This is a genomic window from Nocardia tenerifensis NBRC 101015, from assembly GCF_000308715.1.
GTDB lineage: Bacteria > Actinomycetota > Actinomycetes > Mycobacteriales > Mycobacteriaceae > Nocardia > Nocardia tenerifensis.
The window spans coordinates 1-53,852 of sequence record NZ_BAGH01000059.1 but is presented as its reverse complement, the minus strand read 5'-3'; the positions used below and the strand labels follow the sequence as shown (position 1 = coordinate 53,852).

The 53,852-nt window shown below is 67.7% G+C and carries 21 protein-coding genes; 13 read left to right on the top strand and 8 right to left on the bottom strand.

From position 1 onward, the window contains the following. Positions 1–172: 172 nt before the first annotated feature. The 3 genes from ON39_RS05230 to ON39_RS05220 all read right to left on the bottom strand — a co-directional run bounded on the left by ON39_RS05230 (position 173) and on the right by ON39_RS05220 (position 5,474). Positions 173–1,132: a hypothetical protein gene (locus ON39_RS05230; RefSeq protein ID WP_146251218.1), complete on the bottom strand. Its 960-nt coding sequence runs from the start codon at positions 1,130–1,132 to the stop codon at positions 173–175. Between the two features lie 802 nt (positions 1,133–1,934). After that, complete coding sequence (locus tag ON39_RS05225) at positions 1,935–5,150, bottom strand: WXG100-like domain-containing protein (RefSeq protein WP_040731615.1); 3,216 nt, start codon at positions 5,148–5,150, stop codon at positions 1,935–1,937. A gap of 9 nt (positions 5,151–5,159) precedes the next feature. Then, the gene (locus ON39_RS05220; protein ID WP_040731613.1) at positions 5,160–5,474 is read right to left on the bottom strand and encodes a hypothetical protein; all 315 of its coding nucleotides are present in this window, start codon (positions 5,472–5,474) and stop codon (positions 5,160–5,162) included. A gap of 857 nt (positions 5,475–6,331) precedes the next feature. Between ON39_RS05220 and ON39_RS05215 the strand changes: the two genes are divergently transcribed. The 7 genes from ON39_RS05215 (at position 6,332) to ON39_RS05185 (ending at position 38,385) form a co-directional block, all read left to right on the top strand. Continuing rightward, entirely contained in the window at positions 6,332–7,777 is a 1,446-nt protein-coding gene (locus ON39_RS05215) for an aspartate ammonia-lyase (RefSeq protein ID WP_051186316.1), read from the top strand. A gap of 48 nt (positions 7,778–7,825) precedes the next feature. Continuing rightward, on the top strand, positions 7,826–9,412 hold the full coding sequence (locus ON39_RS05210; RefSeq protein WP_040731611.1) for an MFS transporter: 1,587 nt from the start codon (positions 7,826–7,828) through the stop codon (positions 9,410–9,412). Positions 9,413–9,696: 284 nt separating this feature from the next. After that, a complete protein-coding gene (locus tag ON39_RS05205; protein ID WP_040731610.1) occupies positions 9,697–10,056 on the top strand; it encodes a hypothetical protein in 360 nt (119 codons plus the stop codon). A 98-nt stretch (positions 10,057–10,154) separates the two neighbouring features. Further along, on the top strand, positions 10,155–10,799 hold the full coding sequence (locus ON39_RS05200) for a response regulator transcription factor (RefSeq protein WP_246003027.1): 645 nt from the start codon (positions 10,155–10,157) through the stop codon (positions 10,797–10,799). A 12-nt stretch (positions 10,800–10,811) separates the two neighbouring features. Next, complete coding sequence (locus ON39_RS05195) at positions 10,812–12,206, top strand: sensor histidine kinase (protein ID WP_040731604.1); 1,395 nt, start codon at positions 10,812–10,814, stop codon at positions 12,204–12,206. Between the two features lie 187 nt (positions 12,207–12,393). Next, entirely contained in the window at positions 12,394–13,578 is a 1,185-nt protein-coding gene (locus ON39_RS48100; RefSeq protein WP_040731600.1) for a hypothetical protein, read from the top strand. Positions 13,579–13,581: 3 nt separating this feature from the next. Continuing rightward, on the top strand, positions 13,582–38,385 hold the full coding sequence (locus tag ON39_RS05185; RefSeq protein ID WP_040731597.1) for a C2 family cysteine protease: 24,804 nt from the start codon (positions 13,582–13,584) through the stop codon (positions 38,383–38,385). 127 nt (positions 38,386–38,512) lie between these two features. Here the strand turns inward: ON39_RS05185 and ON39_RS05180 are convergent, their stop codons facing one another. After that, positions 38,513–39,163 (bottom strand): TetR/AcrR family transcriptional regulator, encoded by a 651-nt coding sequence (locus tag ON39_RS05180; protein ID WP_040731594.1) that lies wholly within the window; start codon positions 39,161–39,163, stop codon positions 38,513–38,515. 122 nt (positions 39,164–39,285) lie between these two features. Here ON39_RS05180 and ON39_RS05175 point away from each other — a divergent pair, with 122 nt between their 5' ends. The 4 genes from ON39_RS05175 (at position 39,286) to ON39_RS05160 (ending at position 43,285) form a co-directional block, all read left to right on the top strand. Beyond that, entirely contained in the window at positions 39,286–40,296 is a 1,011-nt protein-coding gene (locus ON39_RS05175) for a glycoside hydrolase family 113 protein (protein ID WP_246003028.1), read from the top strand. Between the two features lie 159 nt (positions 40,297–40,455). Continuing rightward, a complete protein-coding gene (locus ON39_RS05170) occupies positions 40,456–41,412 on the top strand; it encodes an Rpn family recombination-promoting nuclease/putative transposase (RefSeq protein WP_040731589.1) in 957 nt (318 codons plus the stop codon). 103 nt (positions 41,413–41,515) lie between these two features. After that, entirely contained in the window at positions 41,516–41,728 is a 213-nt protein-coding gene (locus ON39_RS05165; protein ID WP_040731586.1) for a hypothetical protein, read from the top strand. Between the two features lie 108 nt (positions 41,729–41,836). Further along, positions 41,837–43,285 carry an NF041680 family putative transposase gene (locus tag ON39_RS05160; protein ID WP_040731583.1) on the top strand — a complete coding sequence of 483 codons (1,449 nt, stop codon included), beginning with the start codon at positions 41,837–41,839 and terminating at the stop codon, positions 43,283–43,285. Between the two features lie 8 nt (positions 43,286–43,293). On the opposite strand, the gene ON39_RS05155 is transcribed toward ON39_RS05160, so the two are convergent. Further along, positions 43,294–43,866 carry a GNAT family N-acetyltransferase gene (locus ON39_RS05155; protein WP_040731581.1) on the bottom strand — a complete coding sequence of 191 codons (573 nt, stop codon included), beginning with the start codon at positions 43,864–43,866 and terminating at the stop codon, positions 43,294–43,296. 119 nt (positions 43,867–43,985) lie between these two features. Here ON39_RS05155 and ON39_RS49610 point away from each other — a divergent pair, with 119 nt between their 5' ends. Then, the gene (locus ON39_RS49610; protein ID WP_169335859.1) at positions 43,986–44,288 is read left to right on the top strand and encodes a transposase; all 303 of its coding nucleotides are present in this window, start codon (positions 43,986–43,988) and stop codon (positions 44,286–44,288) included. A gap of 630 nt (positions 44,289–44,918) precedes the next feature. Here ON39_RS49610 and ON39_RS05145 read toward each other — a convergent pair. From ON39_RS05145 to eccD, 3 genes are read right to left on the bottom strand one after another with little or no spacing between them, the layout of a single operon-like run. Beyond that, entirely contained in the window at positions 44,919–48,950 is a 4,032-nt protein-coding gene (locus tag ON39_RS05145; RefSeq protein WP_040731578.1) for a type VII secretion protein EccC, read from the bottom strand. 15 nt (positions 48,951–48,965) lie between these two features. Next, positions 48,966–50,345, bottom strand: a complete 1,380-nt coding sequence (gene mycP / locus ON39_RS05140; RefSeq protein WP_040731575.1) for a type VII secretion-associated serine protease mycosin — start codon at positions 50,343–50,345, stop codon at positions 48,966–48,968. Next, positions 50,338–51,792 (bottom strand): type VII secretion integral membrane protein EccD, encoded by a 1,455-nt coding sequence (gene eccD / locus ON39_RS05135; RefSeq protein WP_040731572.1) that lies wholly within the window; start codon positions 51,790–51,792, stop codon positions 50,338–50,340. Before eccD ends, mycP begins: the two co-directional genes overlap by 8 nt. Positions 51,793–51,990: 198 nt before the next feature. On the opposite strand from eccD, the gene eccA reads away from it, so the two are divergent. Further along, a complete protein-coding gene (gene eccA / locus ON39_RS05130) occupies positions 51,991–53,808 on the top strand; it encodes a type VII secretion AAA-ATPase EccA (protein ID WP_040731570.1) in 1,818 nt (605 codons plus the stop codon). Positions 53,809–53,852 lie beyond the last annotated feature (44 nt).

Below are 53,852 nucleotides of genomic sequence, written 5' to 3'. Positions count from 1 at the left end.
CCGAGGCCGTCACCAAGGCGTCTCAGCAGGCGGTGCTCGAGATCGCCGAGCGGGCACGGGAGTTGGTCGCGCCCATAGCGATCGACCGTGGCGCGGCGCCTGGTCTGGAGGACATGCTGCGGGCGGTCGGGTCGCTGGGTGAGCATCTGCACTGAGTCCCGCTCAGCCCCGCTCAGTGGGTGAGTCCGGCCATCGCCAGCTGTGACCACGCGGCGGTTACGTCGGTGTGCTCGTCTGTCGAGAACGCCGCTGTAGCGAGTTCGATTGTGGCCGAGTTGGTTTCGGCGGCCATCAGCAGCTCGGCCACGGCAGGGCGGGACGCCGAAGGGCCGAGCACGCCGCACACGATGTCGATCACCGTCTCCGGCGTCCACAGGCCGGGGATGGCCGCGCCGACGGCGGTCGGGTCGGGTGACTGCCCGCTCGACCAATCCTCGCCGTCCCACCAGTAGCAGAACGACAGCTGACCCGTGTACGCGCGGTGGTTCAGCACCGAGCCGTCGAGCCAATCCGGAAGGCCCGCGTAGTACTCCGGCACCTGTGCGCCGTCGTTGTAGGCCGCGTCCAGTTCGGGGGCGTTCCAGATCCCGCCGGACAGCACCGCGCGGTCGCGGGGGAGCAGGTGCAGCGTCGATCCGCTGCCGTCGGTGCCCTCGAAGACCGCTGTGGAGCCGAGGATTCGGGGACCCCACTCGGTGCCGATCGCCACGGCCGCGGCGGCCACCGTCGCCCATCGCGCCCACACCGTCGGCGCGGCGAGGAATCGGACCGGGGTCGCGGGTGCGCGGTCGAGTCGTGCTCGGGTCAGCGCCTGCGGCAACTGCTCCGTGCCGTCGCCGGCCCGCAGCCGACCGGCCAGCCAGACGGGGAGTCGTTCGCGGGGGAAGTGCTCGAGGTCTGCGCGGTAGGCGGCGGTCGGCAGGAGGCGGTCGACCGGGAACGGGGCGTCGCCGTAGCCGAATTCGTAGGTGGGGGCGCCTGTTCGGTTGCGTACCAAGGTGAGGTGCCACCATGCTTGCTCATCCGGCAGTACCGTCACGGCCCGCAACGCTTGTGCCAATTCTGCGGCCTCGGACGGCATTTCGACGGCGATCGGCTCGTCGTCGGCTAAGAACACCGCGTCGCCTGTCACCGCCGCGACCGTCACCGAGAACCCCAGTCGGAGCTGCTGCCACTCCGGTGGTGCTGCGGGCAGCAGCAGATCGGTGATGTCGGTGGCGAGTTGGTCGGCAGCCCGGTGTAGTTCGTCCGCTGATGGAGGGGTGGTGACAGGGGAGGAGAACCGTTCGACGGGAGAGGCGGCAGGTTCGGCAGGCGCAGGCGCGGTGGCGGTGGTTGATAGGGCGGTGGTGGTGGGCACGGGTTCGGCGACGGCTGACGCGCGTGGTGCCGTGGCAAGGGTTGGTTCGGCGGTGGTGGAGGCTGATTCGGGTTCGGCGATGGCAGCTGACGCGCATGGTGCCGGGGCGGTGACTGGTTGGGCGGTCGGGGTGGCGGTGGCGGCTGACGTGGGTGGTGCCGTGGGGGTGGCTGTCGGGCAGGTGGTACTTGCCGAAACGGTTGCGCTGGTAGCGAATTCGGATGTCAACGTGAAGGCGACATCGGGACTCTCCGGCTCGCCCTGTTCCGTATCGAGGGCAGGGTGCGGGGCACTCATCGACGTCGCCTGTCTCTCATCGCTGTTCGGCATCTTCTGGCTCGCCAGACTCGGGCTTGCCGGGCTTGCCGGGCTTGCCGGGCTTGCCGGGCCTGCCGGGCTTGCCGTGTTCGGGCTTGCCGGGCTTGCCGTGTTCGGGCTTGGTGGGTTTGCCGTGTTCGGGCTTGGTGGGTTTGCCGTGTTCGGGCTTGGTGGGTTTGCCGTGTTCGGGCTTGCCGGGCTTGCCGCGTTCGGGTTCGCCGGGCTTGCCGTGTTCGGGCTTGCTGGGCTTGTCGGGCTAGGGCTTGCTGTACTTGTCGTGCTTTTCAGGCTGGGGCCCGCCGGGCTTGTCGGGATCGGGTTCGCCGGGCTTATCGGGCTCGGGCTTGCCAGATTCGTCGGGCTTGGCGGGATCGACCGGCTGATCGGGCTCTGGCTTCGGCTGTTCATGTATTCCTCCCGATAGCCAGAAGTCGTAGGTGGGTGGGGGCAGCGCGGTGAAGGGGTCGGGCATGCCGTGGGCGAGCGGGAGCTTCCTGGACTTCGGCTTCCCGCTCATATAACCGCCGTCGATCATCGAGCGTTCGGTACGGAGGCCGGCGTCGAAGTCGTTGCGCTCCTGCTCGATACGGCGCTCGGTGGCCCCGGACGCCCGCGCCAGCTCGTCGTGGTTCGTCTGTGACAGGTCCACCTCGTTGCGGCGCTGGTCGACCTCGCGCTGTAGCTGCGCGAGCTCCTCGAAGGGGTGTGTCGCACCGGTGCGGGCGGGGGCGGCGGGGTGTGCGGCGCCGGCGGACGCTGCCGCGCGACCGGCGTCCTCGAGCTCGGTCATCGACCGGCGGACATCGGCCGCGGCCTGCTCGCGGGTGCGGATCGCCGTGTCCAGGTCGGTGCTGGCCCTGGTGAGCTGCCGGTCGAGGACGGCCAGGTGCGCGGTCTCGTCCGCGATGGTGCGGTCTTGGGCGCGCAGTGTGCTCTCCAGTTCACCGATCCGCTGCTGGAGCGCGGCCTTCTGCTCGTCGGGCGCGTCGGCGTGCGCGGTGCGCGCCTGGTTCAGCTCGCTTCTGGTCGTCTCTCTGACGGTTTTGGCCTCCGCCAAGGCATCTCGATGCATGGCGCGCTGCGCCACCACGTCGTCCAGTCCTCGCGCCTGCGCGCGCCGGTGCGCCGTGGCGACCTGGGTGTCCGCGTCCCGCAGGGTCGCGATGCGAGATTCGGCCGCGCTCAGTTTGTTTCGGAGTGCGGTCATAGTGGGGTCCTCGCCCCGCGCGGGCCGCTGTGCGCCGCCGGGCTCGAGGTCGATACGGGAGGGGACGCTGTCGCTCGAGTCGGCGTGCGAAGGCGTGCGGTTGTGCGTCGGTCCGATCGGAGCCGTGACGATCTCGGATTCGCCGGCCGGAGTCCGCGGGCCCGAGTTTCGACCTCGGCTTGCGGTCGGGTGGTCTCCGTCGGAGTTCGCGTGGCTCCCCGCCGATTCGAGGGATTCGTTGTCATCCGTCGAACCACGCCGTCCTGGAACGGAATTCGCAGAGGCGTCGCCGTCAGGGTGAGTTCTCGGCGTAGGCGCGGAAACGCGGCCGTGCTCATCGTCGACCTGCGACCGGCGCTGATCGTCGGTGTCCGGCCGGTGCTGATCGTCGGTTTCCGACCGGTGCCGATCGGCGTTCCCGGATCGGTGCCGATCGCCGTTCCCGGATCGGTGTTGCTCGGTGGCGTCCGGCCGGTGTTGCTCGGTGGCGTCCGATCGGTGCTGATCGGCGGTGTCCGGCCGGTGTTGCTCGGTGGCGTCCGATCGGTGCTGATCGGCGGTGTCCGGCCGGTGTTGCTCGGTGGCGTCCGACCGGCTCTGATCGGCGGTGTCCGACCGGCGCTGACTGACGACCGAGCTATGGTCGTCCGCTCCAGGCTGTTCGACCTTCACCCGCTGCCGGCCGTCAGCGTCCAGCCGTGCCTGGATACGCGCCCGAGTCGCGGCATCGGCGTCGACGGCCTCGTTCAGCCGCTGCCTGGTCTGCGCGACATTTTCGAGCGTCGCCAGATCGTCCGGCGCCGCCGCCGCGCGATCCCGCGCCCGGACGTTCGCCAGTTCCGCGTCGAGCACGGCCCGCCGCGCGTCGGCGAGTTCCTTTATCTGGCTGCGCTGTTCGTTGACGTGCGCGTCGCGATTGGCCCGCCGGTTGACGGGTGCGCCCTCCGGCGTGCGCTCGGCGTCGCGCACGGCCGCGCGGTCCTGGGCCCGCGCCGCCTGATACCCGGCATCGTCGCGCCCGCGAATCTCCGAGATCAGCTCCTCGGTGGACTTGAGCGACTGCGGACGACCCGGATTGGCCGGTCCGTCCGCTCCGGGGGTCGAGCGCGCTGAATTGTGCACTGTCGCACCATCTTCGGCCCTGGTCGTCGCGGGCTCGTCGCCGCGCATGCCGATATAGCCGCGCTGCGATCCGATCAGCGAGTTGGCCGACAGCGCCCCGATGAGTCCGATGGTCGGGTCGAACGAACCGGTGAACCCCATGGCGATACCGCCGCCCACCAGGGTCGAGACGACCGTCGGCACCGTGCCGGACGCCAGGCCGAGCCCCGCGCCCCAGAAACCCGCCGTCGGATCCTTGCCCCGGCTGGTCAGGAACTTGGCGCCGTACTTGCTCAGATTGGTCGCGACGAGCGCGCCCGCGTACCAGCCGCCGGTCGAGGCCGCGACCGACATCCCGAACTGGGTGGCGTTGAACTCGTCGCGATGTCCCTTCGACATCTGGATGCCCTGGATCGTCACGTCGAGGCCGCCCGCCCAGATCAGGTTGTTGACCGCCTTGGAGATGAGGAATTGCACTGCGTCGGCGGGCAATTCGGCCAGCGTGCGCGCGGTGGTCGCCCGGAATCCGGCGTTGACGAAGGTCTCGAAGAGTCCGGGCGTCGCCCGCGCGGCGAGCGCCGTCGGCGGTTTCGCGACGAGCCCGGCGATGCGCCCCGGCTCGTCGGTGAGCCTAGGCAGGTACCGCAGCGTCTTCACCAGGTACTCGCCCACATGCGGAATGTTGCCGAGCGCGGTGAGCGCGCGATTGCTCACCCGGTACAGCGTGGCGCGGGTGGCCCCGATGGCGGCGGCCTCGACGGCGGGCGCGGTCGGCGGCCACAGCCACGCGCCGGCGATCTGCGCGGCCAGCATGGTGACCGCGAAGATCGTCATCAGTTTGGTGGCCTCGAGCGTGGTGGCCGCGTTGCGGGTGGAGGCGCCGAGCTGCTGGAAATCCTTGACCAACTGCTCGATCGAGTGGTCGCCGGCCTGCAGCTGATGCAGCGCCGCCGCGATCTGCTCCCGGCCCGCGCCGGAGCCGTAGCCGCTCAGGGTGCGACCCTCGGCCGTCCGAACCACCGGAAGCACTTGTCGCTCCAGGCTTTCCGCGGCGTCGAGCCAGGCCTGGGCCATGGCGAACATGCGGTCTTCGTCGCCGTCCGGCCACACCTGGCCGACGACATAGGTCAGGAAGCGCAGTTCCTCCGGCCAATGCAGGGACATCGGCGTCCGTCAGAACGCGTGGGAATTGCCGAAATCGGCTGCCTCGGCGGCGTTTCCGGCGCGGAGCAGTCCGGTGCCGAATTCGCCGACCGTCCGCACCATATCCCGGCCGCCGCTGAGCAGATTGTTGCGGGAACTGCGGTAACCGCGCTCGCCGTCGGCGAATTCCCGGCCGTAGGAATCCTTGCCCCACGTTTCCGGGCCGTAGGTGTCGATGGTTTCCGAGAGCGTCCGCATAACCGTCTCGAATGCGGACTTCGCCGCCATCAATTCATTGCCGCCCGCGCGTACGTCTTCGGGGGTGACGATGATTGTTTCCGACAAATTACTCGCCTCGCCTTCATCGTGCCCCAGGTTCGGCAAATGCCTATGCCGCTATGTCGTCTACTTGTAGATACCATGATTCCCTTGCGCTGACCAGAGATTCGGCGGAAGGCGCCGGACGTCGACTCTCGATTGACCACGGTTCTCACATGGCGTTCGACAAGCCTGTCGACCTCGCGGCGGTTATCGTGCACAGCCGCGTCCCAGTCGAAGCAGCCTTGCCCGCGCCGCCGTGGCCGGTCCCTCGGGTCAAGTCGAGTCGCGGGGCGTCACCTCCGCTGTGCCATCGGGCAGCCGGGTGAACAGCTCGTCCGGCGGCGCTCGTCCGCGCTGCTCGAGGGGCTGCGGACTGGTCAACTCGCCGGAATAACGCTGCGGCGGAGGATGATTGCGACTAGCAACGTGCCGCTCTTGAATGAGCCGCTGGATAGCGGTATGTTTCTTCTTGCGATGGCATGATCGAGCCACGGGAAGGTCGATAGATGACAGCCCTTAGCCGGCATGGCCTTTCGTCGACCCATGGCGCTCCGAAAGACGCGAACGCCCGCTGCCCCGAGGCGCTGAGACCGTGAACCTGCCCGCACACGCGAGTCACCCCCGGCACCCCCTGGAACTCCACCGCTGACGATGACGTACGACGTGTGTGACGTGACAGGAGCGCGGCGGGCCGACCCCGATGCCCCCGCACGGCAGACCCCGAGAAGTGCCGCGGCACAAGCGGTCTGCCGGAAGCGCCCTCCTGTACGGACGCCGCGATCAGCACACGCGGGCGACGCCGCGCGACCTCGCCGCTGCCATGCGCAAACAGACCCAGTGAAGAACCACCGATGAACAGCACCAACACCTGGAGGAATCCGATGTCCGTCGAAACCCGCGTCGAGAAGGACTCGCTCGGCGAGCTCCGCGTGCCCGCCGAGGCGTACTACGGCGTCCACACGGCGCGGGCGATGGCGAACTTCCGGGTCACCGGCTCGCCGATGAGCACCTACCCCGCTCTGGTAGCCGCGCTGGCCACCGTGAAACAGGCCGCGTGCCAGGCCAATCGCGACCTGGGCCTGCTCGACCGGCGCAGGGCCGACGCCATCGTGGCCGCCTGCGCCGAACTGCGGTCGGGAAACCTGCTCGACCAATTCCCCATCGACCTGATCCAGGGCGGGGCCGGCACCTCGTCGAACATGAACGCCAACGAGGTGATCGCCAACCGCGCGCTGGAACTGCTCGGCTTCGAGCGCGGCGACTACGCCGAGCTCGACCCGTTGACGCACGTCAACCTCGGCCAGTCCACCAACGACGTCTACCCGACCGCCATCAAGCTGGCCCTGGTCGCCCACATCCGAATCCTCAGCGCCGCCCTCGGCGACCTCGCCGACGAATTCCAGCGCAAGGCGGTCGAGTTCGCCGACGTGATCAAGATGGGGCGCACCCAGTTGCAGGACGCGGTGCCGATGACCCTCGGCCAGGAGTTCGGCACCTACGCCACCATGGTCCGCGAGGACCGGGCCCGGCTCGCCGAGGGCGCGATGCTGCTGCTGGAGTGCCACCTCGGGGGCACCGCCATCGGCACCGGCATCAACGGACACCCCGACTATCCGGAACTGGCCTGCCGCTACCTGGCCGAGCTGTCCGGCGAGCCGGTCGTCCGGGCGGCCGACCCGATCGAGGCGACCCAGGACTGCGGCGCCTTCGTCCAGGTCTCGGGGATTCTCAAGCGGGTCGCGGTGAAGCTGTCCAAGATCTGCAACGATCTGCGGCTCGTCTCCTCCGGTCCGGTGGCCGGTCTGCGTGAGATCAATCTGCCTGCGGTACAGGCGGGCTCGTCGATCATGCCCGGCAAGGTGAACCCGGTGATCCCCGAGCTGGTGAACCAGGTGGCCTTCGAGGTGATCGGTAACGACATGACCGTCACCATGGCGGCCGAGGCCGGGCAGCTCCAGCTCAACGCGTTCGAGCCGGTCATCGTCTACAGCATGCTCAAGTCGCTCACCCACCTGAGCGCCGCCGTCGACACCCTCGGCGCGGACTGCGTCGCCGGAATCACCGCCAACCGCGGGCATCTCGCCGAGGGCGTGCACAACTCCATCGGCATCGTCACCGCGCTGTCGCCGCACCTCGGCTACAAGACGTGCGCGCGGGTGGCCGCGCAGGCCCTCGCGACCGGCCAGGCCATCGCCGACATCGTGGTCGCCGAGGGCCTGCTGACCCGCGACCAGGTCGACGAGTTGCTCTCCGTCCGCAGACTGGCGGGGTTGCCGCCGCTGACCGCCGCCGACCCGCACCTCGTCGCGCCGGACCGGGTATTTTGATGTCCGGGGTTGGACATCTGATGTCCGGGGCTGGACAGAGGGCACGTGATGATTGTCGAGATGGACCCGCCCGCGCGGACCACGCGCACGGCGAACACCGGCGCCGAGCCGATGCATCTCGGCCCCCGGCGCCGCCGGATGGTACTGCTTACCCTCTGCGCGGCAGCGGCTTTGATCAGCGGAGACACCGCGTTGCAGACCATCGCGGTGCAGAGCCTGCTCCGGCAGCTCGGACACCGGCCCGACATGGCGATATCGCTGTGGTTGCCCGCGGCGCACGCGGTCGCCTACGTCGCGTTCCTGCTGGTGGGCGGCGCGCTCGCTGATCGACTCGGCGCGAAGCGGGTGATCGTCGGCGGCTTTGTCCTTTATCTAGCCGGCGCGGTGATCCATCTGGTCTGCCCCGATACCCCGCTCGCCTTGCTCGTCGCGCGAACGACCATGGGCGCGGGCGCCGCGGCCATTCTGCCCGCGACGCTGGCGCTGGTCGTGCTCGTCTACGGCGAGGGCAGCGGCCGGGCGCGGGCGGTCACCGCGTGGGCGGGCTGCTCCGCGGCGGGCGTGATGTCGACGCTGCTGTTGACCGCCGTGGTCCTGAACCAGGTGTGGTGGCCGTATGTGATGGCCGGGCTGGCCATGGCGGATGTCGTGGTGCTGATCGGGGTGCTCGCGATCGTGCCCGGCATCCCGGCCGACCCGGCGAGCCCGGTCGACTGGCCCGCCGTCGCCACGACGACGCTCTCGGCCGGGTCGCTCGCGCTCGCGCTGTATCAGGCGCCCAAATGGGGTTGGACCTCTTCGGGTTTCGCGATCGCGCTCGGCGTCGGCGTGGCGCTCGCGGTGGTCGCGGCCGTGATTCGGCGCGGTGGCTCGCTGCCGCACGACTGGCTGGTGAGCGCCGAGCCGCGGGTGCGGCTGGTCATGCTGGCGCTCGGCACCTCGATCGTGGCGATGTTCGGCATGGTGTACCTGGTCATTCAATATCTCCAGGTGCTCGGGGGCCGCGTGCCGGTGGTCGCGGGCCTCGCCCTGTTCCTGCCCGCGTGCGTCGCGACGGCGATCGGCGCGAAAGTCGGTGCGGCACTGCATCGGGCGGGGTGCGTCGTCGCCGCGGTGATCATCGGCTCGACCGCGATCATGGACGGGCTCGCGATCGGCCTGACCGCGGGCGAGCCCGGCGACCTGGCCCCGCTCGTCGCCATGGTGACGGTGACCGGCCTCGGCTGCGCCCTCGTGCTCGGCATCGCGCTGGAGGTGGTGAGCGCCGCGCACGCGGCCTCGCGCACCGGAATCCCTTGGGGCGCACAGCTGATACTCGTGCAGCTGAGCGGGCTGCTCGGGGCGGCGATCGTCGGCGGACTCGTCGACCACGGCTATCGAAACCGCTTCATCGTCCCCGCCGACGTGCTCGCCGTCGGCGGCGCGGGCATCGGTCGCGATCCGGTCGGTGACGGGGTGCGGGCGGTCACGCTCGCGGGCGATCAGCACGGCGTGCCGCTGGCCGTCGCGGTTCGCAACGCCTTTGTCGGCGGATACGGCGACGGATTGCTCGCCACCATCGCGGTCGTCGCCGTTGTCGTGGTCGTCATGCTCGTCGCGAGCGTGCTGTCGAGGAAATCGAACACGGCTCGGTAAATGCCGTAACACGTGTCTCGCTTAATTCGGGACGCGCCTTTCGCATGGCGTTGCGTATTTCTCAACGCGGGATTTCTGCTGCCTTCTGCACGCGCGTTTGCCCAGGTGAGCGCATGCTTACCAGGAAAATCAAGATTATGATAAAACCTCAAGAGCTTCTAAAGATTCTGTGCCTGGGCTTTGTAGTACCTAAGTCGTTGCAAATTCTCTCCGAACGCCGTTGACGAATTCGGAATTGTGTCCATAATTGTCAGGCGAAGACTTACCGAAAGGCCGGATCTGCCATGCGGAATACCGAATTCAGCAGCACCGCCCAGCGCGCCGGCGGACGGGCGGGCGCGGCGCGACGGGCCTCGTCCCGGACGTCGGCCGAGGAGGCGCTGGCGCGGGTACGGGCCGAGCGGGCGCAGCTCGAGCAGGGCAGGCTGTTCCGGGCGACGCTGCTGGAGGAGGCCGAGCAGCTGCACGAGGAGCTCGGCGCGCTGCATGAGGAGCTCAGGGAGATCTATCGCCAGCTGAGCGGTCTGCGCAAGCGGTTCCCCAGCCTGCCGCCCGCCCCGCGCATGGCCGGCTACCCGCCGATGGCTCTCGCGCCCATGCCCGCGAACAACGCACGGACGGCCGCGCCCCAAGCCACGGCATGACGTAACGGCCGAGTTGGCTCGAGCCTGCGGTACCCTCACTTACCGGTCGGATTGACCTTGGGTTGCGGGAAAGGGCCGGGTTGCTACGTGTCGTGGTCGTGGAAGACGATGTTGGGGTGGCCGAGGCCGTCATCGACGGACTGCGCGCGCATGGTTTCGGCGCCGTCGACCACCTGTCCCACGGGCTCGACCTGCTGACCTCCTACACCTCCTACGACGCGGTCATCCTCGACCTCGGCCTGCCCGATCTCAACGGTTATCTCGTGCTGCGCCAGTTGCGCAAGGTCAGCGACGTTCCCGTCGTCGTGCTCACCGCCGAGGACGACGAGTACTCCGCCGTGTCCTGCCTGCGCGCCGGCGCGGACGACTACATCATCAAACCGCCGCGGGTCGGCGAGCTGGCCGCCCGGCTCGAATCCATCGTGCGCCGCTGCCGGACAACCGAATCCGGCCCCGAAGTCGTGCTCGCCGGGGACGTCAAGGTGGATCTCGCGGCGCGCTCGGTCGAGGTCGCCGGGGCGCCGATAGCGTTGACGCAGAAGGAGTTCGCCGTCGCCAGGGTGCTGGCCGAGCACGCGGGCGTCGCGGTGGGGCGCGACAAGATCATGACCGAGGTCTGGGGCGAGAAGACCCCCTCGACCTCTCGTTCACTAGATGTTCACATGGGGGCGTTGCGGGCCAAGCTGAACCGACCGGGATTGATCATCACGATCCACGGCTTCGGCTACCGCTGGTCCCGCTGAGCAGGCCGCCGCGTGCGCGCCCGGCTGGTCACCGCCTTCACCGCCTTGGCGGCCCTGTGCATGATCTGCTTCGCCGTCGGCATCGGCGGTGAGCTGGCCGCGAGCCGCACCCGCGGCCTGGTGATCGAGCGCGTCCAGGACGCCCATCGATTCGGTGTCCTCGCCGCGACGGATCCGGCGCACCTGTGCGAGGAGGCGCAGCGCTACCGCGACGGCACCGGCAACGGCGTCCTCGTGCGCGCCGCCGACGACACGGTGCTGTGCGCGGTGGGAATGGACGGCCAAGACGAGCGGGTACGCGCGGCGACCCAGGCACGCCACTGGCTCGAACTGCCCCGCTCGCTCTATCCGTGGAACACCGAGCCGATGCTGGTCGCGCAGCCGATCGGCACGCCACCGCAGGCGGGCGGCGTCGTGGTGATCGCCGTCTCGACGTCGGTGACCCGCACCCAGATCCTCGTCCGCTGGACCCAATTGGCCTGCGGCACCGCGACGGCGCTGCTCGTGTTCTCCGGGCTGGCGCTGCTGGTGTCGGGTTGGATCCTGCGCCCGGTGTCCGGCCTGCTGCGCGAGGTCGACGCGCTCACCTCGACCCTGCCCGCCCACCGCGTTCCGCCCCGGCGGCCGCCGATGAGCGGGGGGCCGCCCGAGATCCTGCAGCTGGCCGCCGGGGTCGAGTCGGTGACGCGCGCGGTGGCCGCGCTGGCCGCCGCCGAGCGCAGGCACGTCGTCGACACGGCGCACTCGCTGCGCAATCCGCTTGCGGCGCTGGCGGTTCGGCTCCAGGCCCTGCAGCCCATGCTCGCGGCCGACCGCGCCGCCGACACCTTCGTCAGCGTGGTGAGCGAGGTGGATCGGCTGACCGAGCTGCTGGACGGGTTGCTCGCCAGCGCGGTCGCCGACGCCGAGGAGGGGGAGCGGACCGGCGCGGACGCCGCTAGCCCCGCCGGATGCGATGCCGTGCGGGTGGCCGCGGACCGCGTCGCCGCCTGGCACGCCGCCTTCGTCCGCGCGGACCTCACCCTGACCTTCGAGCCGCTGGTCGACGCCGCGCGAGCAAACCTTCCCGGCAGCGTCCTCGCCCAGATTCTCGATGTGGCACTGAGCAATTCGGCCCGCTACGCCGGGGCGGGCGCGAGCACCACGGTATCGGTCGACCGGGAGGCGGAGTCGGTGGTCGTCGCGGTCGCCGACACCGGCGTCGGCGTCTCGCCGGAGGAGATCGACCTGCTCACCACGAGGTTCTTCCGCGGCGCGGCGGCCGCGTCCGGCGGCTCCGGGCTCGGCCTGCCGATCGCCGCCACCCTGGCGGCGCAGCACGACGGCCTGCTGTTCGTCGAGTCGGCGCAGCCGCACGGCTTGGTGGTGACGGTCAGCCTGCCCGCCGCCGACCTTACATCCGGGTGAACTGCTGAACCGACGGTGAACACTCCCGTTCCGGCACGCGACCGCGCGACCCCACTCGCCACGATGGGTGCGTGGCGCGCGGGCCCTCTTTCCCCGCGCCGCCGCCTCCGCAGTCCGAGGGTCGCGACCGCAACCCGCAACCCTCGGGTGCTGAATGCCGCAGCAGGACAACGAGTAAGGGATCGGGATGGCACCGCAGCCGAACAACACGGTTCGGGTCGACCCCGACGCACTGATCGACAAGGGCAAGAAACTGGCGGAGCTGCCCGGCGCGCCCAACGGGCTCTTCGAGATCCTCACCAAGCTGAGCGGCAACCTGCAACGCCTCGGCGAGCCCTGGGGCGACGACAAATTGGGCAAGCAATTTGCCGAGGGCAAAGAGGGTTACCTGTCGGCGAAGGACGCGGTGGTCGGCAACGGCAGCACCGGGCCCGACGCCTCCGGCGCGGTGCCGGTGTACGCGCAGCTGCTGGTGAACTACGGCCGCACGCTCGAGGAGGCCGGTAAGGCGTTCGCGGGCGGGGAGGATCTGTTCGCCGAGTGGATGTTGAAGAACTACATCGATGAGGACGCCAAAGGCAATCAGGGGCCGTACAAGGGGCCGGTGAGCTCCGACCCGAACCACGGGAAAACCGGTGAGAACAGTGGGAACAACGGGCCGACGGGGCCGCCGGTGCCGCCGCCGGGCGGGTACCAGGGGCCGGGCGGCGGTCCGGAGATCAAGAATCCGAGCGGTGGGGAGACCGGCGCGGGCGGGCCGGGGCCCGGTGTCGGCGGCATGAGTTCCGGCGGGCCCGGCACAGGTGGGCCCGGTGCCTTCAGCGGTCCGCCGGTCGCGAACTACTCCGCCATGGGCGCGTCCGGTCCCGCGTCGCCGTTCGCGTCGAAGTCCGGTTCTCTGCCAGGGGATTTCGAGGGTCTGCCCCGTGGTCTAGGTGCGTTGCCCGGGGGCGTCGACGCCTCGTTGAACCCCGGTCTGCCCGGCGTGCTCGGGCCGAACGCGTACAAACCCATCGACCCGATAACCGGTGCGCCGCTGGATAAGTCAGGTGCTCCCGGCGTCGGCGGCAAGGGCGGCGGGCCGGGTGGCACGCTCCCGTCGCTGCGGTCGGTCTCGGCCTTCGACGGTGAGAAACTGGCGAACAAGAACGGGCAGCCCGGCAGCCAGACCCGCGCCGGCGTGCCCGGCAGCGGGATGATGCCCGGCACGCCGGGCGGAATGCCGCCGGGCGGCCAAGGCGGCGCGCCGGGCGACGGCAAGGAGAAGCGGCGCGAGCGGCGAAGGCCCTCGCCGCAGGTGGACGAGCAGGTGGAGACGTCCGAGGTGGGCAATCCGTGGCAGCGCTCCGGCTGGCGAACGGGTGATCGGTAGCAGATGTCGGTCCCCGACGCGATTTCGCAATCCGATATCAAACTGCCCGAGGAACTGCACTGGCTGAGTTTCGTCGCCGGTGGCGAGTGGCCCTCCGGCAGCGAGAACGGCATGTTCGCCCTCGCCGACGTGTGGTCCGACGCTGCGGGCGAGTTGACGGCGCTGGTGACCGGCATCGAGGACGCCATCAAGGACGTGTTCGCGGCGTATCCGTCCGCGGACGAATTGAACGCGTCGATGGTGCAGACGCTGAAGAATCTCACCGAGGAGTCGGACAACGCGTCGCTGCAGGCGATCGCGAAATCGATGACGCAACTCGGCAAATCGTGCGACAAGGTCGGTTGCGCGATTCAGGAAAACAAAATCATGATCATCGTCGGCCTGGTGCAGCTGATTTGGGAGATCGCCCTCGCGTGGCTCTCCCCGGTCACCGCGCCGGCGCAGGAAGTGGTGCTGATCACCTGGTATCAGCTCTTCTTCCAATGGCTCAAAACCACCATGATGCACATGGTGATCGCCGCCCTGAATGCCATGGGGCAGCAGGTGATTCTCAATATTCTGTTGCAGCTCGGTCAGATGGCCGCCGGGCATCGCGAGGGATTCGACGGCAAGTCGCTCGGACAATACGCGCTCGGCGGTGCGCTCGGTGGCGCGTTCGGTTCGCTGTTCGGCAAGATCGGCGCGGACCTCTTCAAATTCGCCGGCGGCAAGATCACCCGCTCGGAATTCGACAAGCGGTGGCAGCAGTTGCTCACCGGCGTGGTCCAGGGCGGGGCCGGTGGCGTCGGCGGTATGGTCGGCGGCGGCGTCGCCAACCAGCTCATCAACGGCGGTCCGTTCGAGCTGGATCCGCGCATGCTCGGCGCGGGTGCCGCCGGTGCGTTCGCGGGCGGTGCGCGGGGGTGGCGTAACTCCGGGGCCTCGGTGCATGTGGACACGCCGGAGACGGGGAATCTTACGACGACGCCTCCGGTGCATGGGCCGGTGGCAGGGCCGGAGGGTGGGCCGCCGGTCAAAGCGCCTACGACTGAACCGGTTTCGGGCGGGAAGATCGGTGACGGGCAGGGCGGCGGGTCCTCGGGTAGTGACGGGGCCGCGGGGTCGAAGCCGGTGTCGGGCGACGGACGTTCGGTTGCGGGGAGCGAATCGCCTTCGAGTGCAGGCGGTTCCGGGAATCGGTCGGCTGGGCATGAGGGGGCCGGGCGTTCCGAAGGCAACGACGGCGGGTCTGTGTCTTCGCCGAAGAACGATGGGGCGTCGCAGGTTTCCGGTGATCCTCAGGGTGGAGTGTCGAACTCCGGGCGCTCCTCTACTGATGGCACGGGGCAGGATCAGCGGTCGCTGTCGGATTCGGGGCAGTCGACGGGGGCCGGGGTTGGGCAGAATGGTGCTGCACCGAATGCGCCCGGGCAGAACGGGATTGGATCCGGTGCGGCGGGGTCGAGCGCGGGTGGGCCTGGTGCGGGTGCTCAGAACGGTGCGGGGTCGAGTGCGGCTGGGTCGAATGCGCCTAACGGTGCGGGGTCGAGCACGGCTGGGTCGAATGCGTCTACCGGTGCGGGGTCGAGCACGGCTGGGTCGAATACCCCCGGGACGAACGCTTCCGCGCACCAGGGGACGACACCCAAGACGGATGCCGCGAATTCGACCACATCCAAGTCGGATGCGTCCGGCAGGTCGGCATCGGCTGCGGGCTCCTCGCAGGCCGGTGGTTCGTCGCCGTCCCGTTCGAGTGCTCTGTCCGGCAACGATCACGCACCGAGTGTGCAAACGAGGCAGTTCGACGCCCCCGCAGCACAATCCAGCAACCGTTCGCCGGCGTCCGATCAGCAAACCCACTCGGTGACACAGCCGAGCAAGACCGGCGGAACTGAGTCGCAACCCACCCGCTCGAAATCCGTTGCGGACCAAACGAACAGCGGCGACCGCACACCGTCGGTCAGCGACAAAACTCCGTCCGCCAGCAAGAGCGAGGCCAGCGGAAAGAACCCGCTCGGCGATCAGACGTCGGCCCCTGACAAAACACCGTCCGTCAAGGAATCGGCGAGGAGCACAGCCGAGCCGAACACTCAGCGCAGCAACGCCGCATCCAGCCGGGATGGCGGGAACGCTCCCTCTACCGCGCCGCGTAGCACCCGCACGGACGGTGCCGATAGTTCCACCGCCCCGGGCGGTCGCCGTGCTGACGGCTCGCCTACTGCGCCGGGCGGTAGCCGCGCCGGCGGTGATGACGGTTCGTCCACCGCGCCACGCAGTGCGCGCGCAGGAAGCGATGACGGTTCGTCCATCACATCGCAGAACACCCGTCGCGATAGTGACGCCTCTTCGACCACCTCGCGCGACACCGTCCAAGGGGCTGGCGATAAGTCGACCACAGGCGGGACGCACGAGAAGTCAGGCGATGCACCGGCGGATAAGGGAGCCGCTACGCCGTCCGGACTGCGCTGGCGCAGAGTCGATCCCAGTCTGCTCGGCCCCGTATGGCCGGGCGGCAAATCGTTCCTCCGGCAGGTCCTCGGCTTCCAGCAGACGATCGATCTGTTCAAGGGCAGCAAGTCCCCGTACGAGGGCCGTGAACTCTTCCGCCAGCCCGAAGGCAACGACCTGCCGCTACGTGACGGATTCGGCCAGAAGAAGCCACCGTCCGGCGGCAACGACGACGGCAAAGACATGCCCGGGCACGACAAGCCGCTCTCGCGCGGCATGTACCGCCTCACCGAGAACGAACGGGCCGAGCACCGCTACGTGGTGTCGGAGGATGGTCACTGGACGAAGGATCCCAGTGTCCCCGGGCGGAAGTCGAAGACCGACGACGACTCCTCCTCGGTGTCGAGCACATCGAAGTCGGAGACCGAGGAATCGTCCAAAAATGCTCCCGCGCAAGGCAAGCCAGGAACCAACGTAGTCGGCGAGGACGGTCTGCCGACCATCGGTGTGCCTCGGCGCGGGCCGCTGCTCGAGCGCTGGGCCGAGTCCGAGGCCCCGGTGATGCGGACGGTGGTCGGCGACCACCAAGGACGGTGGTACATCAGCGATCTGCCGCACGAGGCGTTCCACAATGCCGGTGTCTACGTGGCGTTCAAGGCCCAATTCGTGGAAGGGCGGATGACCGCGATCCACGACTGGGCTGGTTCCTACCATCCGGCCCCGGCGCGCGTGAAGACCGCGCTCGGCGAATCGCTCTACAAGGGTATCGACCACTTCGACCAGCACGGGCACAAGTACACCCCGGACGAGCAGCGGAGCTGGGCGCCGGCCGCCGATCCCAACCCTGCGAGACCGAAGTCCGACAACGAAAGTGATACGAAGGGCAAGTCGGATCGCGACACCGAGTCGAAGCGTTCCGACGACAGCAAGTCCGACCGCGACTCCGATACGGCGTCGAAACAATCGGACGACAAAGCCGACGCGGCGTCGAAGCGCTCGGACGACGAGCCCGAGACCACCCGGCCGCCGCTCACCGACGGGCTGGCGTGGAGCAAGGTCACCGGCCTCGGCGACGACCCGCGCATCCTCACGAAGCAGGAGTACGGCGCGGCCAGCGTCTCCGAGATCCCACTCGTCGTTCTCGGCGATCACACTGCCGCCCACTACATCTGGCGCTCAGCCGACGCCGCAGACCCGGCGTCGCAGGACGGCGGCTGGCGTCGCGCGGACGGTGGCGAACCGCTGGACCGCTCTGTCGAAGACATCCTCTCCGACCCCCGACTCACCGAAATCCGCATACCCCGCGACGCAATGGTGGAGTCCGAGCCGCCTGTGCGGACCCCGCACGAGGGCGACGAGTCATCCGTCTCCCGGGACAACGAACCGGAACTTCCTGGCCGCCACGAAAACGACGACATCGTGGACCCCCACGCCGGCAACGCGCCTCGCGACTTCGAAAAGGAGGCCAAACAGATCCTCGCCGAGTACCGCCCGGAGGACTGGAGCGGATCGAGTCCGGAGGCATTGCGAGAAGCATTGGCGGGCAGCCGGTTCCACGCGTCCAACGATCCCGCGGAGGTCAAGGAGTACCGCCGCGCCGTCACCGCCATGATCGAGGTGATCCGGCGCGGCACCGAGAAGACGGTGGACGGACAGGTGATCCCGGGCAAGACCCTGTACCACACCCAGGTGATGGCGGCCATGGCCATGCGGCGCGGCCCGATCAACATGGATGCCGGCGAGGGCAAGACCCTGGTCTTCCTCGGCGACGCGATACTGCATGCGGGTGCCGGGGAATCGCTGCAAGTGTTCACCACTCGCGACACCCTGGCCAACGAGGCGCACAGCCTGTACCAGAAAGTGTTGGAACCCTACGGTTTCCAGATCGTGCGGATGAACCCGGACGAGGGTAACGCGTATCCCGCCCCGAAGGACGGGGAGCCGACGATCTACGTCGGCACCCTGAACGACGCCGGCTTCGGACATCTGCGCGACAAAGTGGCGCCGGGGCGCGTAGCCGTGCTCGACGAGATCGATGAGGCACTGGTGCATGCCGACACCACCTGGATCATCTCCGACGGCGCCGCCGAGCCCGCCCCGCCGGGCACCGCGGCGGGCGTGCAACTGGCCAAGGAATTCCTCGACACACACATCGACTCCGGCGACCTGACTCCGGAACACTTCGGCCGCACCGCGAATCAGGTGGGCGGCCCCGCCAGGCTCACCGAGGAGGGCGTCGCCGCGGTCACCAGGCTGCTGCATCCGGACGGCGACACGCCGGACCCGCAACGGCTGGAAGCCGAACTGCAGCGGATCAATTCGGCCGCCACCGCTCGCTGGGAGTTCGTCGAGAACGACCACTACGTCGTCGATCGCGCCAACAACAAGGTCTTCATCATCGATCAGACCACCCACAAGGTGATGTTCGATCCCAAGACCTCCACCGAGAGTCGGTGGAACGGCGGCCTGGCCCAGGCCGTGGAGGCCAAGCACGGTCTGCCGATACGCGCCGACTCCGAGACCTCGCGCAGCATCACCGCCGGGAAGTTGTTCTCCAGCGACAACTACAACTCGCTGACCGGTGCGTCGGGTACCGCCGAGGGCGTCGCCGGTGAGCTGTCCGCGCGCTACGGCATGGCCGACGTGGTGAAGATTCCGCGCCTGAAAGACTCGATGCTGCAGACCCTCGACGCCGCTGTCGCGCTCGACCAGGGTGCCAAACATCAGATGATGGCAGACCACATCAAGGCCTTCCAGGAGTCCGAGGCGCGGCCACAGCTGGTGATCGCCAACCGCAACAGCGAGGTCGCACAGCTGAAGGCGCTGCTCGACGAGGCGAACGTTCCGCACACGGCCATCGACGCGAAGTGGTTCCTGGACAACGGCGTTCACGCCGAAGCGCGGTTGCAGCAGATCTTCGCCGAGGCCGGCGCGCAAGGCAAGGTGCTGGTGATCAACCGGCAGGGTGGCCGCGGCGTCGACATTCCGGTCAGCGACGAGATAGCCGCGAACGGCGGCCTGCACGTGATGGTTTCGGGTAAATCACACCTGCGCGACATCGACATCCAGGCCGAGAACCGGGCCGCGCGCAACGGGCAGCAGGGCAGTGTTCGCTACTACCTGGCCGCCGACGACGGACTCTTCGCACAGTCGACCGAGCATGCCGTGACGGTGATCCGGTACACCGAAGCCGTTGCGGCACACGAGGCTTCGCAGAAGCAGTACGAGGCTGCGCAGTCCGAGTACACCCGGACGGAGACCCGGTTCCAGGCCAGAGAAGTCGACCGCGCCGCTCTGACCGCGGCTTCTGAGAACATGACCGCAGCACGGGTCGCGTGGGAAGCCGCACTCACGCGGCGCGAAGCCGCGGACGACGATTTGCTGGAACTGGCTTCGACGCTGCAGAAAGGCAACGCCGAACACCTGACGGGCATGGCCGCCGCGGGTCTCACCGCCGCGCTCGGGGTCGCGCAGAACACGCCGAGCCAAGCCGCCGCTTCGGATACCGAAATCCCACCGCCCCTCGTCACCGAGTCGATGCCCGACGCCCTCCGCCCGGACGAGAAGATGTCGACCGGCGACGGCCAACAGGCATTCACCGACCAGGCGCCGATCGAGTCCACAGCGTCATCGTCGATGCTGCCCAGCGCCGAGGCTCCGATCCCGTTCGCGGCGATCGGTGCGTCGAGTGACGAGGTTCCGCTGGGGCCCGCCGAGCCCGGCACCCGCATCGTCCACGGGTATCCATCGCTGGTGAGCGGCAGTCGGGTGCTGGAACCCCTCGACGGTGGCATCCTGACGGTCGACGTCGACGTGCGGCCGGGCGTCGACGAGGACGGCAGCCGGCTCGTTGCCGTTCGTGGCGCTAACGGAGCAGCTCAGCTGCGCCAGGCCGCGCTGAGCGTGGCGGGTTATCACTGGGATCCGGCGAACAGGTGGTTCGCCAGGGCCGTGCCGCTCAGCAACGGGGTGCTGCTGTTCGAGCATCAGCCTGTTGTCGTAGATCCGTCGACCGTGGTGCCAGGCCAGGTATTGCTGCACGTCGGCGGGCAGCAGTACTGGATCGGTGAGAACGAGGCCGGTCGTCTCGGGCTCGTCCGCCCGACCGGCACAACGCTCAGCGGCGACCTGACGACGTCTGACGGCGTCACGCTGCGGCTCGACCGGCGAGTGGTCGTCGTGGATCCGTCGACCGCCCGACCGGGCCAGGTACTGCTGCACATCGGCGGCCGACCATATTGGGTCACCGCCGCCGAGTCCGCGCGGCTCGGCCTGCCCCATCCACAGCGGCGGCTCGCCGGTCCGCTCTTCGGCCCGCGTGGACCCGTAGCCGAAGACCTTGCTGCCCTGCCGGACCTGCCCGCAGTCCGGGAACTTCGCGCCGCCACCGCCGCGCCGGGGCGCATCACCAACATGGTGCGCTTCGTCGTCGCCGACGGCGGGCGGGTGAAAACCGTGCACGGCGACATGATCGGCGCCCCCGGCAATCACGTCGACGCCACCGGCAACATCGTCCACCAGGCCACCGGGGACGAGCTGTACGCCCCGTACGGTCGCGCGCTCCTGGATGCCGCCGGGAACATCGCCCGCGACAACGGCGACAAGGTGGTCGTCAGCAACGCGAACGTGGTCGGCCTCGACGTACTGCTGACGGTCCACGGCGAGCCGCGATGGGTGCGGGTGAACAGGTCGACGAGCCTACCGATCGGACAGCTGACCAACGGTCCGACCTGGCCCTTGCTCCTCCTCGAGGCCCATGCGGCCGCCCAAGCCTACGAACGAAGCCACTCGGCACCGACACGCACCGCACCCGCGATTCCGCTGTATTTGCAACCGGATCGAAGGGCACAGCTGCTACTGACGCAACCGGTGTCCGAGGACATCGCGACACCGGGCATACACACCAACGGTCGGCCGAGCGCCGGACAGACCGGCGCGGCCCTCTTCCGCGGCGGTGCGGACGACACGGTGGCGGCGGGGACGCTGAACCCGGTTGTCGAGGAAGTTCCGGCACCCGAAGGCGCGCAGTGGAAGTCGATGTCGGGCGACGGCAACTGCCTGTTCCATGCGCTGGCGGAGTTGCTGCGGATGGACGGCGAGAGCGCGCATGCGGATGTGCGTGCCGCGGTAGTGGAAGGGCTGAGCGCCCGGTCGGTCGACGAGCAGCCCGCCTTCTTCGCCGATTTCATGCCCGGGGAGCCAGCGGCACTGCGGCAAGAAGAATTTCAGCGACAGGTGGCGAACCTGTTGACAGACGGCGAGTTTCGGGATCCTGCGGCTGAGTTCCTCTTGCCGTTCGTGGTGCGTGAGCTCGGACTGAACGTGGATATCGTTCGTCCCGCTGTGGAGGGAGTCGCCGGAGAGACCACGCGCATGCGGTATGGGCGGAATCTTCCGGTGCACACATTGTTGCGCGCGGCCGGCGACGGTGACGGTCATTATCACGTCGCGGTCGACGGCGACGGTGCGGTGCTGGGCCGGCGGGATCCCGGACATGTCGATGAGGACGGCGTCCGCCGGTTCGATACCAATGCCGACGGTGGCGCGTATGCCGGCCGCAACCTCGCCGGAATGCGGGACCTTCAAGGACAGCGCTGGTTGAGAGTGCGGCAGGCGGTGCACGCCTACGAGAAGGAGACGTGGCTCAATGGCATTCTTCGCGGCCTTGCCGGTATCGATACCATCGAGAACGAAATCGATGCCTACCTTCAACCACTGAAGGAGAGCCTGCGCACCGCGGAAGTTTTGAAAGGCGAGGAACACTACGAGCTTCCCACCGTGGACGAGCTCGAGGAGCTTCGCACACAACTGACGGAGAACGGCGCTACTCCGGAAATCGGTGAGCGCCTGGAGCTCGTCCGGGAAATTCTCGATTCATCCGATCCAGCCGGGCGTTTGGCGGAGATTCAGGAGCGAGAGGAGCTGTACTACTCGCTGCTGAGCTATTTCGGCTCGGCCGATGAACTGACAGCGCAGGATGTGCTGAAGCAGGTCACGCTGCTCGACGAAGCCACCGGACGGCCGCTGCGCCTGGCCGAACCGATTCAGGTCGTTCGCGTCGTCGATGACATCAGTTACCTCACCGGGTCGCAAGGCCGACCCCTCGGAGGCGGCGATCCACAGGACCTCGTCGGCACCGTGCAGACCGAACGTGGCTACATGTCGACCTCGGTGGCGGCGAGTCCCATTGTCTCCGCCGGTAATCGACACCTCCTCAAACTGGTGGTGCGGCCTGGCGCGAACGGTCTGTATATCGGCGAACACAGTGCCGCGCCCGGCGGTGATCAGCAGGAACTGCTGCTGCCCCGCGGTACTCGGTATCGGATCTCCGAGGTCGCTGTCGCCGCGAATGGCTCGACCATCCCTAAGGGCGAAGTTCTGCCGCCGCACAGTTCCGCACCCGACGCCCAAGTGGGCACCGCACCGACAACCGTCGCGCCGCGCGCCGACCGCACGGACGAGTCGGCCGGAGAGGATGGCGAACCCGTCGCGGTTGTCACGAGCAGCCTGCGGGCTGTGTCGTCGGATGAGGCAACAGGGGAGGGAGTTCGACCGTCGGGCTCCGAAACCGCCGCGTTCGTCACGGCGGTCCGTGCGCCGCAGGACTCGGAAGCCCTGCCGGACGATCCGGCGCCGACGATGCCGTTCACGATGGCGAAGGTGCTGGGCGCGGACACCGGGTTGCTGGTGAGCGATTCCACACGGTTCCTCGTGCACTTCGATCCGGCGCGGCCGGTGCCGGTGGTGCGCCGTCTCGACGACGGCACCGTGGTGGTCGAACGGCCGGACGGTGACGAGGTAGAGATCCCGAAACCCTTGGCGGAGCGGGCTTTCCGGGAGGAGCGGCAGGCCGGCAGTGACAGGGTCGTCTTGTGGCCGGTCGGCACCGGTGTGTTCGTCCCGGATCGTGCCGGGAACGCGATCGAGTTGTCCGACGATCTGTTTCCGGTCCGGTCGGCGATGGCAGGCTTGCCGACGATGCTGTTGCACGGCACCGGTGCCGGCTGGTTCTTCGTCGAAACCGATCGACTCGACATCGAGGACCGCCGGGCGCAAGGGCCGCTCTACGGCGGCGTCGACCAGATGCCGGTGCCCGCCGACGTGCGGCAGGGCGCGGTGGGCGACTGCTATCTGCTGTCGAATCTGCTCGGCATGGCCGCGGCGAATCCCGGGCTGATCAAGGACATGATCAGGACGTCCGTGGTCGAGGGCAAGCGCATGTTCGACGTGCGATTCTTCGACCCGGCGCAGGGCAGGTCGGTGTGGGTCAGGGTCGACGACACGTTCTATGTAAACCCTGATGGCACAATGGTTTACGCCGCACACGAGCCGGGCCAGCCACTGTGGCCCGCCGTGATCGAGAAGGCGTGGGCGGTATTCCACGGCGGCGATCGCGGCTACCCGGGAATCGACGGCGGGGCGGCCGGCGGCACCGGTGCGATGCTGCGTCCGCCGATGATGCCGGGCCACGCCGGCCGGTCGCAGCCCACCCGTGCGGTGGACGCGGCGATCTTCGCGCACCCGTTCCAGGTGGATCGCGACACGCTGGCAGACATCACTGGCGGCAAGGACTTCGCCGGTCAGGGATTCGCTCGGATGGTATTGGACTGGGAGAGCGCGTTCTTCGCGCCGAGACGCGGCGGCACGTCCGAACTCGCGCGCTCCGAGTTCAGAGAGTTCCTGGCGATTCAGCTGCCCGCAACTGTCGAGCTGGTCGGCGCGGTGCTGAATAGCCCTGTCGCACAACTATCTCCAGATCAGCTGGCCGAACTGGATCTCACGGAACTGGCCGCCCGGCTGGGTAGCGCCGGAACGGCAGACGCGGTACTCGAGGCGCTAGCGCTCTGGCGGGACACCGAGCGCGACTCCGCCGCGTTCCTCGAATTCCTCAGCGCACACTGGGAAGTCCTGCGCACCAACCTGCAAGGCCAGCTGGATGCGTGGGAATCCGACGCCGATCTGCCTGACGGTGTGCTCGCGCACTGGCTGACTCAGCGGATCGAACGGCTACTCGCGCACGGCGACACGGTGATCCTCGGCACCAAATCGCGGGCGGTCGGCCAATTGTGGCCGAACCACGCCTACGCGGTCGTCGGCGTGCGCCCCGACGACACGGGAACCGGCCTTGCCGCGGTGCTGCTCCAAGACCCGAATCACGTCGGCCCACCGCTGTCGGTTCCGATTCACGAACTCAACCAGTTCACCTGGCTCGGATCCGCAGGCGCGGGGACGCTTTCGGCCTTCGGCCCCCAGCCCGTCGTGGAACAGTCGGCAACCGCGAGTGCGGAACCCGCTCTCGCGCCGTCGCCCGTGCTAGGTGTGCGGCCGACCGGGCGGAACCGCTTCGGCCGGTCCGGGCAAAACCAGACGGAACAAGCCGGTACATCGACGCAGCCGGCCGGTGGGCAGCAGCCCAGGTCCGGACGCCCGCGAACCCGCGCCGTGGTAGGCGATTTCGTCAACCGCCTCGGCCAGGCACTACGTCGACGTCGCCGATCGATCAGCCCGACGGTCACCCCGCCCGCCGGATGGTGGCGCAGACACAGCAGGCGAACCAGAGACTTCCTGCGCGCCCGCTTCGGCAGAAGTACAAACGCCCGCATCGACAGCCCGACTTTCACCGAGACCCGCTTGCCCGCCCCGGCGAACGAGTCTCAGCAAGCACCGTCCGAAGTCGTTGCGAACCGACCGATCGGGGCACAAGAGGTCGTGCCGGAACGATCTGATGCGGTGCCGGTGACCGTGGCGGATCAACCGACTGTGCTGCCTGAAGTCGTTGCGCAGCAGTCGCTTACCGCGCCGGAGGACGTTTCGAATGGGCCTGCGGTCGTCGCAGACGAATCGGTGTCGCCGCTCGACGTCATCTCGAATCAACCTGCGGCGGCCTCGGCGACGAGTCGACTCGTGCTGGCAGGCACAGGCGAACCTATTCCGCCGCCGAGTGATACCGACGCCGGGTTGACATCGGTACAGCTGCCATCCGGTGTCCAGTTCCACCGGGTGGGCGATGCCAGGGCGGAGTACCGAATCGTGATCGGCCGCGACGGCCGGTTGTATCGCGCCGTGGACGGAGCGCTGTTCGATACCACGTGGGGCGCGCGGATGGGTTCGGCCGACCCGGATATCCACGGCCGTGCGCAGTGGCACCAAACCCCGGCCAATCGTCGTGCGCTGATGGCGCTCGACACCAACGGCAATATGTACGCGATCGCCGAAACTCAGCAGACAGACGTGCGGATCACCCAGGCGTCCCTGCTGAACGGGGCGCCCGCGGCGGCGGCCGCGGAGATCGAGGTGCGAAACGGCCTGCTCTTCGTCGTGGCGGATCGCGGTGGGGAGTACCCGACGGTTTCCGGCCAGACGGCTCAGGCCCTGCAGCGTCTGATGCACAACCCGCCTAGCGGAGCGCGTCCGATCGCGGTGCACCGCGACTTCCGCCTGCTGAGCCCGGACCCCGACAACCAGCACCAAGACCTCGACGCGCTGTCGGTGGTCTCGGTCGAGGACGAGACACCGGCCGCCCCGATACCGGCCGAGGGACCGATCCCACTGGTTCCCCGTGGCGCGGTGTCCCATCTGCCGGTGCTCGACGCGCCGCGAGTAGAGCGGATCCAACTGCCGGATCCAGGTCTGGTCACTCTCGCGGGTCAGCCGATGACCCCGATCCCGGGTGGCCTGCTGAACTTCACCGATGAGCCCGCCTCGTATCGTACGGTCGACGGTGACCAGTACCTGCGCGTGACCGGGGCGGACGGCACCGGCTGGGTATCCCGAAACGCGCTGGCGGAGGCGGGTTTCGAGCACGACGTGACCGCGCGCCGGTTCCTTCGATACGTCAGCGTAGAAGGTCCGGGCGGCGCGCTACGGCTTGTCGAGCACGAGCGGTTCGTCCGCGGTGCTACGGGTGTCATGGGCGGCAGGCGCGGTGTGTGGCTGGAACGGGGACGCGCCGACCGGGTACGGGTATTCCTCGATCAGTTGCCGCTGCTGGGCGTTCCCGAACTACGACGGTTGACCTCTGTGCCGTGGGCCGACGGGACCGGCCCGGTGCCGGAAGACCTGGCCCATCTACCGAATTCCCCTGCGGTGGAGCAACTTCGGCAGCTGGCCGCCGAAGACCCGGACCGAATCCGTGCCATGTTCCGCGTGTCCGACGACGGCCGCGTCTCCGAGGTGCTTCTCATGGTGGACGGCGTGCCCCGGTGGGTGCGGGTGGATCGCCGCACGACGCTACCCGGCCCGGCTGCGGATACGTCCTGGCTCGGCCATCCGAGCTGGCCCGCTTTCGTCTTGGAGGCGTACCGCGCCACGCAGAACACCGCGGACCAGGATGAGGACTACCTGGCCTTGAACGACGTCGAATTCGACTATGCGGGAACGGCTTTACCACGCGGCCTCACCGGCGCGCGACTCGACTACCTCGTCGACCGGGTCCAGCGGTGGCAGTCGCGGATCGACCAGGAAGGGTACGCAGACAACGTCGATGAGGAGGGCAATCATCACCCAGGGCCGGGTGCGGGACAAGCCCCGGCGGCCCCGGCCCAATGGCACATGCTCCTGCGCGCGACCGGCACGATGCGCAGCGATGCCGATGGAGCCGTCTCATTCCTGCTGAACGAGGGTGAAGAAGAGGTCTGGCGTAGCGAAAGCTGGTTGGACGAGAACAACTACCACTACGTGGCCGCACTCGGCGGTTTCCAACGTCGGTTCGAGGGCTCGCGCCCTGGCGAACAGCCCGGCCGATCTATAGACGAGCCGCAGGCCGACACTGACGATCGATCGGAATCCGAGCAGGAGTCCGCCCCCGAGAGCCGGAGGGTGCTGCGCGGGACCGGTGAGACGGTGCCCCCGCTCAGCGACCACCAAGTGGCGTTGACGCGAGTTCGGGTGCGGGGCGGCATTTATTTCACCAGGTTGCCCGAGACGCAACGGCAGCTCTATCGGCTGGTGGTGGGTCGAGACGGGCTGCTGTACAACGCCGCCGACGGTGCGCTGTTCGATACCACGTGGAACGCGCCTATGGAGGCAGCCTCGCCCCACGCGAGCGGGCAGCAGCATCGGATCTCTCGACACCGACGCGCTGTGTTCGTGATGGATACTCGCGGCAACATGTACGCGATCGCCGAGGGAGACCAGAGCAACCTCCGGATAACCCACGCGACCCTGCTGGATGGCGCCCCCGCTGTCGCCGCGGCGGAAATCGAAGTGCGGCAGGGCCTTCTGGCGATCATGGCCGATCGCGGCGGGGAGTACCCGATCACCTCGGGTATGAACGAGGCGGCACTGAACTATCTGCTGGACGAGCCGCTGTCGATGGAGCTGTACCAGGACTACCGGCAGCTGGCGCCGAATCCGGACCGTCCGTGGGAAGACATGGACGTGCAGTCGGCGGCACCGCTCGAGTTCGAGCGCGCCATTTCGCCGTTGCCGGCGGAGGGGCAGGTGGCGGGGCCGATCCCCATGGTTCCGGCGGGCACGGTCACCTACGCGGCGGCGATCCGGCTGCCCCGCGGTGAGCAGATCCAGCTACCGGATCCAGGACTGACAACCGACCAGGGGCAGCCGATGGTACCGCTGGTGGGCGGTCTGCTGAATCACATCTCCACCCCCGCCACGCGGCGCACCGTCGACGGCGTCGATTACCTCTGGGTGACCGGCGCGAGCGGGGCCGGCTGGGTCGCCGACGGCGACCTGCGGCGGGCCGGCTTCATCGCCATGGCCGACCGCCCCCGGCTGGCCCGCACGGTCACCGTGGCCGGCCCCGACGGACCCGTTCAGTTGTTCCAGCACGAACGGGTCGAGCGACGGGAAACGCGCACCCATGAGGGCGTTGACATTATTGCGCTGCACCGTATTTCGAGCGACACCGGAGTATGGGTGAATGCCGGCGAAATCGGCGGGCTCGGCCTTCCGCGGCTGACCGATCTGACCGGTGAGATATGGCCGGAGGCGGACGGCCCGCTGGCAGCGCACCTGGCGCATCTGCCGAGTTCTCCGTCTGTCGAGCACCTGCGGCACCTGGTCTCCGAGAGTCCGGCCTGGGTCCGCGACATGATCCGCGTCGACGAGCAGGACGGAACACCCGAAGTACACCTCATGGTGGAGGGCAGGCCGCGATGGGTGCGCGTGCGGCCCTCGACCACAGTGCCCGGCCCGGCCGCGGATTCGACGTGGGACGGTCAGCCGATCTGGCCCGCCCTCGTCTTGGAGGCCTACGCGGTCGCGCGGGAGTTCGACAGTGCGGCAAGAGAATTTCTCGCCGTGCACGACTTCGATGACGACGATCCCACCAGCATCGTCCAGCGTCCTCAGTTCCCCACGGCGAACGCGTACGAGGAACTCGCGGATCGGGTCGGGCAATGGCAGTCACGAGTTCACCCCGATGACCATCCCGACAGCAGTGCGGAACCCTTGCCGCAGTCGCAATACCATGTGCCATTGCGGTTGACGGGCACGCCGGAAACCGACGCCGACGGCGAAACGCGATTCACGCTCATCGCACTCGACGACGGCGACGAGGTACAGCGGAGCCGAACTTGGTTGACCGACAACCACTACGTATTCGTGGCGGCGCGCAACGCATTCCATCGTGTCGCCGGTGGACCGATCGCGCTGGCTCCCTACGTCGAGCCGGGCGGTGCGCCGTTGCTACTGGCGACCCTGCCCCATGAGCATGTACTCACCACGGAGGTCGTCGACGAGTTCGACTCGGCCAGGCGGTTGTCCGCGGGCGAATCGGTACAGATACGCCACGACCACAACCCCCTGGGAACGGTTCGGCTGGACACCGCCGATAGTTCTGTGTGGTTGAGCGTCAACACATTTCAGTCAATGGGTCTGCCGATCCGGCAGACCCTCGACGGCCCGGTGTGGAACGAATGGGGGCCGACGGAGGACGACCTCGCCGGCCTGCCGGACTCGCCCGCGGTGCGTCAGCTGCGCGCACTCGTCCGTGAAGATCCCACCATCATCACCTCGCGCATGCGGTTGCGCCTCGACGGCACGGTCGACGTGCACCTCATGGTCGACGGGCTGGCGCGGGCGGTCCGGGTGGATCGGATCGCGGAACAGCAGTGGGATTTCGACCGGCCGATCTGGCCCGCGCTGTTCCTGCGCGCGTTCGAGTCCGTCGAGGCGGGGCAGTTGGTCGAGGACTCCGGCGGTCCACGGCTGGGCTATACCGGAGAGCCGATACCCGAACGCAACGTCGAAGAGCTCGACCTGGACTCGGTGCAGCCCGGCGCCGCGCACGTCGCGCTGTCGGACCACCAGATCGAGCAGCGACGTGTCGTCGTCGGCTCGGACCGGCGCCTCTACCGAGCGAGCGACGGCGAACCCTTCGACACGGGCACCGGGCGTGCGATCGTGGTCATGGACCGCAACGGCAATCTGTACGCACAGCCCAGAATGGATGACCCGCTTCAGTTGGTCACGCATGCGGCGTTGCTCGGCGGTGGCCCGGCGACGGTCGCGGCGGAGATCGAAGCGCAGGCCGGCGTTGTCTCGCTGCTCGCCGATCGCGGCGGCGAATACTCGATCACCTCGTGGCTGAACGACATCGGCCTCGAGCGGCTCATGGCCGACACCGGACTGCGGTTCGCACCGGATGTCCGGCTCCTGGCCTTCGACGCGGTGAACTCGCGGGAGGTGGACCGGACCACCTTCCGCCTCGGCGCTCGGGTCCAGCTCCCGGTACCGGACATGAACCTCACCACAGCCCCTCGGCTCCGTCCGTATCCGGGCGGGTACCTCATGCACGAGGCCGATCCAGCGAACCGCCGTTGGATCGATACCGTCGATGTGCTGTGGGTGACGGGCGCCGACGGTGGGGACTGGGTCAGGGCTGAGGTACTGCGTCAGAACGGATATCGCTGGCAGCGAGCCGCCGGGCGGCTCTATCGCAGCATGGAGATCGAGGGTGTCAGGACGGATGGAGAGCCGGGCCTCGTCACCGTGTTCGACACCGATCGGGTGATCATCGAGGTCGGCCCCGTCGGCACGAACCTGCTGAGACTGCGTCACAACGGCGACGAACTGCTGGTGACCGAGCAGGACGCGAACCGGCTCGGACTCGCTCGTCGCATCGGCCTGCGCGACGCTCTCTGGGCGGAGTCCGGCCCGCGAGCGGAGGATCTGCACCACCTGCCCGACCTGCCCGCAGTGCGGCAACTGTTGACCATGGTCCGTGACGCCCCGGACGATCTTCGCGACAGGTTGCACGAAAACCCCGACGGCAGTATCGATGTCAACCTCGGTGGGGGCGAGCACGCGCAGTGGGTGCGGGTGGACCGCACCACCGATCTGCCCTGGCATCCGGACAGCACTCAGCCGATCTGGCCCGCGGTCCTGCTCGCGGCGGGTGCCGCCTACGACGCGGACAACGCTGTCCGGGGTTCCGCGCTCGACCCCGACCACCTGCCTGGCGAGCTTCCGCCGCCGACTTCGTCTCCTGTGCAGAACATCGAGACGCTATCGATGGGCTCCGACGACGGTTACTTCCCGACCGGGGATTTTCAGGCGCCTTTCCCACAAGCGGAAACCCTCCTCGCTGAGGTGCAGTCGGTGCACTCGCTGGAGGGCGAGGCGCAGGCAGATGCCGTGAACCTCTCGCACGCAACGGATTCGGGCGAAACAGAGTTGTTCACCGCGGAGGCCCTCGATGCGTTGCACGATTTCGTGCATGATGGCGGCCCGGCGGTGCGCGCGGCTGATGACGCGGGCTTGTTCACGGCGGATGCCCTCGATGCGTTGCACGACTTCGTGCATGACGGCGGCCCAGCGGTGCACCCGGTTGATGACGCGGGCTTGTTCACCGCGGACGCCCTCCACGCCGGTCCCATCGCCCTCGTGGGAAACGCGGAGGCGAGCGGAGCGCCGGGGATGCGCGCCGTGCACGAGTTAGCGGCCGACGCCGTCGACGTAGACAACGGCCACACTCTCCCCGCCGGTACGCGCGTCCAAGTGCTCTACGGGGTGGAACTCATGGGCATGATCCAGCTGAGCTCCGAGGAAACTGAGATATGGGTGCGGCGCAGTGACCTGTCCACGCTGGGCTTGCCGAACCTGATTCCGTTCACCGGCCCGACATGGCCTGCGGGCGGCCCCCGGCGCGCCGACCTCGACGGCCTCGGTGATTCACCGCCGGTGCGGCAATTGCGCGACCTGGCCGAACACGACCCGGACACCATCATTCGGACGCTTCGGGCCGGTCACGATACCTGGGTCGACGTCCATCTCTTGGTGGACGGGGTGCCACGGTGGGTGCGGGTGGACCGCGCCACCGACGGCCCGTGGGATCCGGCTCGCCCGGTCTGGCCCCTCATGGTGCTGCGCGCCCACGAGGCGGTCCAGGCCGGCACCCTCCGTGAACAAGCGCCGGTCCCACTGGTGCCACAGATCGAAAACACATCTGCGGCAAACGATTCGCTGTCGGCGCCGACGCGAGATTCACTACCGGGCGCTGATGACGACGGCGCTCCAGGCAGCTCGAACCACGTCGGCCGCTCGCTCCCGTCCGGCCCGATTCCGCTGGCGTCGTTCGTGACGAAAATGAACGAACAGCCGGTTTTGCCTGCGCCCCGGCGCATCACCCTGCCGGAAACCGAGGTGTTCAGTGATCGCGGCAATCGGATCCGGCCGAACCAAGACGGAATTCTGCGGTTCGATGACGTCCCGTGGAACCGGTACACCGATCGTGATGGGACCAGATACCGCGTCGCGGGCGTCAACCGAGCCGGGTGGGTCCGGGAAGATCATTTGATCACCGCCGGGTTCCGGCGCACCGAAAATGGGCAGGACTTCCGTCGAGCCCACGAGCTGCCCGGGACGGACGGGCCGGTAACCGTTTACGACAACGAAATCGTCGTCGTCGATCGGGCCGAGCGGCCGGAAGGATACGAGGGGTGGATGCTCCTGCATCTGCCTGGCCGATCGGTGTGGGTCGGGGAGGCCGGGGCAGGCCGGCTCGGGCTGGACCTCATGCGACCACTGCGCGGACCGCTGTGGACGGAGTCCGGCCCGCAGGTTGCCGACCTGGATGGTGTTGTCGAGATCATCGCCGATCAATTGCGCCGGCTCGTCATCGACCATCCGCAATTCGTCCGGGACATGTTCCGCGAGAACGCCGATGGCACCGTCGACGTCCGGTTACTGGTCGACGAGCGGGCACGGTGGGTCCGGGTCGACCGCGCTTTCCAGCTTCGATCCCCCTGGGCCGACGAGCGCCCGATCTGGCCGCTGCTCATAGCCAGAGCGGCCGACGAGGCCGAACTGCACACGGAACTGGCTGCGGTAGAGCGCGACCGCAGGCCCGATCCTGTGCTGGTGGATTGGACGGGCGAGACACGAGCAGTCGACGGGGTCGAATTGTTCGAAATCAGGCTCCGCGGCGCGCCGGACAGTACCCGCTGGCTCAGCGCCGACGAGCTGGAAGAACGGTGGTTGACGCTTCCCCCCGCGCCGCGGCTGCCGCTGCACGCGCAGGTGGGTCAGGATCAGCTGATGGAGGCAGGCGCGCCGGTCTACTCGCGGTCCCTGCCCAGGGGGCCGCTGGCTCTGACGCCGCTCGAGGCGGCGGACAGTGCGGTGATCGTGCTGGAACCGGCTGGTCAGCGGGTCGCCCTGCCGGCACCGCAGCTGACGACCCTCACGGGTATGCGAATTCGTCCCTTCCCTGATGGATCCCTGATCCATTTACCCGTCGACCTCGAGGAGGAGTCGGACACGCCCGCGACCCAGCACCCTCCGATTTGGATGGCTGGAAGCAATGGGCAGGGCCCAGTCGACGTCGAACACCTCGACCGGGAGGGTTTCCACGTGGTGGCGGGCTCTGCGGTATATCGCCGCACCGTGACAGTGCTCGCGGACCACGGGGAAGTGACGCTGTACGACGGCGAATCCCTCGAAACCGAGCGCAGTTCCGACAATCCGGGCCAGGTCCTGTTGCGGCGCGCCACCGGCGAAACGGCGCTGGTGAGCCGAGCCGTGGCGGATGAACTCGGTCTTCGCCCGCCTAGACGGCTCGGCGGCCCGCTGTGGGGGAGCGGGGGCCCGCTGCCCATCGATCTGCAGATCCTGTCGCAACTCCCGGATACCGTGAACCCGCAGACGGTCGCGCAGCTCAACGAGCTCGTCAACCACCACCGCGACCTGATCTCGGCGAGCGTTCGTTCCGTCCCGGCAGACCCCGATGCCGTGGAGGTCCGCCTGGTGGTCGGCGGGCGGCCGCGGTGGCTGCGGGTGAACCGCCACGCCGGCGACTGGCACGGACGGCTCACCGATAGACACGCCGTCTGGCCCCACATGATTCTCGCGGCGCAACGCCGGTCGTCAGCGCTCCATTCGCACCCGGCGGCCGGGCCGATGGTCTGGACCGGAGGCCGGCGAACAGTCTCCACCTCCGACGCCGAGGAGTTCAGCGTCCTGTTCCCCGGCCAGACTTCACCGGTATGGGTGAGCGCTAACTGGTTGGATGCCAACAACATTCATTTGGCGGAGGCAGACCCGCCACCACCCGTCTACGAGTCCACGGACGCGCCGGGGCACGCGGACGCGAATGTCGGCCTGCGAGGGGCCGGATCCGACGACTACGGTCGGCCGGTGCGCGAGCAGATCGGCGGTATCCGCCCGCCGGGGGTCGACAGCGTGTGGGAGTCGCAGCCCGGTGCAGGAAACTGCCTGTGGGAGGCATTGGCGCGGGCGGTGGATGTCGATGTGGCCGATCGAAATGCGCACCGTGACTTCCGGGTAGGTGTCGTGCGCCAGATGCTGGCGCATCCGGACGCGTACCTGGGCGCGTTCATGCCTTCGGAGCCTTCAGCGGTGCGCCGGGAGAAGTTCGTGCGGCAGTTGACGGAGCTGCTCGAGGAAGGAACGTGGAACAGCGACGCCGCCGATCGCCTATTGCCCTCGGCCGCAGCAGCATTGAAGTTGAACCTGGATGTGTACGACTCGGATGGGCGGGTCGAGCATCTGCATTACGGGCCACCGACGCAGCAGTTGAATACGTTCATGCTGAACCGGGCCGGCGGTAGTGCGCACTACTGGGTGGCCGTGCACAGCCGTGGTGGTTCGGTGGTGGATACTGCGAATTTCCAGCACGTGCCGAGTGATTTGCCCAGTGTGGTGGAGCGTTCGACGCGGGGCGGTATGGACGCGCCCGCAACGCCGGGTGATCCGGTCACGACCCCGGAAGACGAAATCGATGGCACACCAGACGGTTTCGAGTACTACCCCGACCTCGGTGAAGAGCTGGTTGCACTCTTCTCGAGCGAACCGGGTGGAGCTGCAGCGGAATTCGATGATGCGTTGGCTCCTTCGCCCGCGGCCGCGGCGGATACTCTCCCCTCCGGTCCGGCGGATGCACCGCCTGACCACCTGGACATCGTCATGCCCGCCGCAAGCGTCACACGGCCGACCCGACATGTGGTTGTGCGTGACATGAACGGAGTTCTGGTAGAGATTCCGGTGGGCACATATCTGATTGATACCGGCGTCAGCACACTCGGCGACATCTATTTCCGTGATGTCGAACTACCCGATGGTAGTTCTCGGGACATCCCGGCCGAGGTGATGTCGGAGGCATGCACGCAAGATGCGCATGGAAATTGGCGTTCGAAGACTCCAGGCTTGTACTGCATCGATGAGGCAGGCGCGGTTGTCGAGTGGGATGGGCCGAAGGTGGCCGTTCGAATAGATCCGCTCGACTCGACGAAGATGGAGTTGCGACTACCTTCCGGTCGATGGTTGCCGGTCAGCTCCGCCGCAGTGCTGGGTATCAGCTCCGCCACGGCCGCCGGTGACCTCTATGTCGCGGGCCGGCCTCGACCGGAAGATGTAAGACAAGGCGCCCTCGGCGACTGCTACCTGCTGTCCAATCTGATCGGGTTGGCCGACAGCGACCCGGATCTGATCGTGGATATGATTCGCGAGTCGCCAGTGGGGGAGGGTGAAGAGAATCAGCGCACTTTCAGCGTTCGGTTCTTCGATCCGTCGGAAAACCGTTGGGTCTGGGTCAAGGTGGACGACACCTTCTACATGAATTCCGCCGGAAATATGATGTACGCGGCGCACGACGCGTCTCGACCATTGTGGCCTGCGGTGATCGAGAAGGCCTGGGCGGTTTTCCGCGGCGCTGGACAGGGCTATAACGGCATCATCGGCGGGGATGCCGGAAAAGCCGCCGGGCAACTACGGCCACCACGCATGCCAGGCTTCGCAGGTCGGGTGCAACAGACACGCACTGTGGATGAGGCGCTGGGATTGGTCGGGATGGATCAGCAGACGCTGACCACCATGGTCGGCGGTAGTCGTGGGTTGGCTCAACTGATCGAGCGCTGGGATAACCGGGCCTCTGGAGGTACGGCAACAGCCGAACTGCTGTGGTCCGAATTGAGGTCCGCGGCTCTGAATGTGGGTATGCGACTGCTCTCGGCGGATGTGGAACCGTCGGATCTGGTGCCTATGGATCTCGCAGAACTCGTCGCGGTCGTGCAGGAAGAGCACCTGGCACTCGCCATCAAGGATGTGATGCCACAGTGGGCAGGACCCGACGATGTCACGGACTTCTCGTCGTTCCTCGGAGACCAGTGGAGGAGTTTGGCGGCACCACTGCACAGGTTTCTCGGGGAGTGGAGATCCAGCTCCGAATTGACAGTCACCACCCAGGCCGTGTGGATGGCGGAGCGGATCGAGAATCTGCTTCTTCGAGGCGACACGGTAAACCTGGGGACGGGTCCGAATGCTGGAGAGCCGCTGCTGCCGACCAACACAAGACTGCAAGCCGGACACTCGTATGCTGTCATTCGCGTAGACCGCGGTCTCGACAAGAACGGACGAATCCTCGATCCGACGTCGGTGGTCGTTCGTGATCCGCACGGAGGTCCGGAAATCGCCGTACCTATCCGCTTTTTGAATCAATTCGACACGATGGGCTCTTCCGGTCCGGGCACCCTCTTCATTTACGGTGCCCAGGTCGAGACCTCCGCGACGAACACGACAACCCACCCGGCGGCCAGGGTCGAGACCGCGCCCGCGGCCGAGCCCGGATCCGCTGGACCGCGACCGGCCGAGGCCGTCGAGGGAGTTCCGGGCACGGCGGAGCCTGCTGTTCCAGGGATCTCGGAGATAGCGGACGATGGTGTCGCGAGTTCGTCGCTGCTCGAAGGTTGGCAGGCCTTCCGCGAACATTTCTCTGAACCGGACGCCGATTCTGTTGCGAGTCAAGGCAACCGTGTGTTCTTCACCGGAACCGAGATACTCGTGCCGGAGCGGAGGTCAAGCGCGGACCGTTTGTTCACCGGCACGCCTATGCAACCTGGAGTGGACTACGAACCGCTCACCTTCGCCGATCGCGAGAAGTTCCGGATCGTGCTGGGGCCAGACGGTCTTTTGTACACGGTCGACGGCGCGCTGTTCGACACCGCCTGGGCCGCGGAGGCTGGGTCGGGGAGCACGCGCGATTTCGCGTCGCGTCGGGGTACCGAGAATTTGCGGGAGCGGCTGGCCGTCATGGTGACGGACGTCTACGGGAACATGTACGCGGTCACCAACGAACAGCAGCGGCGATCGGGCCGCGCTTGGAGATTCAGCCATGCGTCGCTGCTGGGGGGCGCGCCCGCCGCCGCGGCGGCCGAGATCGAGGTGCGCGCAGGGGAATTGCGGCGCATGGTCGACTGCGGTGCGGACTGCGACTACATGAACGAGTCCTCGCACATGCAGGAGCAGAACCTCGAAGTGCTGGAGTACTTGGTCAATCAGCCGGTCGGCCTGCAGGCTTATGCGGATTTCGAGTACCTGCACGCCGACGACTTCGAGGACTTGGTCTTCGAGGAAGCGGCCGACGAATCCACGTCAGCGCTTCTGAGTACGAACGAGCCACGGGCAGAAAAGATCCCGGCGGCGGTGGTGCGAACGCCCGAAGGTGCGCCCGTCACATTTTCGGCGGCGGGGCAGTCGGTGACTCTGACGCCGGGAACTTCGGTCTCGATGCGCGTGGACGAGGACGACCCGAGCCAGGTTTCGATCCGTGTGCCCGGCAGTTCGTCCGGGTGGAATCGGGTCGATCGTGCGCTGCTGGAGGACGCCGGCATTCAGGTGCCGACCGTAATGCGCGTCGACGGGCCGCTTTTCGGAATAGGTGACGTGCCGAGGGCCTCCGACGTGCAGCAGGGGCAGGCCGGAACCTGTTACCTGCTCGCAGATCTGATCGGTCTGGCGGATCGGCACCCGGACTGGGTGCGCCAGATGATCCGGACGCGGGCCGATGGGGATCTCGAGGTGCGGTTCATCGAGCAGGACGGCGATGGACGGGTGACCTCGGCGACCGGCGAGACGGAGTTCACCATGCCGGGTCGGCGTGAAGTGTGGATTCCGGTGGATCGGCGGTTCTACGCCTATGACGGAGAGATGGCGTACGGGGCACACCGGGACGGACAACCGTTGTGGCCCGCGGTGATCGAGAAGGCTTGGGCGATCTATCGAGGTGGCGAAGACGGATACGCGGGGATCGAGGGCGGGCACGCCGGCCGGACCGCGAGTTCGCTGTGGCCTGCGGAGCCGTCAGCCGCGGTAGGCCGGACACTGCCGATACGGGCGGTGGACGATGGCACGTTCGCGCATCCGATGACGATGGGACCGGATGTACTGGCGCAGTTGATGGGTGGCAGCCCCGAGGCGGCACACGAGCTGCTGGACCTGCATGACGACTGGCTCGACTACTGGAAACAGTGGGATGATCATGCGACCTGGAGCAAGGCCATCGACGAGTCGGCAAGGATCGACGGGCTCGGCCTGTCTACGAGTGATGGCGACTCGATGTACGCGCAGTGGTTGAACGCCCACGATCCCCGCGCGGCCGCCGGCTTCCGTGCATTCTTGGTGGAGGCGCTGGGTGCGGAGCGTTGTGCGCAGCTGCGGCGACCGCTCGACCTGCTGCACGCGGAGATGACTCGATGGGAATCTCGTGCGCCGCTCGACGATTCAGTGATGTCGCAATGGGTGGCCGATCGCATCGCGAGGGTGGTTAAGCGCGGCGACACAGTGACCATGGGAACCCACCGCCTGCTGGACGGGGCGACAAGGCATCCCGAAACCGGCCTGACACCCGGCCATTCGTATCTGGTGTCGGACGTGGTGATCGACGCGGACACGGGTCTTGTGACGGGTATTCGGCTGGTCGACCCCAATGATGATCAGTTCCGTGATGGACAAGTGGTCTCGCTGCGGCATCTCAACCAGTTCATGATCTTCACCTCGGCGGGGCCGGGTACCCGGTCAGCTTATGGTTGGGACGAAATCGCGCCACCGCGTGGACGATACGAGCCGCTGCCGGAGGCCGCACCTGTCGTCGACTTCTTCGACCCGAGCGCGTTCGGTCGCTGACCCGGCGATGATCGAGATCCCGCAGGATCTGCACTGGCTCGGGCGTGCCGGCCGGTGTCTATCCGCGGTACTCAGTTCAGCGACAGTCGGCGTGAACCACTGGCGCACAGCGCTTCTGCGGGAAGCCTCACTGAGGTGCTGGTCGTTGCTCGTTCTCCGCCGCGTCGAGCGCCGGTACCAACGGTGCGAGCGCCGCGCGGAGCAGGTCGGGTAGTGAGCCGGTCGTCACCACGAAGCCCGCGCCGGCCAGTGCGCCTGCTGTCGGCTGTAACCACTGTTCCAAGGCGACGCGGATGGCGGCGGCCACGCTGGCTGCGAGTACGCGTGCGGTGAATTCGTCTGTGGTGCTGGTTCTTTCGGCGATCACGGCTGCGAGTGGATGCGAGATCGCATCGGTCGTACTGACGAATACTTCGCGCAATGCCGGATGTGTGGTGATCAACAGCAGGCCGTCGTTACGGTGCTCATCTGGGTCCGCGTAGTGCGCCAGGATCGCGTCGATCACGGCGTCGGCGAGACGAGTGTCCGAGGCCCGTGCGGCCACCGCCGCGGCGACTCGCTCCTCACGCTCGGCGGTGACGGCGGCGACGATCGCGTGCTCGCGACTGGAGAAATAGTTGTTGTAGGTGCGCGGGGAGACGCCGGCGGCCTCGGCGATGTCCTCGACCCGCACGTTTTCCGGCCCCTGCTCGAGGGCCAGCCGCAGCGCCGCTTTCCGCAGTGCCTCGCGGGTGGCCTGCTTCTTGCGCTCGCGTAACCCGGCCGGTCTTGTCGTCACAGCCCGATCCTGTCATAGAAAGATGCGTGTGCGAAATATTGCGTGCACGCAAGTTTCGCCTTACTGTGGCGAGGGCCGACGCACGATCGACGGAAGGGGCCACGCACATGCGAGGCAAAGGGATGACGTACGACACCGGCTTCATTCGCAACGGGCGGATGTCACGAGAGGACTTCGACCCCGAGGTGGTCCGGCGGGAGCTGGCCATCATCCGAGATGACCTGCACTGCAACGCCGTTCAGATCGTCGGCGGCGACGCCGATCGGCTCGAGCTGGCGGCGGCGTGTGCCGCGGAGTTGGGGCTCGAGGTGTGGTTCTCGCCTTACCCGCTGGAACTGACGACCGCGGAGATGTTGTCGCTGTTCACCGAGTGCGCGCGGCGGGCCGAGCGGATTCGCGAGTCGGGGGCCGAAGTCGTGTTCGTCACCGGCGTCGAGCTGAGCGTTATGAGCCGAGACCTGTTGCCGGGCAATGACGTTTGGGAACGACTCGGGTACCTGCTCGGAAACCCGGATGCTCGTGACGAGCGGCTCGCCGAGCTGAGCGCTCGTCTCGACAAGTTCCTCGCGAAGGCGATCACCGTGGTCCGCAAGCACTTCGGCGGCAAACTCACCTACTGCGCCATACAGTTCGAGCGGATCGACTGGACGCGGTTCGACATCATGTCGATCGAGCTCATTCGCTCCGCCGAGGTGGCCGATCGGTTCCGCGCGGGCGTGCGTGAACTGGTCGCGCAGGGAAAACCGTTGGCGGTCACCGGCTTCGGCGCTGCCACGTGGCGCGGGGCCGCCGATGTCGCACCGCGCAGCAACGAGATCGTCGAGTACGACAGCGTTACCGGCGATCCGATCCGGTTGGACGGGAACTACTTTCGGGATGAGGCCGGGCAGGCCGCATACCTTGAGGAACTATTGGAGATTTTCGACAGCGAGGGCGTCGACAGCACTTTCGTATTCCTGTTCGCGCTGCACAGTCACCCCCATCGGCCCGACGGCGATCCGCGGGACGACCTGGACCTCGCCAGCCTAGGCATCGTCAAGGTTCTCGACGGCCGCCGCGGTGAAACTTATCCGGATATGACTTGGGAACCCAAGGTGGCATTCTCCGCCGTCGCTGAGTATTACGGCCACTAAGCGTGTATGCACGCCATTCATAGGCTCCGATGTCGAGAATAAGTCACCATAAATTGGAACGTTCCAGAGGCGAAAGTTCCAATGCCACAAGGTAATTCGTGGAACGTTGCGCGGATGCGGAATTCGTGTTTGTCGGTGTGATCGAGTAATCTTCGCGGCATGTCCGATGCGCCGAACAATCCGCATGACACCTATTTCCGTCGGGTGCTGACCCGCTCGTCCGACGCGGTGTGTGCGATTCGTGGCGCGGTTCCTGAGAACCTTGCGGAGCTGGTGGATTGGTCGGTGATGGAGCTGCTGTCGTGCAGTTTCATCTCGAGGGAATTACGTTCCCGCTACACCGACATCCTCTACCGCACCCGCATGGCGGGCCGCGAGGCCTACATTTATGTGCTCTTGGAGCATCAGAGCCGCGTCGACCGCATGATGGCGTTGCGGATGCTGGGCTATCTGGTCGATATCTGGCGCTACTACCTGCGCCAGAACCCGAAGGCCCCAACGCTGCCGCCGGTGATCCCGGTGGTGCTGCACAACAACAGCACCGGGCGGGCGTGGGACGCTGAGACCGAGGTGTATGACCTGATCGATGTGGAGGAACCGGCCCGTTCGGCGATGGATCCGTGGCTGCCGCGGTTGCGGTTCCTGCTCGATGACGTCGCCACCATGGACATGGACGCGTTGCGGGCCAGGAAACTGACTCCCGCGGCGTTGGTGATGCTGGTGTTGCAGCAGATCGCCCCCGGCAATCCCCACCTCGAGGCGGACATGAAACCCCTGCTAGAGGACGTACGGGCGATGCAGGAGCAGCCCGGCGGCAGAGATGATCTGATCACGATGTTCACGTACATTATTACCGTCGGTGAAACCACCGCAGAGGACCTGGAATCATTGACCGACCAGCTCGGTCCCCGAGCCAAGGAGGCCGCCATGACCACCGCCGACCAGCTCCGTGCCGAAGGACTTACCGAGGCCTTGCTCATCCAGCTGACTCAAAAGTTCGGGTCGGTGCCTGGTCGTATCGTCGACGCTGTGCACAAAGCGGATCAAGAGCAGGTGAGTGCCTGGCTCCGTCTCGTTCTGACGGCCGACAACCTGGATGAGGTTTTCGGGGCATAACCTCGGCGGACTGGGCAAGATAGTCCGGTCAGTGGAAATAGGAGACGGCACATCGACCAGAGATGCCGTAGTAGCTCGATGCCAGAGCCAAGGGGAGGCCACTATGACAACCGCTGACCAGCTGCATGCCGAAGGATACGCCAGAGGTGTCGCCCTCGGACGCGCCAAGGCCTTGCTCCAGCTGGTGACTCACAAGTCTGGGTGGCCGCCCAGCCATATCATCGACACTGTGTTCAATGCGGATCAGGAACAGATGAGTGCTTGGTTGGGCCGCATCCTCACCGCCAAAACCATGAAAGACATGTCCGGCGACTAGCTTGAGTTTTAACCTCAAGGCTGGTCAGGCGGGCCCCGGTCGATCTTGAGCGAAGCCCTTGGTTGATGATTCATCTTGCGACAGAAAGAATCTCGACCAAGGGCTTCAGTGAATAGTGTGCACGATGCCGGTGCTGCCGGTGCTTCCAGGGAGCTGTCGGCGTTCCGGCGGGAGTTGTATCACTGTGTGACCGCCCGTGCTGATGCTGTGTTCGAGTTGATCGACGCGGTGTTGTGCGCCGACGGCCCGGTGCGGTCGCTGCCGGAGTTGTCGCTGGTTGCGGGGCATCGCCGCGGGCACGGCAGTGTGTATGCGGCGCTCGGGCGCGGCCGGATCGATGTGGAGCGGTTGCGGCGGGCGCTGGCGGCGGTGCCGCTGCCCCGGGCCGCGGACGGTCGGCTGGTGCTGGCGGTGGACATCACCTGCTGGCTGCGGCCCGAAGCCCACACCAGTGCGCAGCGGATCCTGTGTCACACCTACGGCCGGGCCCGCAACACTCACCAGATGATCCCGGGCTGGCCGTTCTCGGTGGTGTGCGCGCTGGAAACCGGCCGTAGTTCCTGGACCGCACCGCTGGACGCGGTCCGGCTCGCGCCCGGCGACGACGCCGCCGAGGTCACCGCAGCCCAGCTACGGTCGGTGATCGGCAATCTGATCGCCGCTGGTCAGTGGCGCTGCGGCGATCCCGACATCTGGATCGTCGCCGACGCCGGCTATGACGGACCTCGCCTGGCGTTTCTGCTGTCGGATCTGCCCGTGAGGGTGCTGGCCCGGATGCGCTCGGACCGCGTCCTGCGCCGTGCGGCACCACCCTGGCTGCCCGGCACCAAGGGCCGCCCGCCCCGCCACGGCGGCGAGTTCGTGTTCGGCGACCCCGCGACCTGGGGTGAACCAGCGACCGAAACACGCACCGAGACCAGGCTCTACGGATCCGCGCATGCCCGGTCGTGGGACCGGCTGCATCCCCGGCTGACCCACCGCTCGTCCTGGATCGCCGCCGCCGGAAAACTCCCCGTCATCGAGGGCACCGTGATCCGCCTCGACGTCGCACGGTTGCCCAGCGGCGCGACACCGAAACCGGTCTGGTTGTGGCATTCGGGCACCGACCTCGACACCGTCACCGTCGATCTGCTCTGGCAAGCGTTCCTGCGCCGGTTCGATATCGAGCACACCTTCCGGATGCTCAAGCAAACACTGGGCTGGACCACCCCCAAACCCCGCGACCCTGCCAGCGCGGACCGCTGGACCTGGATGCTGCTGACCGCCTACACCCAACTGCGCCTGGCCTGCGGACTCGCACGCGATCATCGGCGACCATGGGAGAAACCCGTTGCCGCACAACAACTCACACCCGCACGCATCCGCCGGGTATTTCGGCACCTCCGCCAGAACATCGCCTGCCCAGCCAGCGCACCGAAACCCTCACGTCCCGGCCCCGGCCGACCCGCCGGCCGCCGCAACCAGCAACCCGCACCCCGCCACGACGTCCACCTCAAGACCACCAGCAACCCCCACCCACCAACACCAGCAGGGCCACGACCACGCCGAACAGGTTAAAACTCAAGCTAGGTTATGTCTCCTAATGATTCCCGCTGCGCCCAGTCAGCTCGGTGGAGTTCGTACTCGACCTCACCATGTTCGGTGCCGGGAAGTGGATCATCGAAGTGCTGATGAAATGTCCGGACGTAGGTGAGGCCGGACTTTTCCATGACACGGCGAGACGCGATGTTGACCGCCATGGTCTGGGCCCATACTCGCCCGACACCGAGTTCGGCGAACCCCTTGTGAATCAACGCCCGCGCCGCCTCGGTGGCATAGCCGCGGCCCCAGACCGACGCCGCGAGCCGGTAGCCGAGTTCCACCTCGGCGACGCTGCCGTCCTGCGGAGGCTGCAGGGACAGCCAGCCCACGAACGCTCCGGAGGATTGCTCGATGACGGCGAAACGTCCCGCCGAACTCACCTGGTAGTCGCGCAGGATCTGAGGCAGCACCTGGTAATAGATCTCGTCTCGCGGTGTGGGTTCGCCGGTCAGGAACCGCATAACAGCGGGATCGCTGTCCAGCCGGACCAGGTTGTCGACGTCGGCGTCGGTGAACCGACGCAGCACCAGGCGGTCGGTCTTCAGGAAAACATCCACCAGCAAGCACCTCCCACCACGACAGTCGGCTGTCATCCTGTCCGGTATCCGCCACGCCGTCCAACGCTTTTCGGCACCCGGTCATCAGGCGAGCCGCCGTGTGGATTCCACTATCAACCGTGGTCTCGGCGGTTGGTGATCGGTATAAGGTGCTGAAGGATGAGCAGTGGGAGTTGCTGGAGCTGCTGCTCCCGAAATCACAAGGCCGCGTGGGACGTCACTTCGCCAACAACCGCAGGGTGGTCGAAGCCATGTTGTATCGGTTGCGGACCGGGATCCCGTGGCGGGACCTGCCGCAGGTGTTCGGGCCGTGGCAGACGGTCTGGAAGCGGCACCGCCATTATGCCGGTGACGGCACCTGGGATCGGGTGCTGACTGCGTTGCTGACCCTGGCTGATGCCACCGGCAATCGGATTGGGTGACCTCGATCGACTCCTCGATCATGCGGGTGCACCAGCACGGCGCGAACCTACAGGGGGCCGGTCGAATTACAAGAATCTGTGCGACGAACCGGCCGACCATGCGATCGGCCGTTCCCGCGGCGGGCTCACCACCAAAGCACATCTGGTAACCGACGGCAACGGGCACGGTCTGGCCGTGCTCGTGACGCCCGGTCAGGCCACCGACAGCCCGATGTTGCCGGAGGTGCTCGACAGTGTTGTGGTGCCTCGCTCGGCGGCGGGGCGCCACGCACGACCCCTGACGAGTCGATCGGTGACAAGGCGTACTCGTCGAGGGCGAACCGGAAGCTTCTGCGGCGCAGGCGAAACAAAGTCGTGATTCCGGAGCGGGCCGATCAGATCGCCAACCGTAAACGCAAAGGCGGCGCAGGCGGCAGGGCACCGAGTCTCGACGCCAACACCTCGACCTACCCCACACCCTGTCGGCCTCGCCCACGGGATGTCCTGCGCCACAGGCGATGTAGACATCACCGGGGCAAACACCACCGCCGCCTTACCTGACGACCTATTCTTCCGGACAAGAATCGGCGAAGCCGACCATAAGCGGCCGTCGCCAACTGCCCGTCGCAGCCGACCGCCTCGGTCAACCCCTCACCCCACGTCCGGCAGGTGGCAGATCTGGATGAGATCGCGCCCACGCGTCCGCGACACCAACAGCCCACGCCCAGGCGGATACTGCGCCGGCCGAACATCCCCGAGCAAGACGCCCTCATCTTTCGGCGTGCTCATCAGAATCCCGTCCACCGACATATCCTTCATCGGCCCCAACACCGGATCGTAGAGGGCGCGCGCCGCGCCACCCGAGCGGCGGGCGATGATGACGTGCAGCCCGATGTCGCGCGCCTGCGGCAGGAGATCCAGCAGTGGGAGCAGCGGGTTGTTGGAGGCGACCATGTCGTAGTCGTCGACGATCACATACACCTCTGGGCCGGTCCACCAGCTGCGCTCACGCAGTTCGGTGGGCGTGATGTCCGCACCGGGCAGGCGCTGGGACACGAACCCGGCGACCTCCTTGAGCGTGGGCACGGAGGTCTGGGCGGAGGTGGAGTAGCCGGCGAGGTGCGGTCCGTCGATCGCGCCGAGCATGGTGCGGCGATAGTCGACCAGGATGACCCGCGCCTCGTTGGGGTGCGAGTTTTCCACGAGGCCCTGCGCGATATTGCGCAGAAGAGTCGTCTTTCCACAGCCCACATCGGCGAAGACCAGCAGGTGCGGCGATTCCTCGAAGTCGAGCACGACCGGTGCCAGCTCGGACTCGCTGAGCCCGATCAGCACCCGTTTGTTGTCCAGGCGCATGTCCATCTCGCGGGCGGTGGCCAGCACCTGGTCGCGGTCGAGTTCGCCGGGCAGCATCCGCACGCCCGGTGCGCGCTGCTCGCCGTAGAAGTCGGTGAGTTCGGCCTTGGCGGCGGCGATGCCGTCGGAGAGTGTATCGGGCCGCACGTCGGTGTCGAGGCGGGGGAGCGCGATGAGCATGTGCAGCTTGTCGCCGGTCATGCCGCGGCCGGGGCGGTTGATCGGAACGTTCACGGCCGCACGGCGATCCATCTCCGAGTCCGACGGGTCGCCGAGGCGCAGCTCGATCCTGGTGCCGATCTGATCCTTCACATTGGGCCGGATCTCGGCCCACCGGTTGGCGCCGAGCATGAGGTGGATGCCGTAGGAGAGTCCGCGCGCCGCCAGCGCGAGCACCTGGCCCTCGATCAGGTCGAACTCCTCGCGGAAGGCGGCCCAGCCGTCGATCACCAGGAAAACGTCGCCGAAGTTGTCGGCGGAGAGCGGACTGGCGGCCCGCTGTTCGGCGGGCAGCTGCGCCAATTCCGCCTTCTGCCTGCGGAATTCGCGCATGTTCTCCACGCTGAGTTCCAGGAAGCGCGCCTCGCGCCTGCGCAGCAGCACGCTGAGTTCGGCGACGGTGCGCCGGACCCGGTCGCCCTCGAGGCGTCCGGCCGCCGATCCGACGTGCGGCAGCCCGGTCAGCGCGGCCAGCGTGCCGCCGCCGAAGTCGAGGCAGTAGAACTGCACCTGTTCCGGGGTGTGGGTGGCGGCGGCCGCGAGGATGATGGTGCGCAGCGTGGTCGACTTGCCGGACTGGGGACCACCGACCACCGCGACGTTGCCCTGGGCGCCGGCCAGATCGATGGCCAGCACGTCCCGTTTCTGTTCGTAGGGCTTGTCGACGATGCCGATGGGCAGCCACAGGTTGCCGTTCTGGTTGGCCTCGGAACGCCAATCCTGCTCGGGGAGAAGCATATCCACGGTGGGGGAGATGTCGAGCGGCGGCAGCCACACCTGGTGAGCGGGCCTGCCGTGCCCGGTCAGCCGGTCGACCACGACCTGGAGCAGCGATCGCTCGGGCCCGGCGGGCGGCGCCTCGCCGAGGAGTTCGCTGAGATCGGGCAGCTCCACCGGGATGGGTTGCTGCTCTTCCGTACTCGGCTCGACGACCTCGACGGCGGCCGCGGTGAACAGGTCGACCGCCCCGGCCGCGGCCGCCGCCGGACCGATCGCCCGCCCCGCGACCGGCGGCACGTACGTCCCCGACACGTAGGTCGTGTTGAACCGCAACGGATCCGACGAATCACTCTTCAAATACCCGGCACCGGGCTGGGCGGGCAGGTGATAGGCGTCGGTGATGCCGAGCACCTGCCGGGACTCGCCCGCCGAGAACGTGCGCAGCCCGATCCGGTACGACAGATGCGAGTCGAGGCCGCGCAGCCGGTTCTCCTCCAACCGCTGTGAGGCCAGCAGCAGATGCACCCGCAGCGAGCGGCCGAGCCGGCCGATCATCACGAACAGCTCGGCGAAATCCGGTTTCTGCGAGAGCAATTCGGAGAACTCGTCGACGATGATGAACAGCGCGGGCAGCGGGTCGAGCGGCGCGCCGTTGGCGCGGGCCTTCTCGTACTCGGTGACGTTGGCGAAGTTGCCCGCCGCCCGCAGCAGTTCCTGTCTGCGGGTCAGCTCGCCGGCCAGCGCGTCGCGCATGCGGTCGACCATCGAGAGTTCTTCCTCGAGGTTGGTGATCACCGCGGACACGTGGGGCAGCGGGTCGAGCCCGAGAAACGTTGCACCGCCTTTGAAGTCGACCAGCACCAGGTTCAGGAGATCAGGGGAGTGGGTGGTCACCATCGACAGCACCAGCGTGCGCAAGAACTCGGACTTGCCCGAACCTGTTGCGCCGATGCACAACCCGTGCGGGCCCATGCCGTTCTCGGCGGACTCTTTGATGTCGATCTCGACCCGGGTGCCGTCGGGGGTGACGCCGATCGGCACCCGCAGCCGCTCGCGGGCCGACCGCGGCCGCCACACCGCGTCCGCATCGATGGTCGCGGCATCGGCGACGCCGAGCATCGCCATGAGCCCAGGATCGGTGCTCACCTCCGCGCCGAGGTCGACGACCTGCGCGCTGGTGGCGATCCGATAGCGAGCCATGCCGCGCGCGAAAGTGGCGGCGACATCGAGGCTTACGCGATCGGGACCGGCGAAGTTCTCCACGGACCCGCCGGTGCGCGCGCCGATCACCGTCTCCTCGACCACCAGCTGAAGTCCGCGCCGGACCGCGAGGCCGGTCTGCGGCGCGGTCAGGTCGAGCACGGTCACCGAGTCGAGCCCGGCGTCGCTGATGGTGCGTTCGGAACCGCTGACGTAACCGTCGTCGATCACCACGACCAGGTGCAGTCTGCCCGCCGTAGTCGGCGCGTTGCGCAGGAACCGGCCGCGTTCGAGAAGATCCTCCGACAGCGAGGTCTCCAGTTCCGACAACGACTCGTACAGCATGCGCGCGGTCCCGATCCGATCGGTGTCGCGTGGATGTTGCAGGTGCGGAAGCCATTTGGTCCAGCTCCACGCCTCGGCGTCGGGATCGGCGGTGACGATCGCGAAGATCATGGTGTCCGGACCGTGAAAAGTGGCCAGCTCCATGAGCATCGACCGGACCAGCGCCCGGCCGTGCTCGCGCGGACCCTCCACGTTCACCGCGGGGAACGCGCGCAACGAGATGGCGGTCGGCAGGCCGTGCACCACCGAGTGCGTGCGGACGAATCGCCGCAGCGCCACCGTCGCCACCGGCTCCAGGTCCTCCAGCGGAACGGTTTCCGGCCGCACGAGTTTGGTGGCGAGGCGATGACTGCCGACGCCGATCCGGATGTGGCCGAAGTCGGGATCGGAGGGCCTGCGCTCCCACATCCGCCGGGTGCCGATCAGCGCGTGCAGGTCGATCGGGTGCGGGTGGCTCCAGAACAGGGCCTCGCGCTGATCCGTGCCGGTGGTGCGGACGTCGCGGCGCAACTGGTCGAGGTAGCGGAAGTAGTCCTTGCGTTCCTCGTTGAGCTCGGCGGCCTTCTTGCCGCTCCCGCCCGTCCGGCTGGCGAACATGGACATGAGCATCATCATCGGGAACATCATGGTGAGCGGGTTGCTGAACATGGACTTGCCGCCCATGGTGAACATCAGCCCCATCATGCCCACCATGGCGACGACCATCACCACCGGCAGCAACCGCTGCCACAGCGGCGCCGGGATCGGCGCGGTGATCTCCGGCGGTGCGTTCAGAATGACCTCGCCGCCCGGCGAGCGCGGGGGCGCGATTCTGGCCAGCCGGATGAAACCCTTTGTGCCCACAGGCAATTCCTTCGGTTAGTCGTCGCCCGGCAGGACGAGGGGCCTGCGCTGTTCGCGCCGGAACGGAATGGACAGGGTGAGCACCAGCGCCAGCAGCGCCAAACAGCTCACCGCGCCCGCGAGGCCGATGCGCCGCGGCCACGGGCTCACGAACGCGGGCGGCGTCGGGCCGGCGATCGAAACGCCCTGCGCCGGATCGCGATCCGAGGCGGGCGGCACCACCGCGGTGAGCGCGGCGACCGGATCGATGAGGCCCGCGCCGGTGCGGACGTCGTGGCCGCTGCCCGGCGCGTGGGCGGTGCGGACGATGCGGTCCATCACCTGCTGGGCGGAGAGGTCTGGAAAGCGGGCGCGCACCAGGGCCGCCAAACCCGAGACGTACGCGCTCGCGAAGCTGGTGCCGCTCACCGGCGCGACCTGACCGTCGGCCTGCGGCGTGCCGTTGACCAATCCGGTGCCGCCCGGCGTGCTGTCCAGCGATATCAGATTGCTGCCCGGCGCGGCGACGGAAACCCAAGGGCCGTAAAGGGTGAAGGGCGAGGGCGACCCGTCGGGCTCCACCGACGCCACCGACAGGACATAGGGCGAGAACCACGCCGGTGTCGCGATCGTCCGCACCGCATCCCAACCGGCGGTTCCGTTCTGGTCCTTGCACGCACCCTGCTGCTGCAGATTGCCCGCCGCCGCGACCACGACGACGTTGTGCTCGAAGGCATATCGCAGTGCGGCGCCGAGCCGCCCGTCCACCGCGTCGGCGCCCGCGGGCCGGCACGACACCGCGGACATATTGATGACCGTCGCGCCGCTGTCGACCGCGTGCACCACCGCGTTGGCGAGGCTGTCGACGGTGCCGTAGCCGCCCGCCGACATCCCGCCGGGATCGTCGGAGCGATAGCTGTTCTTGGCCTGATAGGCCAGGCTGGTCTGGCGAATGCTGAGGATCGCGGCCGCGGGCGCGACGCCGGAGAATCCGTCGCCGCCGTCGGGCCGTGCGGCGATGATGCCCGCCACCAGGGTGCCGTGCCCGTCGCAGTCGGCGGTGCCGTCCGAATCGGAGACGTAGTCCCCGCCGGGCCGCACCGACAGCCGCGGGTGCGGGGCGACGCCGGTGTCGATCACCGCGACGGTCTGGCCCTCGCCCCTGCTGAACTGCCAGGCGTGCTCGAGCCCGAGCAGCTTCTGCACGGCGGGCACTCCCACCGGCGCGGGCCCGGTCCAGGTCGGTTGCGAGCACAGCAGCCGTTGCTCCGATGGAACAGGCGGCGCCACTGGGGCATTCGTGACCAGCGAGCCCGGGTCGACCACCGGCGGTGGAATTCCGAGCGCTGAGCCGACGGGTGCGACGGCCAGCACCAGCGCAAGGGCGGCGACGAAAACACTGCGGGCTTCACGCATTACGGGCAATGGCGTAGATGTCGAGTATCCAGAAGACGAGCGGGCCGATGACGCAGATCAGGGCGTACTCGAAGATCTCGCCCGCGCGCTGCACGACCGGCGACACCTCCATATTCGGCCCCGCCACCCCGATCAGCATGGCGAGCCCCGCGACGAGCAGCAGCCCACCCGCGGCGGGCAGGGTGAGCTCCGGTGTCCGCACCCCCCACAGCACGACCGGAACGATCAGGGCCGCACAGCCACCGGCTACCAGCACCGCCGCCTGCGTCAGGTCAGCGAAAGCCCTTCCGCGCCTGGCGAGTACGACGCCGACCGCGGCGGCGAGCGCCGCGCACTGCCAGCGGTGCTCGGTGGCCGAGGCGACGGTCACGACGGTCGCGAGCACGGTGACCGCGACGATGCCGAAGATCATTCCGGATTGAAAGTCGTTGGCCTGCCTCGACCTTTCGCCCAGTCCGGCCGCCGACGGAATCGCGGTCGCGCCGATCGCGCCGATGCCCTCGATGGTCGGGCGCGGTTCGTGGTCGCGAGGGTCGATGGCGCCGCCCGCGGTCGGCACCGGCGGCACCGGCAGCCGCGCCGACGCCACCGCGATACGGGGAGCGAGGGTGATGCCGAGCAGCGCGAAGACGATGGTGCCCGCCGCGACCTGCAGGGGCGCGATGTCCCAAAGCGTCACCGTGCCCGCGGCGGCGGTGCCGAATGTCGCGACCGTGAGGACGCCGGTGAACATGGTCGAACGCACCGGGATCGCCCGCATCGCGATCACCGTGAGCAGCAGGACGGCGGCGCAGCCGAGCAGCAGGTGCGGCGCGCCGGGGCGGCCGGGCACGAAAGCCGCTGCGCCGCTTCCCATCAAGAGCAGGCCGCACAGCGCGAGAACGGTAGCGGGCGCGGTCGCCGAGTACTTCTTGGCGACCAGCGCGGCACCGATCAGGATCACCAGGCCGAGTCCGAGGCCCGCCGACCCGGCCACGATGCCCCACCCGCGGGCCGCCGCGAACAGCAGCAGAAAACACGTGCCGACCACCGCCGTGATCGCGCCGACCATCCCGGCCCGCCCCGCCGCCTCACCCGACCAGCCGCGGAAGGAGTCGTCGGTCAACCGGGCGACGGCGTCGATCACGTCGTCGAACAGCGGCGGCGACTCGACCGAATCCACCGCGCGCAGCACGAGCAGGTCGCCGTCGAACACCTCGGCCTCGGTCAGCGTGCGTTCCGGGTCGATCGCGGTCCGGCCGGGCATGGCCAGGGTCCAGTGCTGGGCGGCGAGCGGTCCGTTGTCCTCGTGCTCGGACAGGTCGGGATTGCGAGAAGCGATGAGCACCACCACATCCGGGATGAAATTCGCGATCGGGATGGTGGCGGGCAGCACCACGTCCACCTGGGTGTTGCCGCCGATCACCGAGACACGGCACAGTTGCGGCTCGATCGCCGTGGACTCCATCACGTTCGGGAAATTAACAACGGAGCCGGCTCGTCGCATCGTCCGAACAGTGAGTTTGCCTAGTCGTAACCCGGGGCGGGCGGCGACGTGCGGTTCTGCGGCATAGGCGAATTCGCGCGGTTAATCGCCGGTGAATGCGGCGTGCGCGGGAACCCGCGCGGAGTGACGCGCCAGCGTATTGCGGCTAGGTTCCGCCGCATGTCAGCGATTCGTCAAGCGCAACAGGTCTTCGATGCGGGTGTGCTGTCGTTGGGCTTGATGGTCGACGGCCAGCAGGCCACCAAGAACCTCGAATACGCCAAGGTGGCCTTCCGCCGCGCCACCGAGCTCGACCCCGACATGTGCGACGCGTGGCTGGGCCGCCTCGCCGCGGGCGACGAGTCCAACGAGGTGTTCCGGCACCTGCACCGCACCTCGACCACCTCGCTGATGCGTGAACAACGCAGACTCGGCTTGCCGCCGCGCCAGCTGGCCGGTCGCTGCCAGATCGGCCAGTACATCGACTATCCGGTCGCCGGCCTCACCGAGATCTGGATCGCGCAGGCCATGCGCCTGCTCGAGGACAGGCAGTTCGACGAGGCCCAGCAGGTGCTCGACGAGCTGGACGAGCGCCGCAAGAAACTCGCCGACGATCCCGACCGCGTCCTCGACGACCGAGTCTGCGCCTACGCCCGCGGCGTGCTGTACTTCACCGCCCAGCTGTGGCCCGACGTGATGGCGGTACTGGCCGGGTCGGCGGAGTGGCAGGACCAGTACATGGCCGTCGGCGCGCACGTGATGGTCGGCACCGCGTGCGCGCATCTCGGCCTGTTCGGCGAGGCGACCCGCCGCCTCGAGCTCGCCGAGCGCGGCCCGATCCCGGCCGCCCGCACCGCGGCCATGTACTGCCGCGGACTCGCGCTGCGCGAGCAGGGACACGAGGACGAGGCACGGTCGCTGTTCGAGACCGTGTACAGCCAGGTGCCCGGTTTCGCCTCGAACGCGCGCGCCATGCAGGATCCGACGTTCCGCATCGTGGTCACCACCCGCGAGCAGATCGAATCCCGCACCGACCGTTGGGATCCCGCGTCCGCGCCGTCCCTGGACGAGGCCGCCGAGCGGGAGCACCAGGACCGGGCCGAGGCTATCCTGGCCGCCGCCCGCGCGGAACTCGACGCGCAGATCGGCTTGGCGGCGGTGAAGGTTCAGGTCGCCAAGCTGCAGTCCTCGGCGACCATGGCCAAGATTCGCGCGGAGAAGGGGCTCACCAGCATGCCGCGCGGGCAGCACCTGGCCTTCACCGGGCCGCCCGGCACCGGCAAGACCACCATCGCCCGCGTGGTCGCCAAGATCTACTGCGGTCTCGGGCTGCTCAAGACCGACAAGGTCGTGGAGGCCAAGCGCTCGGACTTCGTCGGCCAGCACCTGGGTTCCACCGCGATCAAGACCAATGCGCTGATCGACTCCGCCATGGACGGTGTGCTGTTCGTGGACGAGGCGTACACGCTGATCCAGACCGGGCTGTCCGGTGGTGACGCGTTCGGCCGCGAGGCGGTGGACACGTTGCTCGCGCGCATGGAGAACGACCGCGACCGGCTGGTGGTGATCATCGCCGGATACGACGGCGAGATCGATCGCTTCCTCGCCAGCAACGACGGTCTCGCCTCCCGCTTCGCCAAACGCGTGAAGTTCGACTCGTACTCGCCCGACGAACTCCGCGACATCGGCAAATTCATTGCCCGCAAGCGTGATTCGTCGCTGTCGGACGATGCGGTCGAGATTCTGCGGGAAGCGTGCGCGGAGCTGTACGCGACCGAACGCACCGATCAGAGCGGACTGCCGCGTCGCGGCGTCGACCTCGCGGGCAACGGGCGGTTCATCCGCAATGTCATCGAGAGTGCCGAGGAGGAACGGGAATACCGTCTCGCGATGGATGAGGATCTCGATCCCCGGTCGTTGGATGAGGACACGTTGATGCGTATCGAGGGTGAGGACATGCGCAAGGCTTTGGAGATCGTCCGCGCCGCACTCAACTGATCTCGTTGCCGTGCTGACTGACGGCACCCATCGAAACGCGCGGT

Bases quoted from the DNA above. Each gene is read 5' to 3' on its own strand.
- ON39_RS05210 (WP_040731611.1), top strand. From the start codon at position 7,826: ATGATTGTCGAGATGGACCCGCCCGCGCGGACCACGCGCACGGCGAAC.
- ON39_RS05175 (WP_246003028.1), top strand. From the start codon at position 39,286: ATGACGTACGACACCGGCTTCATTCGCAACGGGCGGATGTCACGAGAG.
- eccA (WP_040731570.1), top strand. From the start codon at position 51,991: ATGTCAGCGATTCGTCAAGCGCAACAGGTCTTCGATGCGGGTGTGCTG.
- ON39_RS05215 (WP_051186316.1), top strand. From the start codon at position 6,332: ATGTCCGTCGAAACCCGCGTCGAGAAGGACTCGCTCGGCGAGCTCCGC.
- eccD (WP_040731572.1), bottom strand. From the start codon at position 51,792: ATGGAGTCCACGGCGATCGAGCCGCAACTGTGCCGTGTCTCGGTGATC.
- ON39_RS05185 (WP_040731597.1), top strand. From the start codon at position 13,582: ATGTCGGTCCCCGACGCGATTTCGCAATCCGATATCAAACTGCCCGAG.
- ON39_RS05225 (WP_040731615.1), bottom strand. From the start codon at position 5,150: ATGTCCCTGCATTGGCCGGAGGAACTGCGCTTCCTGACCTATGTCGTC.
- ON39_RS05205 (WP_040731610.1), top strand. From the start codon at position 9,697: ATGCGGAATACCGAATTCAGCAGCACCGCCCAGCGCGCCGGCGGACGG.
- ON39_RS48100 (WP_040731600.1), top strand. From the start codon at position 12,394: ATGGCACCGCAGCCGAACAACACGGTTCGGGTCGACCCCGACGCACTG.
- ON39_RS05165 (WP_040731586.1), top strand. From the start codon at position 41,516: ATGACAACCGCTGACCAGCTGCATGCCGAAGGATACGCCAGAGGTGTC.
- mycP (WP_040731575.1), bottom strand. From the start codon at position 50,345: ATGCGTGAAGCCCGCAGTGTTTTCGTCGCCGCCCTTGCGCTGGTGCTG.
- ON39_RS05170 (WP_040731589.1), top strand. From the start codon at position 40,456: ATGTCCGATGCGCCGAACAATCCGCATGACACCTATTTCCGTCGGGTG.